Here is a 55789-nt window from a genome sequence, read left to right as displayed (position 1 = left end):
GCAGTAGACCGGGAAGCCGTGGATGAAGTTGGTGGTGCCGTCCAGCGGGTCGATGATCCAGACATGGTCTGCACCGCCATGTTTGCCCGGGCGCTTGCCCGACTCCTCGGCCCAGATGGCGTGGTCGGGGTAGGCGGTGAGCAGGGTGTCGATGATCGCGGCCTCGGCGGCCTGGTCGACCTCGGTCACGAAATCGTTGGTCTGTTTGACCGAGACCCGGACCGACTCCACGTCCAGCGCGGCGCGGTTGATGAGGGTGCCAGCGGTGCGTGCGGCCTTGATGGCCACGTTGAGCATGGGGTGGAGTGTGGACGACATGAATTGTGAACCTCGGCGCGCTCCGCAGGGGAGGGCGCGGCAGTGGTGGAAGAGCGGGTGACGAAGCCCGGCGATGCGGGCGGCGACAATACCCGGGATTTTACCGTCCCCGCCCTTTTTCGCATGCGCACCCGTTTTGTCCTGATCCAGACCAGCCACGCCGGCAATGTGGGCGGTGTCGCCCGCGCCATGAAAGTCATGGGTTTCGACGACCTGGTGCTGGTGCAGCCGCGCTGGGCCAACGTGCTGCGGCGTGAGGAAACCATCCAGCGCGCCAGCGGGGCCAACGACGTGCTGGCCCAGGCGCGCATCGTGGACACGCTGGACGAGGCGCTGGAAGGCATGAGCCACCTCTGTGCCACTGCCATGACCCCGCGCGACTTCGGCCCGCCCACGCGCGCGCCGCGCGAGCACTTCACGGGGCTGCTGGGCGCGGGCGATCCGCCGTCAGGGGTGGCCTTTCTGTTCGGGTCCGAGCGTTTCGGCATGCGCAACGAAGACGTGTACCGCTGCCATGTGGCGCTGAGCATCCCCACCGCGCCGACCTTCGGCTCGCTCAACCTCGCCGCGGCGGTGCAGCTGATCGCCTACGACTGGCGCCAGGCGCTCGGCGGCTTCGGGGCGCCACCGGTGGTGGCCGAGCGGCCGCAGGCCGATGCCCAGGCCCTGGGCGGCATGCTCGACCACCTGGAGCGCGCCTTGGTGGCGGTGGACTTTCTCGACCCCGAGGCGCCCAAGAAGCTCATGCCGCGCCTGAACCAGCTTTTCAACCGGGCCGCGCCCAGCGACGAGGAAATCCACATTCTTCGAGGTGTCGCCAAGGCCATGCTGCAAGCCGCCGAGAAGGCGAAGCGATAGACTGCCGGCTTATGTTCGACCGCATCCGCTCCGACATCCAGTGCGTGCTTGACCGCGACCCGGCCGCGCGCAGCACCTGGGAGGTGATCACCTGCTACCCCGGGCTGCACGCCGTCTGGCTGCACCGCCCGGCGCACTGGTGCTGGAACCACGGCTTCAAGTGGCTGGGTCGCTTCATCTCGCACATTTCGCGCTGGTTCACGGGCATCGAGATCCACCCGGGCGCCAAGCTGGGCGAGCGCGTGTTTTTCGATCACGCCATGGGCGTGGTGGTGGGCGAGACCGCCGAGATCGGCGACGGCTGCACGATCTACCAGGGCGTGACGCTGGGGGGTACCTCGCTCTACAAGGGCACCAAGCGCCACCCGACGCTGGGCCGCGACGTGGTGGTGAGCGCGGGCGCCAAGGTGCTGGGCGGTTTTGTCGTCGGCGACGGCGCCAAGATCGGCAGCAACGCGGTGGTGATCAAGCCGGTGCCCGCAGGGGCGACGGCGGTGGGCATTCCGGCCCGCATCATCCCGAGCAAGACCGGCGAGAGCGCCGATGTGACCGAGCAGGGCCAGAAGTTCCAGGCCTACGGCATCACGCAGGACGACGATCCCTTGTCGCAGGCCATGCGCGGCCTGATCGACAACGCCGCCGGGCAGGAGCACCAGATCGCGCTGCTCTGGCAGGCCATCGAGACCCTGGCCGAGACGAAGAAGCGCGATTGCGTGCCGCAGGACGCGGCGCGCGAGGAATGCTTCGAGGCCGAAAAGCTCAATCAGCTGGTCGGGAAGTGACGCGCAGCGCCGGGTGGCCGGCTCCGCTCATGTCCCCCGGCGGCCTTCGGCCGCCTCCTCCTTCACTTCGCTGCGCCGGCCACCCGGCGCTGCGCGTCACGCGTGGTGGTGCGCGGCGAAGCCTCGCTCAGTGATGGTGGCCGTGCGCGCCATGCGCGTGGCCATGGGCGATCTCTTCGGCTGATGCGGCCTTCACGTCGATCACGTTCAGCGTGAACGTCAGGTCCTGGCCGGCCAGCGGGTGGTTGCCGTCGAGCATCACCGTGTCGCCCTTGATCTTGGTGACGGTGAAGATCTGGCGGTTGCCATCCGCATCGCTGCCTTCGAGCTGGCCGCCCACCTTCACGCCGGGCGGGAAATCCTTCTTCGGGATGGAGGTCACCAGGCTTTCGTCGCGCTCGCCGAAGGCCAGGGCCGGCAGCAGCTTCACGGTGGTCTTGAAGCCCTTCTCCTGGCCTTCCAGGGCCATCTCGACGCCCGGCAGCGTGTTGCCGTAACCGCCGTGCAGGTAGGCGCGCGGCTCCTTGCCGTCTTCGAGCACTTTGCCCTTGGCGTCGACGGCGCGGAAGGTGAGGGTGACGATGGTGTCTTTGGTGATCTTCATGGCGGGTCGCTGGAATGGGTTAGCGGGCGGGGCGCACGGCGGACTTCGGGCGGAAGGCCTTGCAGACGTCGTCGTGCGTTTCAAGATAGGGGCCGCCGATCAGGTCGATGCAGTAGGGCACGGCGGCGAAGATGCCGTTGATGCGCTGCGTGCCGTCGGCGTTTTTCAGACCTTCGAGCGTCTCGGCAATGGCCTTGGGCTGGCCGGGCAGGTTGATGATGAGGCTCTGGCTGCGGATCACCGCCACCTGGCGCGAGAGGATGGCGGTGGGCACGAAGGCCAGGCTGATCTGGCGCATCTGCTCGCCAAAACCCGGCATTTCCTTGTGCGCCACGGCCAGCGTGGCCTCGGGCGTCACGTCGCGCAGCGCCGGGCCGGTGCCACCGGTGGTGAGCACCAGCGAGCAGCCGGCGTGCACCAGTTCGATCAGCGTGGCGCTGATGCGCGCCTGCTCGTCGGGGATGAGGCGCGGTTCGAAGGTGATCGGGTTCCTGAGCGCGCGCGTGAGCCAGTCCTGCAGCGCGGGCAGGCCCTTGTCTTCGTACACGCCGGTGCTGGCGCGGTCGCTGATGGATACGATGCCGATGCGCACCGGGTCGGCGGAGGAGGGCGTGGTGGTCTCGCTCATGGCTGGTCTGGTTCGTCGGTGGGGGCGCCGTCGTCGTCCTCGCCCTGGTTCAGCGTGGCCTTGACGATCTGGAAGATCTCCCGGTAGGCCTTGCCGTGGCGCACGGCCTCGCCCGGGCGCTCCTGTGCCTGCGTGGCCTGGGCGTCCTTGCGCGCCTGGCGGATCAGCGCGCGCAGGTGCTGCACGTCGGCGCCCGCGTCGAGCTGCAGCCACTGGGTGAGCGCGTCGTCGTCGGCGATCAGGCGGTCGCGCCATTGTTCGGCCAGGTGCAGCGAGAGCGTGCCCTTGGCCGAGCCCTTGTTCTGCTCGTCGAGCGCGGCTTCCACCGCGGCGATGGTGTCTTCGTCCAGCGCACGCATCAGCTTGCCGATGAACTGCATCTGGCGGCGGCGGCCTTCGAAGTTGGTGATGCGCTTGGCCTCGGCCACCGCGTCCAGCAGTTTTTCCGGCAGGTCGAGCTTCTGCGTCAGGTCGGCGCGCAGGGTGAGCAGGTTCTCGCCGAGCGCCTGGAGGCGGTCGCTCTCCCGTTTCAGGTCGGTCTTGCTCATTTCGGCGTCGCCCTTGAGCTCGCGCTTGAGCTCCAGGTCCAGCTCGCTGCCCAGGGCGACGAACTGGCCACGTACGAAATAGCCTTTGGTGGGTTTGCGGGACATGTGGATCGTTGAATAGGCCTTCTGCGCGAATGGCAGCGGCCGGAAGGGGCGGCAAGTATCATAGCCGTCGACATGAAAAACCCCTCCCAAGCCCCTGCGGCAGCCCCCCGTTCCCCCCTTTCCGGTTTCCAGTACGCCCGCAGCCAGTTCGAGGAACTGGTCGATCTGGCCCTGGGCCACGCGAAACAGCTCGGTGCTGTGGACGCGGCGGCCGAGGTGTCCGAGGGCGCCGGCCTGAGCGTTTCGGTGCGCAAGGGCGAGCTGGAGAACGTGGAGCGCAACCGCGACAAGTCGCTGGGTGTCACGGTCTACCTGGGACAGAAGCGCGGCAATGCCTCCACCTCCGATTTCTCCGCCGCCGCCGTGCGCCAGACGGTGCAGGCAGCCTACGACATCGCCCGCTTCACCGCCGAAGACCCGGTGGCCGGCCTGCCCGACGCCCAGGACGTGGCCGACAGCTACCCCGACCTGGACCTGTTCCACCCCTGGTCGCTCGATTCGGAAGAGGCCGCGCGCATCGCCCTGGCCTGTGAGGCGGCCGCTTTCGCCACCAGCAGGAAGATCAACAACAGCGAAGGGGCCGGCGTGTCGGCCCAGCAGTCGCACTTCTTCACCGCGCACCTGCGCGGCGGCGAGCGTGGCAAGCCCGGCATCTTCAGCGGGGGCTACGCCAGTTCGCGCCACAGCCTGTCGGTGGCGCCGATCGCGGGCAAGGGCGCGAACATGCAGCGCGACTACTGGTACAGCTCCATGCGCTCGCCCGGCGAGCTGGCCACGCCCGAGGCGGTGGGCCGCTACGCCGCCGAGCGCACGCTGGCGCGCCTCAACGGCCGCAAGATCGCCACCACCGAATGCCCGGTGCTGTTCGAGTCGCCCCTGGCGGCCGGTCTGCTGGGCAGCTACGTGCAGGCCACCAGCGGCGGCGCGCTGTACCGCAACACCACCTTCCTGCACGACAGCCTGGGCAAGCGCGTGACGGCCAAGCACCTGGACATCCTGGAAGACCCGCACGTGCGCAATGGCAAGGGCAGCGCGCCGTTCGACGACGAAGGCGTGCGCACGGCCAAGCGCAAGGTGCTCTCGGGTGGGCGGGTGCAGGGCTATTTCCTCTCCACCTACTCGGCGCGCAAGCTGGGCATGCGCACCACCGGCAACGCCGGCGGCTCGCACAACCTCACGCTCACCAGCCGGCTCACGCAGCCGGGCGACGACCTGCGCGCCATGCTGAAGAAACTCGGCCGCGGCCTGTTCGTCACCGAGCTCATGGGCCAGGGCGTGAACTACGTGACCGGCGACTACTCGCGCGGTGCCTCGGGCTACTGGGTGGAAAACGGCGAGATCGCCTACCCGGTGCACGAGATCACCATCGCCGGCAACCTCAAGGACATGCTGCTGGGCATCGAGGCCATCGGGGCCGATGCCTACAACTACGGTGCGAAAACGACCGGTTCGATCCTGATCAACCGGATGAAGGTGGCAGGGAGCTAGGCCCACCCCCGCGCCGCGCCGGCGGCGCGTCACCCCCTCGAGGGGGCCATGCCTGTGGACCGGCGGAGCCGGATCCACGGCATGTCTTGACTTAGCTGCCTGCGCCGGAGAGGGCGGCCTTCACGGCGGCCGACACCTGGCCCATGTCGGCCTTGCCGGCCAGGCGCGATTTCACTGCGCCCATGACCTTGCCCATATCGCCCGGGCCCTTGGCGCCGAGTTCGGCCACGATGGCCTTGACTTCGGCGGCCACTTCATCGGCCGACAGGCGCGCGGGCAGGTAGCCCTGCAGCACGGCCATTTCGGCGGCTTCCTTGTCCACCAGGTCCTGGCGCGCGGCCTTGGAGAAGGCCTCGATGCTGTCCTTGCGCTGCTTGACCAGCTTGTCCACGATGGCGATGACCATGGCGTCGTCCAGCTCCACGCGCTCGTCCACTTCCTTCTGCTTCATCGCGGCGGTGAGCAGGCGGATGGTGCCCAGGCGCTCGCTGTCCTTGGCGCGCATGGCGGCTTTCATGTCTTCGGTGATCTGGTCTTTCAGGCTCATGGAGGCTCCTGGGGTGGTCGAGAGAGGAATCGGAAACAAAAAAGCCCGCCTGAGCGTCCTCCAGCGGGCTTGTTCGCGACCGGGCGGCAGGGCCCGGTGGCTCGTGCTCAGTACAGCTTCTTGGGCAGCTGCATCGAGCGCACACGCTTGTAGTGGCGCTTGACGGCGGCGGCCTTCTTGCGCTTGCGCTCGGCGGTCGGCTTTTCGTAGAACTCGCGGGCGCGCAGATCGGTCAGCAGGCCGAGCTTTTCGATGGTGCGCTTGAAACGGCGCAGGGCGACGTCAAAGGGCTCGTTGTCTTTTACACGGATGGTCGTCATTGGCGAAGGATGTCCAGAATGCGCGGAAAGAGGATGAACGGGAAGATCGGGCCCGGGCGTCGTTTCCGCAAAATGTCCCGTCATTAACTAGTATTGGCCGACGGGGATTTGCCAGCAAAGCCCTGGATTATAGCCATTTTCATGGGGTTGGCTACCGCAGTGGCGCAGCGTGGGGGTCACAGCGCCTGTGCACAGGCGTGGGCGCTGGCCCAGGCCCACTGGAAGTTGTAGCCGCCCAGCCAGCCGGTCACGTCCACCACCTCCCCGATGAAATACAGGCCCGGCTGCTTCGATTCCAGGGTCTGGGACGAAAGGTCGCGGGTGTCCACACCGCCCAGCGTGACCTCGGCCTTGCGGTAGCCCTCGGTGCCGGTGGGGGTGAGTTCCCAGCGCGAGAGGCGCTCGGCCAGCCGGGCCAGGGCCTTGTCCGAGGCTTCGGCCACCGGGCGCTGCCAGTCGGCGTCCTGCTGCACCCAGGCCTCGGCCAGGCGGCTGGGCACCAGGCTGGCGAGTTCGTTGCCCAGCAGCTTGCGCGAGCTGGCCTTGGCGCGCGCCAGGGCGGCGGGCAGTTCGGTCTCGGGGGCCAGGTTCAGGCGGATCGGCGTGCCTTCCTGCCAGTAGCTGGAAATCTGCAGCACGGCCGGGCCGGACAGGCCACGGTGGGTGAACAGCAGGTCTTCCAGGAAGGCCATGCGGCCCTTTTTCTCGCCGGTCTCGATGCGCACCGGCAACGCGAGCCCGGCCAGGCCGGCGTAGGGCGCCCAGCCATCGCCGTCGAAGGTGAGCGGCACCAGGCCCGGGCGCTGCGCCACCAGGCGCAGGCCGAACTGGCTGGCGATGCGGTAGCCGAAGTCGCTCGCACCGATCTTGGGGATGGACAGGCCACCGGTGGCGACCACCACCGCGCGGCCGCGCACCGGGCCCCGGTCGGTGTCGAGCTCGTACACGCCGTCACCGCCCTGGCGCACGGCCTTCACCCCGCAGGGCTGCCAGCGCTGCACGCCGCCCGCGTCGCATTCGCGCAGCAGCATCTGGATCAGGTCGTCGGCCGAGTGGTCGCAGAACAGCTGGCCCTTGTGTTTCTCGTGGAAGGCGATGCCGTGGCGCTGCACCAGGGCGATGAAGTCGGTCGGCGTGTAGCGCGAGAGCGCCGAGCGGCAGAAATGCGGGTTGGCGCTCAGGAAGTGCTTGTGCGGGGCCTGCGGGTCGAGGTCGCGGTTGGTGAAGTTGGCGCGCCCGCCGCCCGAGATGCGGATCTTCTCCGCGACCTTGTCGCTGTGGTCGAGCACCAGCACGCGCTGGCCCCGCTGGCCGGCGATGCCGGCGCAAAAAAGGCCGGCCGCGCCCGCGCCGATGACGATGGCGTCGAAATCTTGCATGGCGGGCAGTGTAGGCGCAGCGCGCCTTCAGCCTGCGTGCTGACTTCTTTCGGCGAGGATCGCGGCCTTGCGCGTGAGACCGTCGATCTCGCCCGTGATGTCCGAGAGCACGTTGGCCACCACGGCGAACTCGCGGCCGTGTTGCCCGGCCCGCGCGGCCACCACCTGCGCGTTGAAGCTCACCACCTTGGCCTCCTTGGCCACGCTCTGGATGTCGCCGACGATGCCGGTGAGCTCCTTCATCATCGCGTCGGCGCGCGCCTTGGCGACCTCGTCGAAGGCGGTGGTCGCGGTGTTGAGGGCGTCGAGGATGCGGTCGGTGTGGTCCACCAGCTCGGCCAGGGTGGTGGGCACGCGCGGGCTGTAGGCCTCGATCTGTTCGAGCGCGCTGTGCATGAGCTGCATGAAGGCCTGCACCACCGGCCCGACCCCGCGCGTGCCGTGGTAGGTCTCCTGGATCTGGCGGGCGCCCTGTGCCTCGAGCTGGTCCACCGTGCCCAGCAGGTGTTGCTGACTTTCGCTGAACATCTGCAGGCTGCGCTGCGCGGCCTGCAGTCGCCCGGCCTCGCCGTTGGCGGCGAGCACGGTCTGCAGGATCATGCGTTGCGAGAGCATGCGCTGGCGCGCGGCGAGGTTGACCAGCGAGAGGCCCGCGATGTGGGCGGGCGTGTCGCGGCGAACGGGTCGGGTGGGGGCGAGGGATGTCATGGGGCTGACATCAAGCAATCGCCGGGCCATGGTGGCCCGGGCGGCGTTCAGGCGGCGCGCGCGACCGCCTCGGGCGCCTGCACGGCCGCGATGCCGCGGACCACGTCACCGACCACGATCACGGCCGGGCTGCCCAGGCCTTCGCGCTCGATGGTGGCGCTCAATTGCCCCAGTGTGGTGAGCGCGTGCCGTTGTTGGGGCAGCGTGGCGTGCTGGATCACGGCCAGGGGCGTGTCGGCCGGCAGGCCGGTGAGCAGGTCCTGCTCGATCTGCGCGGCGCTGGACACGCCCATGTAGATCACGAGCGTGAGCTTGGCGTCGCGCGCGGTGGCGGCCAGGGTCTGCCAGTCGGTGCCGGCGTCACCCGGCTTGGCGTGGCCGGTGACGAAGACCACGCCGTGCGCGTGTTCGCGGTGGGTGAGCGGCACGCCCAGCGAGGTGAGACCGGCCAGTCCGGCCGTGATGCCATTGACCACCTGCACCTCGATGCCGGCGGCGCGCAGGTGCTCCACCTCTTCGCCGCCCCGGCCGAAGATGAAGGGGTCGCCGCCCTTGAGCCGCACCACCATTTCGCCTTCCTGGGCCGCCATCACCATGAGCTTCTCGATGAAGGCCTGCGGCGTGCTTTTGCAGCCGCCGCGTTTGCCCACGTGCACGATGCGCGCGCGCGGCGACGCGTGGGCGAGCACGCCGTCGCTCACGAGGTCGTCGACCAGCAGCACGGTGGCCGCGCTGATGGCCTTGACGGCCTTGAGCGTGAGCAGTTCGGGGTCGCCGGGGCCGGCGCCCACCAGGGCCACGGTACCGGGCAGGAACTCAGACGGCGAGGGCATGGGTTGCGGTTTCATGTTGCACGACCTCTCGCAAGATGTGTTCCACCTGCAGGGCAATCGGTGTGGGGATGGGCTCCGTGCCATCGAGCACGGCGCGGATGTAAGCGGCGGTGTGCGAGGCGTCCACCGCGGGCAGCGACGGCAGCCTGGCCAGCGGCCCGTCCTGCAGGGCTTGCACCTCGGTGCGCTCGCCGTCGCGGAACACTTCCATGCGCGGCGTGCGGCGTGCGTCGGCCACGGGTTCGCCTTCGGTGCCGCGCAGCAGCAGCGCATGAGCGCCGGTGAGCGCCCAGGTGGCGGCCATGGAGGTCGCGTATTCGGGGTGGGTGTAGCTGCCGACGATGAAGGCCTTGCCTTCGCACGGGTTCATGAGTTTCACCAGGCTGTGCGCGGGGTTGCGCAGGCCGACCGCGCGGCGCACGTCCAGCAGGCGCTTGAGGCCGGGGCTGAGCACCTCGGTGGGCACGAAGGCGACCTCTCCCGCGCCGAGCGTGGGCACCTCGCGGGCCGAAGGCACGCCGAGCGCTTCGAACACCTGGGAGGCGAACACGCGCTGGTTCTCGGTGGCCGTGCCATGCACCAGCACCGCCGCGCCCCGGCGCGCCAGCAGCAGGGCCAGCAGCGGGGTGAGCACCGGCAGCTTGCGCGCGCCGTTGTAGCTGGGCAGCACGACGGTGGTGAGGCCGTTGTCGGGCAGGCGGCGCAGGCGCGCGTGGGTGGCATCGAGGAAGCCGGCCATCTCGTCGGGCGTTTCGCCCTTGATGCGCATGGCCAGGCAGAAGCCGCCAACCTCGAGGTCGGTCACGGTGCCGTCCAGCACCTGGCCGAGCAGGTCGGTGGCCTGCTCGCGCGTGAGCGAGCGGGCGCCGTCCTTGCCCCGACCGATTTCCTTGATGTATTGACTGATGGCCATGACTTGCAAATTTCGGCGAATTGTCAGGCAAGTTTGATGACTTCTCGTTATATGGGCGTTCTGGCCGCTCAGGCGGGCTGGGCCAGGGGGGCGCTGGCGCGCACCAGCCGCCTGAGTTCGGGCACGCAGGAGCCGCAGTGGGTGCCGCATTGCAGGCTGGCCTGCAGGGCGGCCAGGCGCTGGTCGTCGCTGCCTTCACAGCTGGCCAGCCGGGCCTGGATGGCGTCTTCACCCACGTTGAAGCACGTGCACACCTGCCGGCCCTTGGCCACCACGGCCACGGGGGCCTTGGCGCCCGGCATGAGCAGCAGGCGGCCGTACGCGGCGGCGGGCAGCCCGTCCTGCAGCAGGGGCTTGATCCAGACCTCGGCGCGCGTGTCGCCGGCCAGCACGAAGGCCTCGAGCCGGGTGGTGTCGCCCTCGCGCACCAGGCGCGCGGTGCGGCGCTGGCCCAGGCGCTTGTCCACGTAGCGCAGCGCATCGGCCGTCTGCAGGCCCAGCAGGGCTTCGATGCGTTCGATCAGTTCGGGCTCGGGTGCGTCGTGCGCGGCGGCGCGAAACAGGACGCCGGTGCGTTCGCGGCCGAAGGGCACGCACGAGGCGAACGGAAACGCCGCCATCAGCGCGCGCAGGCCTTCCCGCGCTTCCAGTGCCTGGGTGTCGGGCAGCCAGCCCAAGGCCAGCAGCGTCCAGGGCAGTTCGGCCTTGAGCACCTTCACCGCCGCGTGTTTGAGCTCGGGCTGTTTGGAGGTGGGGCAGTAGGCCGAAGTCGTCAGCGCGTTGACGCCGGCCAGCGGCTCGCCGGTGCTGCTCAGGCCGCTGAGGTATTCCGCGCCCCAGTGCATGGCGATGAAGGCCTGCGACAGGCCGATCTCGTCGGACGCCACGGCGGGCACCAGGATGGAGCCGCGCTTGCTGGTCACGTGCACCAGGTCGCCGTCCTTCAGGCCGCGGCGCTCCATGTCCTGCGGGTGCAGTTGCACCGAGGGCTCGGCGACGTGGCCGAACAGGCGGCCCAGCGTGCCGGTGCGGGTCATGCCGTGCCACTGGTCGCGCAGGCGGCCGGTGGTGAGCGAGAACGGGTAGCGCGACTCGCGCGGCTCGGCCAGCGGCACGAAGGGCAGGGCGGCGAAGCGGGCCTTGCCGTCGGGCGTGGCGAACACGCCGTCTTCGTAGAGGCGCTGGCGGCCCTGCGATTCGCCGACTTTGAGGGGCCATTGCTGCGGCCCCTGCTGCTGCAGCATGGCGTAGCTCAGGCCGGTGATGTCGAGGTCGCGCCCGCGCGTGGATTCGCGGTGCTCCAGCCACAGGCTTTCGGCATCGGGGTAGGGGAACAGCGTGGGCTGGCCGGGGCGCCAGCGGGCTTCGAGGCGCTGCGCGACGTCGACCACGATGCGCCAGTCGTGCCGCGCCTGGCCGGGCGCGGGCACGGCGGCGCGCACGCGGCTGATGCGGCGCTCGCTGTTGGTGACGGTGCCGTCCTTCTCGCCCCAGGTGGTGGCGGGCAGCAGCAGGTCGGCGTATTCGCAGGTGGCGGCGGTGGCGTAGGCCTCCTGCACCACGACGAATTCGGCGCGCGCCAGCGCGCGGCGCACGGTGGCCTGGTCGGGCATGGACTGGGCCGGGTTGGTGCAGGCGATCCAAAGCGCTTTCACCTGGCCGTCGGCCGCGGCTTCGAACAGCTCGACCGCGCTCAGGCCGGGCTTCTCGGGCACCGAGGGCAGGCCCCAGAGCGCGGCCACTTCCGCGCGGTGCGCGGGGTTGGCCAGGTCGCGGTGCGCGCTCAGCAGGTTGGCCAGGCCGCCGACCTCGCGCCCGCCCATGGCGTTGGGCTGGCCGGTGAGCGAGAACGGGCCGGCGCCGGGTTGGCCGATCTGGCCCGTGGCCAGGTGCAGGTTGATCAGGGTGGCGTTCTTGGCCGTGCCGCTGCTGCTCTGGTTCAGGCCCTGGCAGTAGAGGCTGAGCGTGGCGGGCGAGGTCGCGAACCACTTCGCGGCGGTGAACAGGTCTTCGCGCCGCAGGCCGCAGACCTGGGCCACGCGCTCGGGCGTGTGTTCGCGCACCAGGGCCTTGAGTGCGTCGAAGCCGGTGGTGTGCGCGGCGATGTAGCCGCTGTCGATCCAGCCTTCCCACAGCATGATGTGCAGCAGGCCGTGGAACAGCATCACGTCGCTGCCCGGCTGCAGAGGGAGGTAGAGGTCGGCGAAACCGGCGGTGTCGGTGCGGCGCGGGTCGGCCACGATCACCTTCATGGCCGGGTTGTTCTTGCGCGCTTCCTCGATGCGGCGGAACAGCACCGGGTGCGCGAAGGCCGCGTTGCTGCCGACGATGAACAGGCATTGCGCGTGGTTCACGTCGTCGTAGCAGGTGGGCGGCGCGTCGGCGCCCAGCGTGAGCTTGTAGCCGGCCACCGCGCTGCTCATGCACAGGCGCGAGTTGGTGTCGACGTTGTTGGTGCCGATCAGGCCCTTGGCCAGCTTGTTGAAGGCGTAGTAGTCCTCGGTGAGCAGCTGGCCGCTGATGTAGAAGCCGACCGCGTCCGGGCCGTGCCGCTCGACCACCGAGGCGAAGCGCTCGGCGGCGAGGTCGAGCGCCGCGTCCCAGGCCAGGGGCGACGCGGGCGCGCCGCGTTGTGCGCGCTGCATGGGTTGCAGCAGGCGCGCCTGCTGGGCGATCGCGGGCGACGCGGTGAGGTGCAGGGTCTGGCCCTTGGTGCAGAGGCGGCCGAAGTTCGCCGGGTGCTGCGGGTCGCCGCGCACGCCGGTGATCTGGCTGCCCACGCTTTCGATCAGCACGCCGCAGCCCACGCCGCAGTAGGGGCAGGTCGAGCGGGTGGTGATCGGGTTCATGCGGGGACGGTTCTGCGCTGCGGGCCGGCGATGGGGCGGGTGAGGTCGGTCGCTTGCGTCGCGAGTTCTTGCGCGTTCAGGTGCACCACGCCGTCTTCCACCTTCACCGCGAAGCGCGGCGTGCAGCCTTCGTCGGGCTCCTTGGCGCAGCCGCTGTCCAGGCCGATGGTCCAGTTGTGCATCGGGCAGGCCACGTGGGTGCCGAAGACGATGCCCTGGCTCAGCGGGCCGCCCTTGTGCGGGCAGCGGTCGAGCAGGGCGAAGACCTCGTCGCGGTCATTGCGGAACACGGCCACGTCCAGGCCCTTGTCGCGTTGCACGCAGCGCGAGCCGAGCACGGGGATGTCGTCCAGGCGGGCGATCGGAATCCAGCTGCTCATGCCGCGCTCCCTTCCAGTGCCACCGCTTGGATGGGAATGAACTGGCGCGTGTCCACCGCCGCCTTCTGGTGCTCGAACCACGGATCGGGCTCGCCGTCGAGCGCGAACTGCAGCTGTTCCCACAGCGCCTTGCGGCCTTCGGCGTCGTCGAGGATCTTCTTCTTCACGTGATCCAGGCCCACGCGGTTCACGTAGTGCACCGTGCGCTCCAGGTACCAGCCTTCGAGGCGGTAGAGCTGCATGAAGGCGCCGGTGTACTCCAGCACTTCCTCGGCGGTCTTGAGCTTGGTGAAGAACTCGGCCACCTCGGTCTTGATGCCGCCGTTGCCGGCGATGTACATCTCCCAGCCCGAGTCCACGCCGATGATGCCCACGTCCTTGATGCCGGCCTCGGCGCAGTTGCGCGGGCAGCCGCTGACCGCGAACTTCACCTTGTGCGGCGCGTACATGCGCCACATCGCGCGCTCCAGGTCCTTGCCCATCTGCGTGCTGTCCTGCGTGCCCATGCGGCACCACTCGCTGCCCACGCAGGTCTTCACCGTGCGCAGGGCCTTGGCATAGGCGTGGCCGCTGGGCATGCCGATGTCCTTCCAGACGTTGACCAGGTCTTCCTTCTTCACGCCCAGCAGGTCGATGCGCTGGCCGCCGGTGACCTTCACGGTGGGGATCTTGTACTTGTCGACCGCGTCGGCGATGCGGCGCAGCTCGTCGGCCGTGGTCTCGCCGCCCCACATGCGCGGGATCACGCTGTAGGTGCCGTCCTTCTGGATGTTGGCGTGCGCGCGCTCGTTGATGAAGCGGCTTTGCGGGTCGTCCCTGGCCTCCTTGGGCCAGGTGCTGATGAGGTAGTAGTTGACGGCCGGGCGGCAGGTGGCGCAGCCGTTGGGCGTGCGCCAGCCCAGGCCTTCGAACACGGCGCCGATGCTCAGCAGCCGGCTGTCGCGGATGGCGTCGCGCACGGCCTGGTGGCCGTGGTCGGTGCAGGCGCACATGGCTTTCAGCTTGGGCGTGGCGGAGTAGTCGCCGCCGGCGGTGAACATCAGGATCTGTTCCACCAGGCCGGTGCACGAGCCGCAGGAGGCGCTGGCCTTGGTGTGCTTGCGCACCTCCTCCAGCGTGAACAGGCCCTTGTCCTTGATGGCCTTGCAGATGCTGCCCTTGGTCACGCCGTTGCAGCCGCAGACCTCGTCGCTGTCGGCCATGGCGGCGGCCTTGCTGTGGCCCTGGTGGCCCACGTCGCCGATGTTGGACTCGCCGAACATCAGGCGGTCGCGGATGTCGGCCACGCTGCGGCCATCGCGCAGCAGCTTGAAGTACCAGCTGCCGTCCACCGTGTCGCCGTACAGGCAGGCGCCCACCAGCTTGTCGCCCTGGATCACCAGCTTCTTGTAGACACCGCCCGAGGGGTCGCTCATCACGATCTCTTCGGTGTGCTCGCCGCCCATGAAGTTGCCGGCGGAGAAGAGGTCGATGCCGGTGACCTTGAGCTTGGTGGAGGTGAGCGAGCCGACGTAGCGGCCGATGCCGAATTCGGCCAGATGCGTGGCCAGCACCTTGCCCTGCTCGAACAGCGGCGCCACCAGGCCGTAGGCGATGCCGCGGTGCGCCGCGCATTCGCCCACCGCGTAGATGCGCGGGTCGGTCACGGTCTGCAGCGTGTCGCTGACCACGATGCCCTTGTTCACGTGCAGGTTCATGGACTCCGCCAGCGCGGTGTTGGGGCGGATGCCCACGGCCATCACCACCAGGTCGGCCGGCAGCTCGGAGCCGTCCTTGAAGCGGATCGCCTTCACGCGGCCAGCCTCGTTGCCCACCAGTTCCTGCGTCTGCGCGCCGATCAGGAAGCGCATGCCGCGCTGCTCCAGCGACTGCTGCAGCAGCTTGCCGGCCACGTCGTCGAGCTGGCGCTCCATGAGCCAGGGCGCGACGTGCACCACGCTCACCGCCATGCCGCGCTTCATCAGGCCATTGGCCGCTTCCAGGCCGAGCAGGCCGCCGCCGATGACGATCGCATGCTGGTACTGCGTGGCCGCGTCGATCATGGCCTGGGTGTCGGCGATGTCGCGGTAGGCCAGCACACCCTGCAGGTCCTTGCCCGGGATGGGCAGCATGAAGGGGTTGGAGCCGGTGGCCATGATGAGGCGGTCGTAGGGCGCCTCGATCACGCCACCCTGGCCATCGCTGGCGCGCACGATGCGCCTGACGCGATCCACCTCGGTCACGGTCTTGCCCGCGTGCAGGGTGATGCCGTGCTCCTGGTACCAGGCCCAGTCGTTGAGCACGATCTCGTCAAGCGTCTGCTCGCCCGCCAGCACCGGCGAGAGCAGGATGCGGTTGTAGTTGGGGTGGGGCTCCGCGCCGAACACCGTGATGTCGTACAGGTCTGGCGCGATCTTGAGCAGTTCCTCAAGCGTGCGCACGCCGGCCATGCCGTTGCCGACCATGACCAGTTTCAGGCGTTGCGAGGGGGGCAGGCGCATGTCCATGGGGTTCTCCTGGGCGGCCGGTCAGGCCAGCTTCTCCACGTGGGTCTGGCGGGTGTAGAGGAAGTCGATCACTTCCTTGCGGCATTGCTGGTAGGTCGGGTTGTCGGCCAGCGCCACGCGCTGGCGCGGGCGCGGCAGGTCCACGCGCAGCACCTCGCCGATGGTGGCGGCCGGGCCGTTGGTGAGCATCACGATGCGGTCGCTCAGCAGCACGGCCTCGTCAACGTCGTGCGTGACCATCACCACGGTGCTGTGCGTGCGCGCCACGATCTCCAGCAGCTCGTCCTGCAGCTTGGCGCGGGTGAGCGCATCGAGCGCGCCGAAGGGTTCGTCCATGAGCAGCACCTTGGGTTCCATCGACAGGGCGCGCGCGATGCCCACGCGCTGCTTCATGCCGCCGGAGATTTCGCCGGGGCGCTTCTGCGCGGCGGCGGTGAGGCCCACCAGGGCCAGCGCGGCTTCGGTGCGCGCCTTGAGCTGCGCTTTGTTTTCGTTGGCGCCGAAGACGCGTTCGACCGCGAGGTGCACGTTCTCGAAGCAGGTCAACCAGGGCAGCAGCGAGTGGTTCTGGAACACCACCGCGCGTTCGGGGCCGGGGCCGGCGATCTCCTTGTCGGCGCAGAGCAGCACGCCGCTGGTGGGCGTGGTCAGGCCGGCGATGAGGTTGAGCAGCGTGGACTTGCCGCAGCCCGAGTGGCCGATCAGCGTGACGAACTCGCCCTTGGCGACGGTGAGGTCGATCTGGCGCAGCGCGGGGAAGAGGCCCTTGCGGGTCTTGAAGGTCTGCTCGACGCCCTGGATCTCGATGTACTTGGACGCATCGCTCATTTGGAAACCTCCATGCTGCGCTTTGCGGTGCGATCGCCTTCGGGCGGCCGGGCGGCGGTCATGACTTCACCTCTTCGAACGTGAACAGCGTGGCCAGCTTGATGAGGCCGAACTCGAGCACCAGGCCGACGATGCCGATCACGAAGATGGCGATGATGATGCTGGCGACGTTGAGGTTGTTCCACTCGTCCCAGATCCAGAAGCCGATGCCCACGCCGCCGGTCAGCATCTCGGCGGCCACGATCACCAGCCAGGCCGTGCCCACCGCCAGGCGCACGCCGGTCAGCAGGTAGGGCAGCACGGCGGGGAACAGGATCTTGGTGAAGATCTTCCACTCGCTCAGGTTGAGCACGCGCGCCACGTTCATGTAGTCCTGCGGCACGCGCTGCACGCCCACGGCGGTGTTGATGATCATGGGCCAGATCGAGCAGATGAAGATGGTCCAGATCGCGGCCGGGTTGGCGCCCTTGAACACCAGCAGTCCGATCGGCAGCCAGGCCAGCGGCGAGACCGGGCGCAGCAGGCTGATGAGCGGGTTGAACATGCGGCTGAGGAAGTCGAAGCGGCCGATGGCGAAGCCGGCCGGAATGCCCACCAGCGCGGCCAGGCCGAAGCCCACGGCCACGCGCTGCAGCGACATGAGCACGTTCCAGCCCACGCCCTGGTCGTTCGGGCCGGCCTGGTAGAACGGGTCGGAGAACACGCCCACGGCCTGCGCCCAGGTGGCCAGCGGCGTGGGGATGCCGCTGTCGCTGCTGCCGGCCACCAGCGACCAGACCAGCACGAGGAAGCCCAGGCCGAGCAGTGGCGGCAGCACGCCGCGGAAGAAGCCCGCGGCGCGCTCGCGCCAGGGCGAAGGCGAGGCCGGCCGGGCGGGCTCGACGGCGGCCGGCGCGAGCGGCGCGGCCACCGAAGGCTTGGGGTGGGGCACGGCGGCCACCGCGGGGGCCACGGGCGCCACGGCCTCCAGGGGGGTGTGAAAAACGGCACTGACCATGGTGGTGTTCCTCGGGTGTGGCGGGCCGGGTCAGGCCGCCTTCATCTTGAAGCTGTCGGCGTACTTGGCCGGGTCCTTGCCGTCCCACACCACGCCGTCGATGAACCTGGCGCTGCGCAGGTCGGACTTGGGCAGCGGCGTCTTGGTGGCGGACGCGGCTTCCTTGTAGATGTCGATGCGGTTGACCTGCCTGGCCACGGCCAGGTAGTCGGGGTGCGACTTGAGCAGTCCCCAGCGCTTGTGTTGGGTGAGGAACCACATGCCGTCGCTCAGGTAGGGGTAGTTGGCCGCCCCGTCGTTGTAGAACTTCATGTGGTTGGGGTCGTCCCAGGTCTTGCCCAGGCCGTTCTGGTAGCGGCCCAGGATGCGCTGGTTGATCGCGTCCACGCCGGTGTTCACGTAGGAGCGCTGGGCGATGGTCTCGGCCATCTTGTTCTTGTTCTGCAGGCCGGCGTCGATCCACTTGCCGGCTTCCAGGATGGCCGCCGTCACGGCGCGCGCGGTGTTGGGGTTCTTCTGCACGAACTCGGCCGTGGTGCCCAGCACCTTCTCGGGGTGGTCCTTCCAGATGTCCTGCGTGGTGTTGGCCGTGATGCCGATGCCGTCCATGATGGCGCGGTGGTTCCAGGGCTCGCCGACGCAGAAGCCGTCCATGTTGCCCACGCGCATGTTGGCCACCATCTGCGGCGGCGGCACCACGATGGCGCGCGCGTCCTTGAAGGGGTCGATGCCGGCCGCCGCCAGCCAGTAGTAGAGCCACATGGCGTGGGTGCCGGTGGGGAAGGTCTGGGCGAAGGTGTATTCGCGCTTTTCGGTGGCCATCAGCTTGGCAAGCGTTGGGCCGTCCACCGCGCCTTTTTCGGCCAGCTTCTTCGACAGCGTGATGGCCTGGCCGTTCTGCTGCAGGTTCATCAGGATGGCCATGTCCTTCTTCGGCCCGGCGGTGCCCAGTTGCAGGCCGTAGATCAGGCCGTAGAGCACGTGGGCGAAATCCAGTTCGCCGTTGACCAGCTTGTCGCGCACGCCGGCCCAGCTGGCTTCCTTGGTCGGGACGATCTTGACGCCGTGCTTCTTGTCCAGGCCGAGTTCGGCGGCCATGACCACGCTGGCGCAGTCGGTCAGGGGAATGAAGCCGATCTTGACTTCGGTTTTTTCAGGTGCGTCGGAGCCGGCGGCCCAGACCCCGTGGTGGCCCAGCGTGGAGAAGAGGGCGGCCGTGCCGACGGCGCTGCCCTTCTTGATGAACTCGCGGCGCGAGGCGGTGGGGCCGTCGGCTGGGGTGGGGATGTCTGCGTTCATGTCCAACTCCTTGCTGATGAAAAAAAAGCGGTGCCCCAAAGCACAACGGCGCCCATTTCCGTGCCTGCGCTGAGCGGGCGGGAAATGGACGCCGTTGTCCGTGTCTGGGAAGACTGTCTGGAACTCAGGCCGCCATTGGCCCGGTTTCCTTTGCCTGGATCAAAGCAGTTAGCGTGCCAGCCTCAGGGTTGTCCCGGGGTCGCGTGGAAGCGCTTGATTTCCAAGGAAAAAACCCGGCGGCCGGTGGGGAGGCATCCGGGTGGTGGGCTTCAAACTGGTGCGAGCCGATCCGGCGGGCACGCTATTTGTGCACCGCAGCACCGGGCCGCGTGTCAGTGGGGCCGGGCGGGCAGCACGTCGGCCATGGCCAGCACGGCCTCGGCCACCTCGATCAGCCGGCGGTTCTGGTTCATGGCCATCTGGCGCATAGTCTTGTGCGCTTCTTCCTCGCTGAGCTGGCGGTGCGCCATCAGCAGGCCCTTGGCGCGCTCGATCAGCTTGCGCTCGTTCAGGCTGGCGCGCACCGTGTCCAGCTCCTCGCCCATGGTCTGCAGGCGGCGCGCCTGGTCCTGCACCAGCTCGAGGATGGAGCGATCCAGCTGCAGGCCATAGCCCTGGGCGGCGGCGCCGAAGCCGGCGGGCACGGCCGCGGAAGGTGCGTCCTGGAAGAAGGAGAGGGCGTTGGCCTCGCGCGGGGCGGTGGTGCTGACGGCCTGGTAGGCCTCCAGCTCGGTCCGGGCGGCGCCGATCTTGTCCTCGCAGGCGCGCAGCAGGTCGAGCGCGAGCCGGTCCTCGACCGCCTTCATGCGGTCCATGCGCTGGCTGCAGCAGTCGAACCAGACCTGGCTGAGCTGCACGTTGAGCGGCGCGCCCTGCGCGGCGGTGCAGAGCACGCGGCGCAGGCGCTCCAGTTCGGCCAGCGTGGCGCTGGCCTGGCTGGCCGCCCACAGGTCCACCGCTTTCGGGTTGGCGAACTCGGCGAACACCTGAAGGCAGCGCTCCTGCGACTCGATCAGGTGCAGCAGGCGCTGCTGCTCGATCGCCTCGGCGCGGCCGCTGACGAACAGGGCCGAGCCGGCGGCGCGTTCCTGGCCCGCGAACTCCTTGCCCTGCATGAAGTTGAACAGCGCCACCAGCAGGCGCGAGACCTCGGGGTCGCTCGCGCTGTCGGCGGCCTCGAACACCACCGCCAGCAGGCCCGCGATCAGGCGCACGTAGGCGTCGGTGGCCTGGCGGGTGGTCCAGGCCAGCGAGGCCACGCGCTCGCGCAGGTCTTCGAGCGCGTTCAGGCCGTGCAGCACGTAGGCGATGCGGCTGAACAGGCGCGCGCCATGGCCGACGCGGGCGGACTCGGTGTCCAGGCTGTCGAAACAGGCGCGCAGCTCGGCCTCGGTCTGGCGGCATTCCTCGATCTGGCGGGCGCGCATGTCGGTGAAGCGCGCGCCCTGGGAGCCGATGTGCAGGTTGGACAGACCGCGCTCGCGTTGAAGACCGTGCACGAGCCGGCCGGTGACATTCACCAGCGCGCTGGTCAGCGCGAGCTCCTGCAGCTCGGCGATTTCGCAGCGCTTGGCGGCGACAAGGAAACTCAGGCCCGATTTCATGGGGGATGTTCGTGGGGTAGGGGGCATGCCCCTGCCACGGAGCAACAACCATGCCGCCCGTACACTCCCCGCATGCGGATTTTGGGAATCGAGTCGTCCTGCGACGAAACCGGCGTGGCCCTGGTCGATGCCAGCGGCAGCGCCACCCCCCGGCTGCTGGGGCATGCCCTGCACAGCCAGATTGAAATGCACCAGGCCTATGGCGGCGTGGTGCCCGAGCTCGCCAGCCGCGACCACATCCGCCGCGTCCTGCCGCTGACCGACGCCGTGCTGGCCCAGGCCGGCCTGCCGCTCTCGGCCGTGGACGCCATCGCCTACACCCGGGGGCCGGGGCTGGCCGGCGCCTTGCTGGTCGGCTCGGGCGTGGCCTGCGCCCTCGGGTTTGCCTTGGGCAAGCCGGTGATCGGCGTGCACCACCTCGAAGGCCACCTGCTCTCGCCCTTCCTGAGCGCCGACCCGCCCGAATTCCCCTTCGTGGCGCTGCTGGTCTCGGGCGGCCACAGCCAGCTGATGCGGGTGGACGGCGTGGGCCGCTACGAACTGCTGGGCGAGACCATCGACGACGCGGCCGGCGAGGCCTTCGACAAATCGGCCAAGCTGCTGGGCCTGCCGTACCCGGGCGGCCCGGCGCTCTCGCGCCTGGCCCAGCAGGGCGACGCCCAGGCCTACAAATTCCCGCGCCCGCTGCTGCACAGCGGCGATCTCGACTTTTCGTTCGCCGGCCTCAAGACGGCGGTGCTCACGCAGGTGAAGAAGCTGGCCCATGCCCACCCGGACGGCCCGGCCACGCTGCACCTGGCCGACCCGCTGAGCGCGCAGCAGAAGGCCGACGTGGCCGCCAGCGTGCAGGCCGCCATCGTCGAGGTGCTGGTGAAAAAATCCTTCATGGCGATCCGCCAGACCGGTCTGCGCCGCCTGGTGGTGGCTGGTGGGGTGGGGGCCAATGCGCTGCTGCGCGAGCAGTTGGGCGCCGCCTGCGCCCAGGCCGGCGTGCGTGTGCACTACCCCGAGTTGCACCTGTGCACCGACAACGGCGCCATGATCGCGCTGGCCGGCGGCATGCGGGCCCAGGCCGGGCTGGCCGGCACCGACGCAGCGGGCGCCGGCGGTTACCCCTTCGACGTGAAACCGCGCTGGCCGCTTTCCGACCTGGGCCTTCCTGCCACCGCTGGATGAGCGGGCGGGTGATTCCTGTAATTATGAATTAAACTCCCGGCGCTGTCGCCTTGGCGACTCTGCTGCGTGGGCCAGTCCCGGCCCCCGGCCTTTGCACCCGGAGCCCCTCCCTGATGAAACACCTGTTCGATTCCCTGTTTTCGCCGCGCCGCCGCGCGTTCGTCGCGGCCCTCGTGGGCGGCCTGACCACCACCCTGGCCGTGGCGCAGGCGCCCGCCACCGGCGCCCCGATCCGCATCGGCATGATCGAAGGCCTCTCCGGCCCGATCGCCAACACCGGCGATGCGGTGTTCCGCAACCTGGTCTGGGCCACCGAGCGGGTCAATGCCCGTGGCGGCGTGAAGCTGCCCGGCGGCAACCGCCCGCTGGTGATCGAGCGTTTCGACAGCAAGGGCCAGACCGACGAGGCCCTCTCGGCGCTGCGCTCGGCGATCGACAAGGGCGTCACCATCGTCGCCCAGGGCAACTCCTCGGCGGCGGCGAGCGCGCTGATCGACGCCATCAACAAGCACAACGAGCGCGACACGGCGCGCCAGGTGCTGTTCCTCAACTACTCGGCGGTGGACCCGGTGCTGACCAACGAGAAATGCAGCTTCTGGCATTTCCGTTTCGACGCCCACGCCGACATGCGCATGAAGGCTCTCATGAGCGTGCTGCGCGAGGACAAGCAGCTCAAGAACATCTACCTGATCGGGCAGGACTACAGCTTCGGCCAGGCCGTGCTGCGCGAGGCGCGCAGCCAGCTCGCGGCCCAGCGGCCCGATGTGACCATCGTCGGCGACGAGCTGCACCCCATGGCGCGCGTGAAGGACTTCCTGCCCTACGCCGCCAAGATCAAGGCCAGCGGCGCGCAGGCCGTGCTCACCGGCAACTGGGGCAACGACCTCACGCTGCTGGTGAAGGCCGCGCGCGAAAGCGGCTTCGATGGCAGCTTCTACACCTTCTACGGCAACGCGCTGGGCGCGCCCGCCGCCATGGGCGACGCCGGCATCGGCAAGGTGATCGCCGTGGCCGACTGGTTCCCCAACGTGCCCACGCCCGAGTCCGAGGCCTTCTACAAATCGTTCCGCGAGCGCTTCCCCAGCCCGGCCGACGACTACGTGCACATGCGCATGCAGCTGCTGGTCGAGGCACTGGCGCAGGCCATCGAGCGCGCGGGCGCGGCCGGCCCGGTCAACGCCGCCACCATCGCCGCCCAGCTGGAAAAGGCCGACGTCACCCTCGCTGGCCAGCGCGCCCGCATGCGCGGCGCCGACCACCAGTTCCAGCAATCGCTGGCCGTGGCCGTGATGGACCGGCAGGGCGCGCCCGGCGTCAAGTTCGACGTCGAAGGCTCGGGCTACGGCTTTCGCGTGATCCGCAACCTCAGCCCGCAGCAGGCCGAGCTGCCGCACACCTGTACCATGCAGCGACCTTGATATAGCTTTGCGGGAGCGTGTGCCGATGAGACAGGTGGTGGAGCAGCTGGAGGCCTCGCGCATCCGGGAAGTGGCCAACGAGGGCCTGGGCCGGGCCGATGTGCTCAAGTTCTGGTTCGGCGAGAGCGACGAGGTCACGCCCGGCTTCATCCGCGACGCGGCCGTGGCCTCGCTGCAGGCCGGCGAGACCTTCTACGCGCACAACCTGGGCCTGCAGGAGCTGCGCGAGGCGCTGGCGGCGTACACCGACAAGCTCCACCCCGGGCGCGGCGCGGGCCACTGGTTCGATCGCCTGGCCGTCAGCTCGGGCGGCGTCAACGGGCTCATGCTGGCCTCGCAGGCCCTGGTGGAGGCGGGTGACGAGGTGATCGTGGTCTCGCCGGCCTGGCCCAACCTGGTGGCGCAGCCGCTCATCCTGGGGGCGAAGGTCAAGACCGTGCCGCTGCGCGTGCAGGCCGATGGCCCCCGGGCGGGGGCCTGGGTGCTGGACATGGACGCCTTGCTCGCTGCCATCACGCCCTCGACCCGCCTGCTGGTGGTCAACGCCCCCAACAACCCCACGGGCTGGACGCTCAGCGCCGCCGAGCAGCGCACCATCCTCGCGCACTGCCGCCGCACCGGCACCTGGATCCTGGCCGACGAGGTCTACGAGCGGCTTTATTTCGCGGACGACACGCCCAACGGCGCCGCGCCCAGCTTCCTGGACGTGGCCGAACCGGACGACCGCGTCATCGTCGCCCACAGCTTCTCCAAGAGCTTCCTCATGACCGGCTGGCGCCTGGGTTGGCTGGTGCTGCCGCCAGCGCTCACCGCCGCCATCGGCAAGCTCATTGAATACAACACCTCCTGCGCGCCGGTGTTCGTGCAGCGCGCGGCTACCGTGGCGCTGCAGCGCGGCGACGAGGTCACCCCGGCCCTGGTGGCGCACCTGCGGCACTGCCGCGACACCCTGGTGCCGCTGCTGCGCGCGCTGCCCGGGGTGACCCTGGCCGAGCCGCTGGGCGGCATGTACGCCTTCTTCCGGCTGGCGGGGCAGGACGATTGCCTGGCGGTGGCCAAGCGCCTGGTGCGCGAAGCCGGCCTGGGCCTGGCGCCCGGCAGCGCCTTCAGCCCCGAGGCCAGGGGCTGGCTGCGCTGGTGCTTCGCCAGCCGCGACACGGACCGCCTGGTGCAGGGCGTGGAGCGCCTGCGCCACTGGCTGGCCGCCCAGCCGCCGGCTGCCTCCTGAGTCCTTCTGGTCTATAATTCGCGGTTGCTGTCTTCACGGGCGGCAATTTCACGCCCGCGGCGGCCCACATCGGCTGCGGCGGGACGCACGTAACGCCAGGCAACTGGCCAAGGAACTTTCAATGATCGCCCAATCCATCAAAGCCGAAGTGGTCGCGGCCAACGCCCGCGCCGCCAACGACACCGGCAGCCCCGAAGTGCAAGTCGCACTGCTGACCGCCCGCATCAACGAGCTCACCCCTCACTTCAAGACCCACGCCAAGGACCACCATGGCCGCCGCGGTCTGCTGCGCATGGTGAGCCGCCGCCGCAAGCTGCTCGACTACCTGAAGTCCAAGGACGCCGAGCGTTACATCGCCCTGATCCAGAAACTGGGCCTGCGCAAGTAATTGGCACGGCTGTGACACACGAAACGCCTGAGTTGGTTCGCTGGCTCGGGCGTTTTTTGCTTGTCACGCGCCTTTTTTGATTCCGGAGCCCCGACAACAGAGCGAAGCTGTGTCATTCCAAACGGGTTGTGCGCCAGGTGTGGCGCCCACAGTCCTTCTGGAATGGCATCGTGTTCTGGGTTGTGTCTCCGGGTTTTGTGCAGCGAAGCTGCACGCATTTAACGGAGAGACACCATGAGCATGTTCAACAAGGTCACCAAGAGCTTCCAGTGGGGCCCCCACCACGTCACGATGGAAACCGGCGAAATCGCGCGCCAGTCCACCGGCGCCGTGCTGGTCAACATCGATGACACCGTGGTCCTGGCCACCGTGGTCGCCAAGACCGAGGCCAAGGCCGGCCAGGACTTCTTCCCCCTGACGGTGGACTACACCGAGAAGTCGTACGCCGCCGGCAAGATCCCCGGCAGCTTCTTCAAGCGCGAAGGCCGCCCGAGCGAACTCGAGACGCTGACCTGCCGCTTGATCGACCGCCCGATCCGCCCGCTGTTCCCTGAAGGCTTCTACAACGAAGTGCAGGTGATCGTGCACGTGGTGAGCCTGAACCCCGAAGTGCAGGCCGACATCGCCGCGATGATCGCCACCTCCGCCGCGCTGGCCGTCAGCGGCATCCCGTTCAACGGCCCCATCGGCGCCGCCCGCGTGGGCTATGTCAACGGCGAGTACGTGCTCAACCCGGGCCAGACCCAGCTCAAGGACAGCCAACTCGACCTCGTGGTCGCCGGTACCGAAGCCGCCGTGCTGATGGTGGAATCCGAAGCCGACCAGCTGTCGGAAGAAGTCATGCTGGGCGCCGTGGTCTACGGCCACGACATGGGCAAGATCGCCATCGCCGCCATCAACGAACTCGTGCGCGACGCCGGCAAGCCGGCCTGGGACTGGCAGCCGCCGGCCAAGGACGAGCCGCTGATCGCCAAGGTCGACGCTCTGGCCAAGGCCAAGCTCGAAGCCGCCTACCAGATCCGCAACAAGCAGGCCCGCACCCAGGCCTGCCGCACGGCCTATGCCGACGTGTTCGCCGCCCTGAAGGCCGAAGGCGTGGAATTCGACAGCGTGGCCGTCGAAGCCCTGCTGTTCGAGATCGAAGCCAAGATCGTGCGTGGCCAGATCCTGGCCGGCGAGCCCCGCATCGACGGCCGCGACACGCGCACCGTGCGCGCCATCGAAATCCGCAACAGCGTGCTGCCCCGCACCCACGGCTCGGCCCTGTTCACCCGCGGTGAAACGCAGGCGCTGGTCGTGGCCACGCTCGGCACCGACCGCGACGCGCAGCGCATCGACGCGCTGGCCGGCGAGTTCGAAGACCGCTTCATGCTGCACTACAACATGCCTCCCTTCGCCACCGGCGAAGCCGGCCGCTTCGGCACCCCCAAGCGCCGCGAGATCGGTCACGGCCGCCTGGCCAAGCGCGCGCTGATCGCCGCGCTGCCGAGCAAGGAAGATTTCCCCTACACCATGCGCGTGGTGTCCGAGATCACCGAGTCCAACGGCTCCTCGTCGATGGCTTCGGTCTGCGGCGGCTGCCTGGCGCTGATGGACGCCGGCGTGCCCATGAAGGCGCACGTGGCCGGTATTGCCATGGGCCTGATCAAAGACGGCAACCGCTTCGCCGTGCTGACCGACATCCTGGGTGACGAAGATCACCTGGGCGACATGGACTTCAAGGTGGCCGGTACCACCAACGGCATCTCGGCGCTGCAGATGGACATCAAGATCCAGGGCATCACCAAGGAAATCATGCAGGTCGCGCTGGCCCAGGCCAAGGAAGCCCGCATGCACATCCTGGGCAAGATGCAGGAAGCCATGGGCGAAGCCAAGACCGAAGTGTCCAACTTCGCGCCCAAGCTCTTCACCATGAAGATCAACCCCGAGAAGATCCGTGACGTGATCGGCAAGGGCGGCTCCGTCATCCGTGCGCTGACCGAAGAAACCGGCACGCAGATCAACATCGACGAAGACGGCACCATCACCATCGCCTCGACCGACTCGGCCAAGGCCGACGAAGCCAAGCGCCGCATCGAGCAGATCACGGCCGAAGTGGAAGTGGGCAAGGTCTACGAAGGCCCGGTCACCAAGATCCTGGACTTCGGTGCCCTGATCAACCTGCTGCCCGGCAAGGACGGCCTGCTGCACATCAGCCAGATCGCCCACGAGCGCGTCGAGAAGGTCACCGACTACCTGACCGAAGGCCAGATCGTGCGCGTGAAGGTGCTGGAGACGGATGAAAAGGGCCGCGTCAAGCTGTCCATGAAGGCCTTGGCCGAACGCAACACCGGCGAGCAGGCACCTCAGCAGCCTCAGTCGTGATGTCACCGGTGGTGCCGGTCATGCAAGCCGTTGAAATCAGCGCCTATGGCGCACCCGAAGTCCTGCGCCTGGGCGAACGCCCGGTGCCGGTCGCGGGTGCGGGCGAGGTGCTGATCCGTGTGAGTGCGTCGGGCGTGAACCGCCCTGACGTGCTGCAGCGCACCGGCAACTACCCGGTGCCGCTTGGCGCGTCCGACATTCCCGGCCTCGAGGTGGCGGGCGTGATCGAATCGGGCGATGCCGCCGCGATGGCGGAAGCCGGCCTGAAGGCCGGCGACCGCGTGTGCGCGCTGGTCGCCGGGGGTGGTTATGCGCAGTGGTGCGTGGCGCCCGTGGGGCAATGCCTGCCGGTGCCCGAAGGTCTGGACGACATCGCCGTCGCTTCGCTGCCCGAGACCTTCTTCACCGTCTGGAGCAACGTGTTCGACCGCGGTCGCCTGCAGGCCGGTGAAACCCTGCTGGTGCAGGGCGGCACCAGCGGCATCGGCGTGACCGCGATCCAGATGGCCAAGGCCCTGGGCGCTCGCGTGATCGCCACCGCCGGCAGCGACGACAAGTGCGCCGCCTGCCTCAAGCTCGGCGCCGACCACGCCATCAACTACAAGACCCAGGACTTCGTGGCCGCCGTGGCCGAGCTCACGGGCAAGCAAGGCGTCAACGTCATCCTCGACATGGTCGCCGGCAGCTACGTGAGCCGCGAGATCGAATGCCTGGCCGAAGACGGCCGGCTGGTGATCATCGCGGTGCAGGGCGGCGTCAAGGCCGAGTTCAACGCCGGCCTGGTGCTGCGCCGCCGCCTGACCATCACGGGGTCCACCCTGCGGCCCCGGCCGGTGGCGTTCAAGGCGGCGATCGCGGCCTCGCTGCGCGCGCGTGTGTGGCCCTTGCTGGCCGAAGGCCGCATCCAGCCGGTGATTCACCAGGTGTTCCCCGCCGCGCAGGCCGCGGCGGCGCACACGCTGATGGAGTCCAACCAGCACGTCGGCAAGCTCGTGTTGAGCTGGGCCTGACCCGGTCAGAGAAGAACCCGTCATGAGAAAACTGATTGCAGGCAACTGGAAGATGAACGGCTCGCTGGCCGCCAACGAAGCGCTGGTCAAGGCCATGCTCGATGGCCTCGGCGGCCAGTCGCCCAAGGCCGACATGGCTCTGTGCGTGCCCGCGCCCTACCTGGCGCAGGTGGGCGCGCTGCTGCAAGGCAGCCCGATCGCCTGGGGTGCGCAGGATGTGTCGAACCAGGAGCAGGGCGCCTACACCGGTGAGGTGTCGGCGGCCATGCTGCGCGACTTCGCCTGCCGCTACGCCATCGTGGGCCATTCCGAGCGCCGCCAGTACCACGGCGAAACCGACGCCTTGGTGGCCGAGAAGGCGAAAGCCGCGCTGGCCAAGGGCATCACGCCCATCGTCTGCGTCGGCGAAACGCTGGCCGAGCGCGAGGCCGGTCACACCGAGGAGGTGGTTAAGCGCCAGCTGGCGGCCGTCATCCATCTCTGCGGCCACTGCATCACCGAAATCGTCGTGGCCTACGAGCCGGTCTGGGCCATCGGCACCGGCAAGACCGCCACACCCGAAGAGGCGCAGCAGGTGCACGCCGTGTTGCGCGCCCAGATTTCGGCGGCGACGCAGAATGCCGGTCGGGTTCACATCCTGTACGGCGGCAGCATGAACGCCGCCAACGCCGCGAGCCTGCTGGCCCAGCCCGACATCGACGGCGGCCTCATTGGCGGTGCGTCGCTCAAGGCGCCCGACTTCCTTCAGATCGTGGCTTCGGCCCCTTAATCCCCGCTCGCGCCCTGGGTGGCGCGGCGACAACCGATATCTCCGGAGAAAAAAGATGAACGTTTTGTTGACCATCCTGCTGGCGGTTCAGATCCTGGCCGCGCTGGGCATGATCGGCCTGATCCTCATGCAGCACGGCAAGGGTGCCGATGCGGGCGCGGCCTTCGGTGGTGGCGCCGGTTCGGCCAGCCTGTTCGGCGCCTCGGGTGGCGCGAACTTCCTGTCGCGCACCACGGCCGTGCTGGCCGCCATCTTCCTCGCCTGCACGCTGGCTCTGGCGTATTTCGGCAACCTGCGCACCGCCGCACCGAGCACGGGCAGCGTGCTGGAAGGCGCTGCCTTGCCCGCGCAACCGGCCGGAGCCGCCCAGCAGATCCCGGGCACCGGCACGGCGCCCGCGCCGGCTGCCGCAGGCGATGCCGCACCGGCCACCGGCGCGGCCCAGATTCCCGCCAAGTAAGCGAATCCTCCATCCGCCCGGACACCACGCTGGGCGGACTTTTCCTGCGCTGCGACAACCCGACCGATTCCTTCGGAAAAACCGGGGCAGCCCCCGGAAACAGGGGGCGTTTCAGGGTAAACTCTATGGGTTGTCAGCAAGGCTCGCACCATTCCTCGCGAGCCCATCAATGCAGACCCAGCCGACGTGGTGAAATTGGTAGACACGCTATCTTGAGGGGGTAGTGGCGAAAGCTGTGCGAGTTCGAGTCTCGCCGTCGGCACCAATCATTGGACAACACGGTCCCACGCCGTGTCAGCGGAATCTACCCAAGATGAGTCTCGAACAATACCTTCCTGTGCTCCTGTTTATCTTGGTGGGTATTGCCGTAGGGATCATCCCGCAGGTTCTGGGCTACATCCTTGGCCCCAACCTCCCGGACGCCGAGAAAAACTCCCCTTACGAATGCGGCTTCGAGGCTTTCGAAGACGCCCGCATGAAGTTCGATGTGCGCTACTACCTGGTGGCCATCCTCTTCATCCTGTTCGACCTCGAAATTGCATTCCTCATTCCCTGGGCCGTGGCGTTCTCCGACATCGGGGCCACGGGCTTCTTCGCTGGCGTGGTGTTCCTGGCCATCCTGACCGTGGGCTTCGCCTACGAATGGAAAAAAGGCGCGCTGGATTGGGAATGAGTTCGACAGACGCGTGCGCGCGCACCGGAGCGGTTCATGATTGAAGGTGTATTCAAGGAAGGTTTCGTCACCACCAGCTACGACTCGGTGGTGAACTGGGCCAAGACCGGCTCGCTCTGGCCCATGACCTTTGGTCTGGCCTGCTGCGCGGTCGAGATGATGCACGCGGCCGCCGCGCGCTACGACATCGGCCGCTTCGGCTCCGAAGTGTTCCGCGCCAGCCCGCGCCAGTCCGATCTGATGATCGTGGCCGGCACGCTGTGCAACAAGATGGCGCCGGCCCTGCGCAAGGTCTACGACCAGATGGCCGAACCGCGCTGGGTGCTGTCCATGGGCTCGTGCGCCAACGGCGGCGGCTACTACCACTACAGCTATTCGGTGGTGCGGGGCTGCGATCGCATCGTGCCGGTGGACGTGTACGTGCCCGGCTGCCCGCCCACGGCCGAGGCGCTGCTGTACGGAATCATCCAGCTGCAGCAGAAGATTCGCCGCACCCACACCATTGCGCGTGCCTGAGCGCGGCGCCCCTGACATCGCTAGCACGTCACTGGCCCTGAAAGAACCCTGTTCATGACCGACACCGCCATGACTCCCCCTGCCGTCGAGCCCGAGGCGCTGAAGAACTCGCTGGCGGGTCTGCTGGGCGACAAGGCCCAATCCCTCCAGGTGGTCCGCGAAGAGCTCACGCTCACGGTGAAGGCGGCCGACTACCTGGCCGTCATGCAGACCCTGCGCGATGCGCCCGAGGCCCGCTTCGAACAGCTCATCGACCTCTGCGGCATGGACTACCAGACCTACGGCGATGGCCGCTGGGAAGGCCAGCGCTTCGCGGCGGTGGTGCACCTGCTGTCCGTCACCCACAACCACCGCGTTCGCGTGCGCGTGTTCTGCCCCGAAGACGATTTCCCGGTGCTGGCGTCGGTGACCCCGCTGTGGGCCGCGGCCAACTGGTACGAGCGCGAGGCCTTCGACCTGTACGGCATCGTCTTCGAAGGCCACGACGACCTGCGCCGCATCCTGACCGACTACGGCTTCATCGGCCACCCGTTCCGCAAGGACTTCCCGCTGTCGGGCCACGTCGAAATGCGCTACGACGCCGAGCGCCAGCGCGTGATCTACGAGCCGGTGACCATCGAGCCGCGCGAGATCACGCCGCGCATCATCCGCGAAGACAACTACGGCGGGCTTCACTGATGCACCCCCACGCTCATCACTTCGTGTATTCGCTGCCCCCCGAGGGGGCGCGGGCTTCCCTTGGGACGGCCCGGCGGGAGCCCTGACATGGCAGAGATCAAGAACTACACCCTGAACTTCGGCCCGCAGCACCCGGCCGCGCACGGCGTGCTGCGCCTCGTGCTGGAGCTGGACGGCGAGGTCGTGCAACGCGCCGACCCGCACATCGGCCTGCTGCACCGCGCCACCGAAAAGCTGGCCGAGCACAAGACCTACATCCAGTCGCTGCCCTACATGGACCGGCTGGACTACGTGTCCATGATGTGCAACGAGCACGCCTACTGCCTGGCCATCGAGAAGCTGCTGGGCATCGAGGTGCCGATCCGCGCGCAGTACATCCGCGTGATGTTCAGCGAGATCACGCGCCTGCTCAACCACCTGATGTGGCTGGGTTCGCACGGCAACGATTGCGGCAGCTCGACCATCCTGATCTACGCGTTCCGCGAGCGTGAAGACCTGTTCGACATGTACGAAGCCGTCTCGGGTGCGCGCATGCACGCGGCCTACTTCCGTCCGGGCGGCGTGTACCGCGATCTGCCGGACAGCATGCCGCAGTACAAGCACAGCAAGATCCGCAACGCGCGCGCCATGGAGCAGATGAACACGAACCGCCAGGGTTCGCTGCTGGACTTCATCGACGACTTCACCCGGCGCTTCCCGACCTACCTGGCCGAATACCACACGCTGCTGACCGACAACCGCATCTGGAAGCAGCGCACCGTCGGCATCGGTGTGGTCACGCCCGAGCGCGCGCTCAACCTGGGCATGACCGGCCCCATGTTGCGCGGCTCCGGCATCGCCTGGGACCTGCGCAAGAAGCAGCCCTACGACGTGTACGGCCAGATGGACTTCGACATCCCGGTCGGCAAGACCGGCGACTGCTACGACCGCTACCTCGTCCGCATGGAGGAGATGAAGCAGTCCAACCGCATCATCGAACAATGCTCGAAATGGCTGCGCGCCAATCCCGGCCCGGTGATCACCGACAACCACAAGGTGGCCGCGCCCGCCCGTGAGGCCATGAAGGCCAACATGGAAGAGCTGATCCACCACTTCAAGCTCTTCACCGAAGGTTTCCACGTGCCCGAAGGCGAGGCCTACGCGGCGGTCGAACACCCCAAGGGCGAGTTCGGCATCTACCTCGTGAGCGATGGCGCCAACAAGCCCTACCGCCTGAAGATCCGCGCGCCCGGTTTCGCGCACCTCGCCACCATGGACGAGATGGCGCGCGGCCACATGCTGGCCGACGCGGTGGCCATCATCGGCACCATGGACATCGTTTTCGGAGAGATCGACCGATGAGCACCGTCACGCCCGAGTCCTTCCAGGAGGCCACGATCCGGCGCTTCGACCGCGAGGTCGCGAAGTACCCCGACGAGCAGCGCATTTCCGCGGTGATGGCCTGCCTGTCCATCATCCAGCAGGAAGAGGGCCACGTGAGCCCTGAAGCCGAGGTGGCGCTGGCCGCCTACCTGCGTGTCGAACCGATCGCGGTGCACGAGGTCACGACCTTCTACAACATGTACAACCAGCGGCCGGTGGGCAAGTTCAAGCTCAACGTCTGCACCAACCTGCCGTGCCAGCTGCGCGACGGCAACAAGGCCCTGCACCACCTGGAGCAGAAGCTGGGCATCACCATGGGCGAGACCACGGTCGACGGCCTGTTCACGCTGCAGCAGAGCGAATGCCTGGGTGCCTGCGCCGACTCCCCCGTGATGCTGGTCAACGACCGCCACATGTGCAGCTTCATGAGCAATGAGAAGCTGGACCAGCTGGTCGACGGCCTCAAATCGTCCGTGCAGGCCTCGGAAGGACAAGCATGAACGCCGAGCAGATCCTCTCGCAGTTCCGCGCCACCGGCGTGCAGACCTGCTTCCACGGCCGCCACATCGAACCGCAGATCTACGCCGGCCTCGATGGCAGCAACTGGTCGCTCGAGGACTACGTGGCCCGCGGTGGTTACCAGGCCCTGCGCAAGGTGCTGGGCCAGGACGGCTCACCGCCGGCCGGTGATCCGCCCGTCGTGGGCATGACGCAGGACCAGGTGATCGCCACGCTCAAGGAATCGGCGCTGCGCGGCCGGGGCGGTGCGGGCTTCCCCACCGGCCTGAAGTGGAGCTTCATGCCGCGCCAGTTCCCGGGCCAGAAGTACCTGGTGTGCAACTCGGACGAAGGCGAGCCCGGCACCTGCAAGGACCGCGACATCCTGCTGTACAACCCGCACATCGTCATCGAGGGCATGGCCATCGCGGCGTATGCGATGGGCATCAGCGTGGGCTACAACTACATCCACGGCGAGATCTTCGAAGCCTATGAGCGCTTCGAGGCGGCACTGGAAGAGGCGCGCGCCGCCGGCTTCCTGGGCGACGGCATCATGGGCAGCGGCTTCAACTTCCAGCTGCACGCCGCGCACGGTTTCGGCGCCTACATCTGCGGTGAAGAAACCGCGCTGCTCGAATCGCTCGAAGGCAAGAAGGGCCAGCCTCGCTTCAAGCCGCCGTTCCCGGCCAGCTTCGGCCTGTACGGCAAGCCCACCACCATCAACAACACCGAGACCTTCGCGGCGGTGCCCTGGATCATCCGCAACGGCGGCGCGGCCTACCTGGCCTGCGGCAAGCCGAACAACGGTGGCACCAAGATCTATTCGGTCTCGGGCGACGTGGAGATGCCGGGCAACTACGAAGTGCCATTGGGCACGCCGTTCAGCAAGCTGCTGGAGCTCGCCGGTGGCGTGCGCAAGGGCCGCACGCTCAAGGCCGTGATCCCCGGTGGCTCGTCGGCTCCGGTGCTGCCCGCGCACATCATGATGGAGTGCACGATGGACTACGATTCCATTGCCAAGGCCGGCTCCATGCTGGGCTCGGGTGCCGTCATCGTGATGGACGACTCGCGCTGCATGGTCGAGTCGCTCAAGCGCCTGTCCTACTTCTACATGCACGAATCCTGTGGTCAGTGCACACCCTGCCGCGAAGGCACGGGCTGGCTCTGGCGCATGGTGGACCGCATCGATCGCGGCCTGGGCAAGCCCGCCGACATGGCGCTGCTCGACAACGTGGCCGAGAACATCATGGGCCGCACCATCTGCGCCCTGGGCGATGCGGCGGCCATGCCGGTGCGCGCCATGATCAAACACTTCCGGCATGAGTTCGAGGCCAAGATCACGGCTGCTCAGACGCCCGCCAAGGCCGCTTAAGAGAAGACATTCCCATGGTTGAAATCGAACTCGACGGCAAGAAGGTGGAAGTGCCCCCGGGCAGCATGGTCATGCATGCGGCCGAGAAGGCGGGCACCTACATCCCCCACTTCTGCTACCACAAGAAGCTGTCCATCGCGGCCAACTGCCGCATGTGCCTGGTCGACGTGGAGAAGGCGCCCAAGCCCATGCCGGCCTGCGCCACGCCGGTCACGCAGGGCATGATCGTGCGCACCAAGAGCGACAAGGCGATCAAGGCTCAGCAGTCGGTGATGGAGTTCCTGCTCATCAACCACCCGCTGGACTGCCCCATCTGCGACCAGGGTGGCGAATGCCAGCTGCAGGATCTGGCCGTGGGCTATGGCGGCTCCGGTTCGCGCTACGAAGAAGAAAAGCGCGTGGTGTTCCACAAGGACGTGGGCCCGCTGATCTCCATGGAAGAGATGAGCCGCTGCATCCACTGCACCCGCTGCGTGCGCTTCGGCCAGGAAGTGGCCGGCGTGATGGAGCTGGGCATGTCGCACCGCGGCGAACACGCCGAGATCGAGACCTTCCTGGGCGACACGGTGGACTCCGAACTCTCGGGCAACATGATCGACATCTGCCCGGTCGGCGCGCTCACCAGCAAGCCCTTCCGCTACAGCGCCCGCACCTGGGAGCTCTCGCGCCGCAAGAGCGTGAGCCCGCACGACTCCACCGGCGCCAACCTGATCGTCCAGGTGAAGAACCACAAGGTCATGCGCGTGGTGCCGCTGGAAAACGAAGCCGTCAACGAATGCTGGATCGCCGACCGTGACCGCTTCTCGTACGAAGCCGTCAACAGCGAAGAACGCCTGACCTCGCCCATGCTCAAGCAGGGCGGTGAATGGAAGACGGTCGACTGGCAGACCGCGCTCGAGTACGTGGCCAATGGCCTGAAGCAGGTCAAGGCCGACCACGGCGCCGCCGCCATCGGCCTGCTGGCCAGCCCGCACAGCACGCTCGAAGAGCTGGCCCTGGCCGGTGCCCTGGTGCGGGGGTTGGGCAGCCAGAACATCGACGCGCGCCTGCGCCACGCCGATTTCTCGAACACGGCACCCACCGGTGCTGCCCGCTGGCTGGGCCTGCCGATCGCATCGCTCTCCACGCTGCAGCGCGTGCTCGTGATCGGTTCCAACCTGCGCAAGGACCACCCGCTGTTCGCGCAGCGCATCCGCCAGGCCCAGCGCAAGGGCGCGCAGGTCAACGTGCTCAACGCCGTGGCGCAGGACTGGGCCATGCCGGTGAAGAACACCGTGCTGGCCGACAGCGGCCTGTGGGTGTCGGCGCTGGCCGGCATCGCGGCCGCCATCGGCGCCGAAACGGGTGCCGCTGCACCGGTGAGTGGCGAGGCCACGGACGCGCACCGCGCGGTGGCCAAGTCCCTGCTGGGTGGCGAACAGAAAGCCATTCTGCTGGGCAACGCGGCAGCGCACCACGCCAAGGCGGCCAGCCTGCTCGCGCTCGCGAACTGGATCGCGCAGCAGACTGGCGCCACGGTGGGTTACTTCAGCGAAGCGGCCAACACCGTGGGCGCGCAGCTGGTGAACGCCGTGCCGGGGCAGGGCGGTCTGAACGCCGGCCAGATGCTGGTGGGCCAGCTCAAGGCCGCCATCCTGCTCAACACCGAACCCGCCCAGGACACCGCCGTCGGTGCCACGGGTCTGGCGGCGGCCGGCATGGTCGTCACCCTCAGCCCCTTCAAGACCAACCTCGACGTGAGCGACGTGCTGCTGCCCATCGCGCCGTTCACCGAAACCTCGGGTTCCTTCGTGAACGCCGAAGGCCGCCTGCAAGGCTTCCACGCCGTCGTGCGCCCGCTGGGCGACACGCGCCCGGCCTGGAAGGTGCTGCGCGTGCTCGGCAACCTGCTGGACCTGCCGGGCTTCGACGCCGATTCGTCGCAGGCCGTGCTGGCCGCGGCGCTGCCGGGCGTGAGCAACGGCGCCGTGGTTGATGCCGCCCGCCTGTCCAACGCGAGCAGCGCGGCGATCGACACGTCGCCCGCCGAAGTGGCGCCCTGCGTGGCGTCCATCTACCAGCTCGACGGCCTGGTGCGCCGCTCGACCGCCCTGCAACTCACCGCCGATGCGCGGACCGCTCAAGCCCTGGAAGGAGCCGCAGCGTGATCGATGCGATGTACAACGGCGGCCTGGGCCTGATCGCCGCCGACTGGTGGGCCACCGGTGCCTGGCCCGTCATCTGGAACCTGATCAAGATCGTGGTCGTGCTCGCTCCCCTGATGGGCGCGGTGGCCTACCTCACGCTGTGGGAGCGCAAGCTGCTCGGCTGGATCCAGGTGCGCCACGGTCCCAACCGCGTGGGCCCCTTCGGCCTGCTGCAACCGATCGCCGACGCGCTCAAGCTGCTGACCAAGGAACTGATCCGCCCCAGCGCGGCCAGCAACGGCCTGTTCCGCCTCGGCCCCGTCATGGCCATCATGCCGGCGTTGGCCGCGTGGGTCGCGATTCCTTTCGGCCCGGAGGCGATCATCGCCAACGTGAACGCCGGCCTGCTGGTGATCCTGGCCATCACCTCGATCGAGGTCTACGGTGTGATCATCGCCGGCTGGGCGTCCAACTCCAAGTACGCCTTCCTGGGCGCGCTGCGCGCCTCGGCACAGATGGTGAGCTACGAAATCGCCATCGGCTTCTGCTTCCTGGTGGTGGTCATGACCGCCGGCAGCCTGCACCTGGGCGAGATCGTGGCCTCTCAGGCGCGCGGCATGGGCGCCAACATGGGCCTGGGCTTCCTGTCCTGGAACTGGCTGCCCCTGCTGCCGATCTTCTTCGTCTACCTGATCTCCGGCGTGGCCGAAACCAACCGCCACCCCTTCGACGTGGTCGAAGGCGAGGCCGAGATCGTGGCCGGCCACATGGTCGAGTACTCGGGCATGGGCTTCGCCATCTTTTTCCTGGCCGAGTACGCCAGCATGTGGCTGGTGTCCGTGCTGGCCGTGCTGATGTTCCTGGGCGGCTGGCTGTCGCCGATCGCCGCGCTCGACTTCATTCCCGGCTGGATCTGGCTCGGCATCAAGACCTGTGTCGTGGTGTCCATGTTCATCTGGATCCGCGCCACCTTCCCCCGCTTCCGCTACGACCAGATCATGCGTCTGGGCTGGAAGATCTTCATCCCTGTCACGCTGATCTGGCTGCTCCTCGTGGGCGCGCTCATGCAGACCCCGTGGAACCTCTGGAAATAAGCCGGGCGAACGACCATGTCCACCACCACCGCCAATTCCACCGCGCCGTCCGCGCACGCCGCGCCGTTCTCCTTCCGCGATTTCTTCAACAGTTTCCTGCTGGTGGAGCTGTTCAAGGGCATGGCCCTAACGGGCCGCTACGCCTTCAAGCGCAAGGTCACGGTGCAGTTCCCCGAGGAGAAGACGCCGCTGTCGCCGCGCTTCCGTGGCCTGCACGCCCTGCGCCGTTACGAGAACGGTGAAGAGCGCTGCATCGCCTGCAAGCTCTGCGAAGCCGTCTGCCCGGCGATGGCGATCACCATCGAATCCGATGTGCGCGCCGATGGTTCGCGCCGCACCACGCGCTACGACATCGACCTGACCAAGTGCATCTTCTGCGGCTTCTGCGAAGAAAGCTGCCCGGTCGATTCCATCGTCGAGACGCACGTCCTCGAATACCACGGCGAGAAGCGCGGCGACCTGTATTTCACCAAGGAGATGCTGCTGGCCGTGGGCGACCGCTACGAATCCGAGATCGCCGCCGCCCGGGCCTCCGACGCCCCCTACCGCTGACCGGCGCCGAACCGATTCGGCCGGACCAGACGACACAAGAACCACGACGCCATGGATTACCAGACCGGCTTTTTCTACCTGTTCGCCGCGGTGCTGCTGTACGCAGGCTACCGCGTGATCACCGCGCGCAACCCGGTGCATGCCGTGCTGCACCTCATGCTCGCGTTCTCGCAGGCGGCGGCGCTGTGGCTGTTGCTGCGCGCCGAGTTCCTGGGCATCACGCTGGTGCTGGTGTACCTGGGCGCGGTGATGGTGCTGTTCCTCTTCGTCGTGATGATGCTGGACATCAACCTGGACACGGTGCGCCAGGGCTTCTGGAAGCACTTCCCGGTGGCGGCCTTGCTCGGCGCCTTCGTGGCGGCCGAACTCATCGCCGTGCTGTGGGCCGGTTTCCCCACGGTCACGGGCAATCCGGGCGCGGTGGCCGCCGACCCGGGCTACTCCAACACCCGTGAACTGGGCGTGCTGCTGTACACCGAGTACCTATACCCGATCGAAGTGGCCGCCGTGATCCTGCTGGTGGCCATGATCGCGGCCATCGCGCTGACCCTGCGCCAGCGCAAGGACAGCAAGGCCATCAACCCCAATCTGCAGGTGCACGTGCGCGCCAGCGACCGCCTGGTGGTGCTGCCCATGAACGCCACGCAGAAAGCCGCCCCCGCCGCCGAAGCGGCAGCCGCCCAGGAGGGCCAGAAACCATGACCGTCTCGCTGGGCCATTTCCTCGCCGTCGGCGCGATCCTGTTCGCGATCTCGGTCGTGGGCATCTTCCTGAACCGCAAGAACCTCATCGTTCTGCTCATGGCCATCGAACTGATGCTGCTGGCCGTGAACATGAACTTCGTGGCCTTCTCGCATTTCCTGGGCGACATGCACGGCCAGGTCTTCGTGTTTTTCATCCTGACCGTGGCCGCCGCCGAATCGGCGATCGGTCTGGCCATTCTGGTGCTGCTGTTCCGCAACAAGTCGTCGATCAGCGTCGAAGAACTCAACACCCTCAAGGGTTGAGGCCAGGGCCACCCCACACGAGAACTCAGGCAAGAACCCCATGAGCACCACCCTCTCTGCAAGCACCTTGCTCGCCGTTCCGCTGGCCCCATTGCTGGGTTCGGCGATCGCCGGCATCCTGGGCACCACCTTCGGCGGCAACGTGATCGGCCGCCGCGCCTCGCACACCTTCACCATCCTGGGCGTGCTGGTGGCCTTCATCCTCTCGGCCATGACGCTCAAGAGCGTGGCCGTGGACGGCGCGCGCTTCAACGAGACCATCTACACCTGGATGGTGGTGGGCGGCCTGAAGATGGAGATCGGCTTCCTGGTCGATGGCCTCACCGCGATGATGATGGTGGTCGTCACCTTCGTCTCGCTCATGGTGCACCTCTACACCATCGGCTACATGGAAGAGGACGACGGCTACAACCGCTTCTTCGCCTACATCTCGCTGTTCACCTTCTCCATGCTCATGCTGGTCATGAGCAACAACCTGCTGCAGCTGTTCTTCGGCTGGGAAGCGGTGGGCCTGGTGTCCTACCTGCTGATCGGGTTCTGGTTCAACAAGCCCACGGCCATCTTCGCCAACATGAAGGCCTTCCTGGTCAACCGCGTGGGCGACTTCGGCTTCATCCTCGGCATCGGCCTGATCGTGGCCTACGCTGGCACCATGAACTACACCGAGGTGTTCGCCAAGGCGCCCGAACTCGGTACGCTGGGCTTCCCCGGCACCGACTGGATGCTGATCACCGTGATCTGCATCTGCCTGTTCATCGGCGCCATGGGCAAGAGCGCGCAGTTCCCGCTGCACGTCTGGCTGCCCGACTCCATGGAAGGCCCCACGCCCATCTCGGCGCTGATCCACGCCGCCACCATGGTGACCGCCGGCATCTTCATGGTCGCGCGCATGTCGCCGCTGTTCGAGCTGTCGGACACCGCGCTCAACTTCATCCTGGTCATCGGCGCGATCACCGCGCTGTTCATGGGTTTCCTGGGCATCATCCAGAACGACATCAAGCGCGTGGTGGCGTACTCCACGCTCTCGCAGCTGGGCTACATGACGGTGGCGCTGGGCGCCTCCGCCTACTCGGTGGCCGTGTTCCACCTGATGACCCACGCCTTCTTCAAGGCGCTGCTGTTCCTGGCCGCCGGCTCGGTCATCATGGGTCTGCACCACAACCAGGACATCCGCTGGATGGGTGGCGTGCGCAAGTACATGCCCATCACCTGGATCACCTCGCTGCTGGGCACGCTGGCCCTGATCGGCACGCCGCTGTTCTCCGGTTTCTATTCCAAGGACAGCATCATCGAGGCGGTGCACTTCAGCAACCTGCCCGCCGCCGGCTTCGCGCACTTCGCGGTGCTCGCGGGCGTGTTCGTCACCTCGTTCTACTCGTTCCGCCTCTACTTCCTGGTGTTCCACGGCAAGGAGCGCTACGACCAGAACCCGGACGCCCACCACGGTCACCACGATGACCATGGCGACCACCACGACGACCATGGGCACGGCCACGGCGATGGCAAGCCGCACGAGTCGCCCTGGGTGGTGACGGTGCCGCTGCTGCTGCTGGCCATTCCTTCGGTGGTGATCGGTTTCATCACCATCCAGCCCATGCTGTTCGGTGACTTCTTCAAGGACGCCATCACCATCAACACCGCGGCCCACCCGGCCATGGTGAAGTTCGGCGAGATGTTCCACGGCCCCCTGGCCATGGCGACCCACGCGCTGTCGACCGCGCCGCTGTACCTGGCGCTGGCCGGCGCGGTGTGCGCCTGGTACATGTACCTGATCAACCCGGCCGTGCCGGCCGCCATCGCGCGCGCGCTGCGCCCGCTGATCGTGGTGCTGGAGAACAAGTACTACCTGGACTGGTTCAACGAGAACGTGCTGGCCCGTGGCGCGCGCGCGCTGGGTGTCGGCCTCTGGAAGGGCGGCGACCGGGGCGTGATCGAAGGCGGCGTGGTCAACGCCAGCTGGAAGCTGGTGGGTGTGGTGTCCTCGGTCGTGCGCCGCGCGCAGACCGGTTACCTCTACCACTACGCGCTCATGATGATCGTGGGCGTGCTGCTGTTCATGACGTATTTCGTCTGGCTCGCCAAATAAGAAGAGGGATAACAAGATGGGTTTGCTGAGCCTTGCAATCTGGACGCCGATCTTCTTCGGCGTCGTGCTGCTGGCCCTGGGCCGCGACGATCAGGCGCACGTGGTGCGCTGGGTCGCGCTGGTGGGCGCCATTGCCGGCCTGGCCGTCACCGTGCCGCTGTACACCGGCTTCGAGCTGGGCACCGCCGCCATGCAGTTCGTCGAGAAGCGCGCCTGGATCGAGAACTTCAACGTCAACTACCACCTGGGCGTGGATGGCATCTCGCTCTGGCTGATCTTGCTGACCGCCTTCATCAACGTGGTGGTGGTGGTGGCGAGCTGGGAGTCGATCACCTCGCGCGTCAACCAGTACATGGGCGCCTTCCTGATCCTCTCGGGCCTGATGATCGGTGTCTTCAGCGCGCAGGACGCGATGCTGTTCTACGTGTTCTTCGAAGCCACGCTGATCCCGATGTACCTGATCATCGGCATCTGGGGTGGCCCGAACAAGATCTACGCGGCCTTCAAGTTCTTCCTGTACACCTTGCTGGGCTCGCTGCTCATGCTGGTGGCCCTGATCTACCTGTACACGCAGTCCGGCGGCAGCTTCGCGCTGGCCGACTGGTACAAGCTGCCCCTGGGCGGCACCGCGCAGACCCTGCTGTTCTTCGCCTTCTTCGCCGCCTTCGCGGTGAAGGTGCCGATGTGGCCGGTGCACACCTGGCTGCCCGACGTGCACGTGGAAGCCCCCACCGGCGGTTCGGCCGTGCTGGCGGCCATCATGCTCAAGCTGGGTGCCTACGGTTTCCTGCGCTTCTCGCTGCCCATCCTGCCCGATGCCGCGCACGAATGGGCCTGGCTGATGATCGCGCTCTCGCTCATCGCCGTGATCTACGTGGGCCTGGTCGCCATGGTGCAGCAGGACATGAAGAAACTCGTGGCCTATTCGTCGGTCGCCCACATGGGCTTCGTCACCCTGGGCTTCTTCGTCTTCAGCGACCTCGGCGTCTCCGGCGCGATCGTGCAGATGATCGCTCACGGCTTCGTCTCGGCCGCGATGTTCCTGGGCATCGGCGTGCTGTACGACCGCGTGCACTCGCGCGAGATCGCCGACTACGGCGGCGTGGTCAACACCATGCCCAAGTTCGCCGCCTTTGCGCTGCTCTTCACCATGGCCAATTGCGGCCTGCCGGGCACCGCCGGTTTCGTGGGCGAGTGGATGGTCATCATCGCCGCCGTCAAGGCCAACTTCTGGATCGGCCTGCTGGCCGCCTCGGCCCTGATCTTCGGCGCCGCGTACTCGCTGTGGATGTACAAGCGGGTCTACCTCGGCAGCGTGGGCAACGACAACGTCAAGGCCCTGGTCGACATCAACGCGCGCGAATTCCTGGTGCTGGGCGTGCTGGCGCTGGCCGTGCTCTACATGGGTGTCTATCCCAAGCCCTTCACCGACGTGATGGATGCGTCCGTGGCCGAACTGTTGCGCCACGTCGCCATCTCCAAACTGAACTGAGCTCACGCTACACGAGAGAACGCTCACATGATTGACAAGCTCAGCTGGGTCGCGGCCTACCCAGAAATCCTCCTGATGACGATGGCCTGCGTGATCGCGCTGGTCGATCTGGCGGTGAAGACGCCGCTGCGCGGCGTCACCTACGGCCTGACGCTGCTGACGCTGGGCGTCATCGCGGTGCTGCAGGGCCTGGCCGCGAGCTCGGGCAACACCGTCTACGGCTTCGGCGGCATGATCGTCAGCGACCCCATGGGCAACTGGCTCAAGTGCTTCGCCTCCATCGCCATGATGGTCACCTTCGTGTACGGCCGCGCCTACTCGGGCCAGCGCGACATGCTGCGCGGCGGCGAGCTGTTCAGCCTGGGCATGTTCGCGCTGCTGGGCATGTTCGTCATGATCTCCAGCCACCACTTCCTGGTGATCTACCTCGGCCTGGAGCTGCTCACGCTCTCCAGCTACGCCCTGGTGGCGCTGCGCCGCGACGACGTGAAGGCCACGGAAGCGGCCATGAAGTACTTCGTGCTGGGCGCGCTGGCCAGCGGTTTCCTGCTCTACGGCCTGTCCATGGTCTATGGCGCCACCGGTTCGCTGAACCTCACCGAGGTGATGCTGACCATCGCGGGCGGCGACGACACGCTCGTGGGCTCGCCGCAGGTGCTCACCCTTGGCCTGGTGTTCGTGGTGGCCGGCCTGGCCTTCAAGCTCGGCGTGGTGCCCTTCCACATGTGGGTGCCCGACGTGTACCACGGTGCGCCGACCGCCATCACCCTGATGATCGGTGGCGCACCCAAGCTGGCCGCCTTCGCCATCGTGATCCGCCTGCTGGTCGAAGGCCTGCAGCCGCTGGCCGTGGACTGGCAGCAGATGCTCGCGGTGCTCGCCGTCATGTCGCTGCTGGTGGGCAACCTCGCCGCCATCGCGCAGAACAACCTCAAGCGCATGCTGGCTTTCTCGACCATCGCGCAGATGGGCTTCCTGATGCTGGGCCTGCTCGCGGGCGTGGTGCAGGGCGCCGACGGCCTGGACAGCAGCAACATGGCCAACGCCTACGGCTCGTCCATGTTCTATGTCGTCACCTACGTGCTGACCACGCTGGGCACCTTCGGTGTGATCCTGCTGCTCTCGCGCAGCGGCTTCGAGTCGGAGAACATCAGCGACCTGGCCGGCCTGAACCAGCGCAGCCCGCTGTACGCCGGCGTCATGGCGGTCTGCATGTTCTCGCTGGCCGGTGTGCCGCCGCTGGTGGGTTTCTACGCCAAGCTCGCCGTGCTGCAGGCGCTGCTGGCTTCGAGCGCCGCGTTCTATGTGGGCCTGGCCGTGTTCGCGGTGATCATGTCGCTGATCGGCGCGTTCTATTACCTGCGCGTGGTCAAGATCATGTACTTCGATGCGCCCACGCAGACCGCCGAGATCGAGGCCGGGCTGGACGCGCGCGCGGTGCTCTCGGTCAACGGCCTGCTGGTGCTGGTGCTCGGCATCGTGCCTGGCGGCCTCATGACCCTGTGCGCCCAGGCCGTGGCGCAACTGCTGGCCTGATCGCGTTGGCGGCGCACCGGTGAACTTGCCGGTGGCCGCCGGCTCACACCGTTCCATGACCCACACACTCTCTGTCTGGCTGGTGCTGATCACCGCCTTCGTCGCGGCCAACCTGCCTTTCCTCAACAACCGTTGGCTGGCCGTGCTGCCGCGCCGCGCGCCCAAGACGCTGTGGATGCGCGTGGGTGAACTGGTGCTGCTGTACTTCTTGGTCGGTGCGTTGGGCCTGGCGCTCGAACGCGACGCCGGCCAGATCGCCCCCCAGGGCTGGGAGTTCTACGCCACCACGGGTTCGATGTTCCTGACCTTGGCCTTCCCCGGCTTCGTCTACCGCTACCTGTTTCGCCGCCGCGGCTGATGGCCGAGCTGCCCATGGCCGACGACAGCCACCTCCGAGAAACCCCGCTGTCGCGCACCGAGTTGCTGCGCGGGCATTTCCTGCACGTGGTGCGCGACACCGTGCGCATGCCCGATGGCGCCCACGCCACGCGCGAGTTCGTGCTGCACCCGGGCGCCGTGATGGTGATCGGCCTGCTGGACGATGGCCGCGTGGTGATGGAGCGGCAGTTCCGCCACCCCATGCAGGCGGTGATGATCGAATTCCCCGCCGGCAAGCTCGACGCGGGCGAGGGCAGCCTGGCGTGCGCGCAGCGCGAGCTGCTCGAGGAAACGGGCTACAGCGCCCGCGAATGGGCCTTCGCCGGCCGGCTCGCGCCCACCATCGCCTATTCCGACGAAGTCATCGACATCTGGTTCGCGCGCGGCCTCACGCTCGGTGAGCGCCAGCTCGACGAAGGCGAATTCCTGGACGTGTTCGCCGCCACCCCCGCCGAGCTGCAGGCCTGGTGTTTCAGCGGCGAGGTGATCGACTGCAAGACCCTGATCGGCTCCATGTGGCTGCAGAACGTGCAGCGCGGCGAATGGGTTCTGGAGTGGGCCACCCACCCGAACGGGGCGGATGCGGGACAATCCGGGGCATGAAGGTCCTCAACCTGCAGTGCGCGCACCAGCACGAGTTCGAAGGCTGGTTCGGCTCCGAAGACGACTACACGAGCCAGCTCGAGCGCGGCCTGGTGTCGTGCCCGATGTGTGGCGATGTGCACATTCAGAAGAAGCTCTCGGCACCGAGGCTGAATCTGCGCGCCGGTCGCCAGGAGGCGCAGGCGCCGGCCGAACCGGCCGCCGGCACCGCGGTGGCCATGAGCAACCACGGTGGCCAGCCCGACCTGGTGGCCATGCAGGCGCGCATCATGCAGGCGCTGCGCGAGGTGATGGCGAACACCGAAGACGTGGGTGAACGTTTCGCCGACGAAGCCCGGGCCATGCACCATGGCGAGGTCGAGCATCGGCAGATCCGGGGCCAGGCCAGCCCGCAGGAAGCCCTCGAACTCATGGAGGAGGGCATCGAGGTGATCGCCTTGCCCTCCGTGCCCGGCATCAAAGAAACGCTGCAGTAGCCTCTCCGAGGCGCGTGCCTCACCCCAGAGATGCCGTGGAACCGGCTTCGCCGGGCCACAGGCATCGTCCCCCCTCCAAGCGCCGAAGGCGCGCCAGAGAGGGGGGAAGCCGCGCAGCGGCGCAGGGGGAGTTACGGATACAGGCCTCGCAGGTCGCGCGCGTGCAGGATGCGCTTGCAGGCCACGATGAAGGTCGCCGTGCGCAGGCTCACCTTGTTCTCGTCGGCCACCTGCCACACGGCGGCGAAGGCGTCCTTCATGATCTTGACCAGGCGGGCGTTGATCTCGTCCTCGCTCCAGAAGAAGCTGGAGAAGTCCTGCACCCACTCGAAGTAGCTCACCGTCACGCCGCCGGCGTTGGCGATCACGTCGGGCAGCACCAGCACGTTGCGCTCGTGCAGGATGTCGTCGGCCTGCGGCGTGGTCGGGCCGTTGGCGCCCTCGATCACCATGCGCGCCTGGATGCGGCCGGCGTTGGCCTCGGTGATTTGCGATTCGAGCGCGGCGGGGATGAGGATGTCGCAGGGCACGTCCCAGAAGGCGTCGTTGGCCATCACTTCGGCACCGGCAAAACCCGCCACCGTGCCGGCGCGCTTCACATGGTCCAGCAGCGCGGGCACGTCGAGGCCGGCCTCGCGGTAGATGGTGCCGCCGTGGTCCTGCACCGCGACCACCTTGGCGCCGGCCTCGGCGAACAGCTTGCCGGCCACGCCGCCCACGTTGCCGAAGCCCTGCACGGCCACGCGCGCGGTGGACACGTCCAGGCCGATGCGGCGCGCCGCTTCCACGCCCACGGTGAACACGCCGCGGCCCGTGGCCTCGCGCCGGCCCAGCGAGCCGCCCAGGTCCACCGGCTTGCCGGTGACCACGCCGGTGGCGGTGGCACCCTCGTTCATCGAGTAGGTGTCCATCATCCAGGCCATGATCTGCTCGTTCGTGTTCACGTCCGGCGCCGGGATGTCCTTGGTCGGACCGATGATGATGCCGATCTCGCTCGTGTAGCGGCGCGTCACGCGCTCGAGCTCACCGATCGTGAGCTGGCGCGGGTCCACGCGGATGCCGCCCTTGGCACCGCCGTAGGGCACGTTCACCGCCGCGTTCTTGATCGACATCCAGGCCGACAGGGCCATCACCTCGGACAGCGTCACGTCCTGGTGGAAACGAACACCACCCTTGCCCGGGCCGCGCGAGGTGTTGTGCTGCACGCGGTAACCCTCGAAGTGGGCCACGGTGCCGTTGTCCAGGTGGATCGGCACGTCCACGATCAGCGTGCGCTTGGGCCGCTTGAGGGTGTCGACCCAGCGCGCCAGCGGGCCCAGGTAGGGCGCGACACGGTCCACCTGTTGCAGGTAGACGCCCCAGGGGCCGAGGTGCTTGGGGTCGAGGTAGGAGGGGAGGGCTTGCGTGAAAACGGCCGGGGCGCTGGTGGCGCTGCCGGCCGGAAGGGGCGGTGTTTGTGACATGGAAGATTCCTTGTGGTGTGTGGCCCTGTGCTGAGCCAACAAGCGGAAGCTTACGGAGATGCCTTCCTCATGTCCAAGGCCATGATGCCATCGTGTTATGCATAGATTGCATAGTTGAACTTTTTTCTACAGATGGGCTACACGTTGAACTGCAGCGCCGCCAGCCCCGCGTACACGCCGCCCTGCGCCACCAGCTCGGCGTGCGTGCCCTGTTCCACCAGCCGGCCGTGGTCGAGCACCACGATGCGGTCGGCCTGCTGCACCGTGGCCAAGCGGTGGGCGATCACGAGCGTGGTGCGGTCCTTCATGGCCGATTCCAGCGCGGCCTGCACCATGCGCTCGCTCTGCGCGTCCAGCGCGCTGGTGGCCTCGTCGAGCAGCAGCAGGGGCGGGTTCTTGAGCATGGCGCGCGCGATCGCGATGCGCTGGCGCTGCCCGCCCGAGAGCCGCACGCCGCGCTCGCCCAGGAAGGTGTCGTAACCCTCGGGCAGTTTCTCGATGAACTCGTCGGCGAACGCGGCGGCCGCCGCCGCGCGCACCTCGGCGTCGCTCGCGCCGGGCTTGCCGTAGCGGATGTTCTCCATCGCGCTGCTGGAGAAGATCACCGGGTCCTGCGGCACGATGCCGATGCGCTGGCGCAGCGCGTGCAGGTCCAGCTGGTCGATCGGCACGCCGTCGAGCCGGATGCTGCCCAGCGCCGGGTCGTAGTAGCGCAGCAGCAGGCCGAACACGGTCGTCTTGCCCGCGCCGCTGGGCCCGACCAGCGCCACCGTCTGCCCCGGCTGCACGGCCAGCGTGAAACCGCTGAGCGCCGCCTGCGCCGGGCGCGAGGGGTAGTGGAAGGTGACGTCGTCGAAGGCCAGCGCGCTGCCGCCTTGCGGTGCCGGCGCCTGCAAGGGCCGCGCGGGTGACTGCACCGGCGATTCACTGGCCAGCAGCTCCATCAGTCGTTCGCTCGCGCCCGCGGCGCGCAGCAGGTCGCCATACACCTCGCCCAGCACCCCCACCGCACCGGCCAGGATGATGATGTAGACCACGGTCTGGCCCAGGTGCCCGGGCGTGATGGTGCCGGCCAGCACCGCCTGTGTGCCCTGGTACAGGCCCCAGAGCAGCAGCGCGGCCGTGCTGATGATGATGAAGGCCACCATGCCGGCGCGGGCCTTGGTGCGGCGGATGGCGGTGACGAAGGCGCTCTCCGTCGAGTCCTTGAAGCGCCCCGCCTCGCGGTCTTCGGCGGTGTAGCTCTGCACGATGGGGATGGCGTTGAGCACCTCGGCCGCGATCGCGCTGGAGTCGGCCACGCGGTCCTGGCTGGCGCGCGAGAGCTTGCGCACGCGCCGCCCGAACCACATGCTGGGCAGCACCACCAGCAGGATGATCAGCAGCACCTGCAGCATCACATACGGGTTGGTCCACACCAGCATGATCAGCGCGCCGATGCCCATCACGCCATTGCGCAGGCCCATGGAGAGCGAGGAGCCCACCACGGTCTGCACCAGCGTGGTGTCGGTGGTCAGGCGCGAGAGCACCTCGCCGGTCTGCGTGGTCTCGAAGAACTGCGGGCTCTGCCGCAGCACGTGGCTGTAGACCGCGTGGCGCAGGTCGGCCGTGATGCGTTCGCCCAGCCAGCTCACCAGGTAGAAGCGCGCGGCGGAGAACAGGCCCAGGGCCACCGCCACGGCGAAGAGTTCGAGGAAGTGGCCGCGCAGCCCCATGGCCTGCGCGCTGCGATCGCCCGCCACCAGGCCGCCGTCGATCAGGCCGCGCAGGGCCACCGGAAACAGCAGCGTGGCAACGGCCGCCAGCACCAGGAACAGCATCGCCAGCACGATCTGGGTGCGGTAGGGCCGCATGAAGGGCAGCAGGCCGCCGAGCGAGGTGGGCGATTCGGCTTTGGGGCGGTCGGAGGAGGGTGTGGGCATGGTGCAGAGTGTGCCGGTTTTGGGGGCCGGGCGTGAATGGGGGCTCGGTGCTAGGATGCCTCCCAATTTTTCAATTTCAAGGGACGGGGATGGCACAACAGGACGATTTCGCGCCCACCGTGGCGCTGGCGGATGAGCGCGCCGCGGCGGCGGCGCAGGCGCTGGACATCCGGTTCACCGGCTCGGGCAGCGAGTACTTCCGCATCTGGATCGTGAACCTGCTGCTCACGCTGGTCACCCTCACCCTGTATGCGCCGTTCGCGCGCGCGCGGCGCATCGCCTACTTCCAGAACAACACCCTGGTCGGCGGCGACCCGCTGGGCTTCCACGCCGACCCCTGGAAGATGTTCCGCGGCTACCTGCTGGTGCTGCTGCTGGGCGTGGGTTACTGGGCGGTGTCGAACTTCCTGCCCCACCTGGCGTGGATCGCGCTGCTGGTTTTCATGGTGCTCTGGCCCGCGCTGTGGCGCGCCTCGCTGCAGTTCCGGCTGCGCAACACCAGCTGGCGCGGCGTGCGCCTGAGCTTCGCGGGGGATCTGAAGGGCGCCTACCTCAGCATGCTGCCCTTCTTCCTGCCCGCGCTGGCCTTCGTGCTGTTCCTGCCCGCCGTGACCGAAGGCGAAGAGATGGCGCCCGAGGTGGCCCGGCGCAGCGGCATCGTGATCGGCTCGGTGGTGCTGCTCTTCACGGCGCTCATGCCCTGGCTCCTGGCGCGCATCAAACGCTACCAGCATGGGGGCTATGTGTTCGCGCAGCAGCGCACGCAGCTGGACACCGGCACCGGCCGCTTCTACGGGCTGTTCCTGAAAACGGGAGGTGTGAGCCTGCTGGTGGGCCTGGTGGGCGCCGCGCTGGTCGCCCTGGTGCTGTTCGTGCTGGCGCGTGGCATGTTCGGCGACCTGGCGGCCGGCCAGCGGCGGGCCCTGGTGGCGCTGGTGGTGCCGGTGGCGCTGGGGGTGATCTACCTGCTGATCCCGCTGGTGAGCGCCCCGTACTTCGGCGCGCGTTTCCAGGACCTGCTGTGGAACGGCACGCGCAGCGAGAAGGTCCGCTTCGGCAGCGCGCTGCGCTTTCGCAGCCTGTTCCGCGTCACCCTGGTCAACTGGCTGCTGATCGTGGTGACGCTGGGCCTGTACTGGCCCTTCGCCAAGGTGCGCACCGCGCGCCTGAAGCTCGAGGCCATGTCCTTGGCGGTCGATGGGCCGGTGGATGACTGGCTGGCGAGCGCGCAGCAGGCCGGCAAGGGGGTGCTGGGCGACGCGGCCGGCGACTTCTTCGGCATGGACATGGGGCTCTGATGGGCGCTGCGCCGGCCTCGCTGCACAGCCAGTGGTTCGACGGCCAGTCGCCCAAGCCGCGCGCGGTGACGCTGCGCGTGGAGGCGGGCGAGCTGCTCATGCAAGCGGGTGAGGACACGCGGCGCTACCCGCTGGCGCGCGTGCGCTGGCCCGAGCGGCGCACGCACGGCCAGCGTCAGGCCGAGTTGCCCGACGGCGGTCTCATCCAGCACGCCGATGCGGCGGCGTGGGACGCCTGGGCGCAGGCCAGCGGTTTGCAGGATAGCGCGGTGGTGGGCTGGATGCAGAGCTGGCGCGCCGCGCTGGTGGCGCTCGCGGGTTCGGTGGTGTTCCTGGGGGCCGCCTGGTTGTGGGGCGTGCCGTGGTTGAGCCAGACGCTGGCGCACCAGGTGCCGGATTCGCTGGACCGGCATGTGGGTCAGCAGAGCTTGCAGCAGCTGGACCGCCTGTTTCTGCGGCCCAGCGCCTTGCCGCAGAAGCGGCAGGACGAGTTGCGCCAGCGTTTCAAGTCGCTGGTGGATCGTGCTTATCCGCAGGGGGATGCGCCGCACTGGGAGCTGGCGTTCCATGCCTCGCCGGTGTTGGGCGCGAATGCGTTTGCGTTGCCGGGTGGTTACATGGTGATGACGGACGAGTTGGTGGAGTTGTTGCACGACCAGCCGGATGCGTTGGTGGGTGTGTTGGCGCACGAGTTGGGCCATGTGGAGCACCGCGATGGGCTGGACATGGTGGTGCGCGCGAGTCTGATCAGTGCATTGGTGGGGGTGGTGTTGGGGGATGCGAGCGGTTTTCTGGCCACGGTGCCGGCGACGTTGGCGACCCAGGCCTATTCGCGCGACACCGAGCGGCGCGCGGATGCGCATGCGGCTCGGCTGATGCACGCGGGGGGTGTGCCGCCGGCGGCCATGGCGGTGTTTTTCGAGCGCATGCTTGTTGAGGCCGACAAGGACTCTTCTCCGCAGGATGAGGAGGACCGTGTGTCGTTGCCCATCGCGATTGGCAGCCATCCGGATCACTTGGAACGCATCCGGTTTTTTCGGGAGTGGCGGCCTGAGGACTCGCGCTAGTTTCTGACCTTGCACCTCGCGCTGCCGGATGGCGTGGTCCGCGTTCTCCGGCGCTGCTCGCGGACGGCTGCCCGGGTTCGCCACCGTTACCTCGTCAACTCCGCCCCCTCACTCAGGCTCTGTGGCAACCGCGAATGGGCGCCTGCGCCCGCGAACCCCACCATCCGTCGAGAGGGAGGGAATGGAACGCCATTCAAGTGAAACTTGAATTCAACCACTTGAATTCCAACCATGCCACTGGGTCGATGGTGCGGGTGGCCGGGCGCAGGCGCCCATTCGCGGTTGCCACAGAGGGTGAGTGAGCGGGTGGTATTGACGAAGCGGTATGCGAGCGCCCGGGCAGCCGTCCGCGAGCAGCGCCGGAGAACGGCCACCCGCACCAGCGGCCCCGAGACCAAGTTGGCACAAGGGCCCCGAGACCAAGTCACCCCAGCCAAGCCACACGAACCAAAACCACGCCCTATGGCAACATGACCACCCTAAAAGGAGCCACCACATGATCACCCTGGAATTCCTGATCACCTCCCTCATCGTCGTCCTCATCCCCGGCACAGGCGTGGTGTTCACCGTGTCCGCCGGGCTGGTGCAGGGAAAGCGGGCCAGCCTGTTCGCCTCACTCGGCTGCACCCTGGGCATCGTGCCCCACCTGCTGGCCACCGTGCTCGGCCTCGCCGCCGTCATGCACACCAGCGCGCTCGCCTTCCAACTCCTCAAATACGCCGGCGTCGCCTACCTCCTCTACCTGGCCATCGCCACCTGGCGCGACCGCTCGGCCTTCGTGGTGCAGGAAGGCGGCGCACGGCGCAGCGCCCTCAGCCTCAGCGTCAAAGCCTTCCTCCTCAACATCCTCAACCCCAAACTCACCATCTTCTTCCTCGCCTTCCTGCCCCAGTTCGTCGACCCCGCCGCCACCTCGCCCCTGGGCCAACTGCTCCTGCTCAGCGGCGTCTTCATGGCCATGACCTTCGGCGTCTTCGTGCTCTACGGCCTGCTCGCGCACGCCTTCCGCCGCACGGTCATCGACTCGCCGCGCGTGCAGGACTGGCTGCGCCGCGGCTTCTCCGCCGCCTTCGCCGGCCTGGGCGCGCAACTCGCGTTCACCGAACGCTGACGCACCGCGCTCACAGCACCAGCCGCTGCACGTAGCCCGTCATCTCCAGGTAGCCCCGCCCCACGGCCTTGCCGTTGCTGTCGATCAGGTCGGACAGCCCCTCCCAATACACCGTGCCGGTGCTCGAACGGCTGTCGAGTTCCTGCGGGTCGATGACGGCCTTCACCGTGTAGAAATCGCCCGGCGTGCGCACCACCCACTCCACCGGGTAGCGCGCGCGCGTGAGCGGGCTGGTCCACCAGCGCCGGGGCTGGAAGTCCACCTCGCCCGGGCTGAAGCGGTAGAGGTCGGTGGCGCTTTGCGCGCTGCCCGCCGCGCGGAACGAGCCGCCCGCCCAGAGCTTGCTGCCGTCCTTGCGGCGCAGCTGGAAGGCCGTGAGGCTGTGGCCCTCGAAGAGGTTCATGCCGATCCAGTCCCAGCCCACCGCCTCGGGGTGCAGCAGGGCCTCGCTCCATTCGTGGTCCAGCCAGGCGGTGCCGCGCACCTCGAAGCGCTGGCCTTTGAGCGCCAGCGTGCCTTGCACGGCCAGGTGCGGCTGGCTCACGTAGAAGCTGGCCTGCGACGCGTCCGGCCCCTTGCGCGAAAACCCCTGGTCGCCCTGCAGCAGCCAGGCCTGCTGCGGCACCGCCTGCAGATCGATGCCGAGTTCGTCGCCCACCACGCGCGCGGTGTAGTGGCCGGTGTCGGGCCGGCGCCGCAGCGACCAGTCGCGCAGCACCACCTGCGTGTCCTCGGCGCTGGCGAACACGCCGCGCTCGGCGACTGGCGCGGGCGGCTCGCCGTCCCAGCGCGCGATGCGCTGGTCGTGCAGCAAGCGGCCGCCCTGCACGTCGGTGATGGCCGCGTGCGCGAACAGCAGCTGCTTCGCGGCCAGCGGGCCGCGCAGGGCCTGCGTGCCGTCCACGCGGCTGCGGAAGAACGTCACCTGGAAACCGAAGTCGCGCCCGGCCGCGTCCTTCGCCTGGCCGGTGAGGTACCACCATTCGGTGCGCGTCTCGTTGTGCGTGCCGTGGTCGCGCGGGAACACGAGTGGGCGCGGCCGCAGCGCATCGCCCGGGCGGTGCGCCGGTTGTGCATGAACCAGGGGCCAGGCCAGCCCCGCCGCACCCAGCAGCAGGTGCCGCCGCGTGGGAAGCCCGGGCCGATTCATGGCGCCATCAACCTTGCAGCTGCGCCCGCACGCGCGCGAGCGAGGGCGCGACATCGCCGAAGCGCTCCTGCGCCCAGCCGGGGTCGAAGTAGGTCTGGCGGTAGCGCTCGCCGCTGTCGCAGAGCAGCGAAAGAAGGGCGCCGCTCTCACCCCGCGCCTTCATGCCCTGCGCCAGGTCCAGCATGGCCACCAGGTTGGTGCCGGTGGACGGGCCCACGCGACGGCCCAGCAGGTCGGACAGGGCGTGCATCGCGGCCAGCGAATCGGCATCGGACACCTCCAGCATGCGGTCGATCAGGCTGGGGATGAAGCTGGGTTCCACGCGCGGGCGCCCGATGCCTTCGATGCGCGAGCCCGGCGCGGTGAGCGTGCCGTCGCGCAGCCGGTGGTATGCGCAGAACACCGAGCCCGCCGGGTCGGCCACGCACAGCTGGCTGGCGTGGCGCCGGTAGCGCAGGAAGCGGCCGATGGTGGCGCTGGTGCCGCCTGTGCCCGCGCCGACCACGATCCAGCGCGGCACCGGGTGGCGTTCGTGCGCCATCTGCTCGAACATGCTCTGCGCGATGTTGTTGTTGCCGCGCCAGTCGGTCGCGCGCTCGGCGTTCGTGAACTGGTCCATGTAGTGGCCACCGGTTTCCTTCGCGAGCGCGTGGGCCGCGGCGTACACCTCGCCGGTGGTCTCCACGAAGTGGCAGCGCCCACCGTAGAGGGCGATCTGGTCCAGCTTTTCCTGCGAGGTGCTGCGCGGCATCACGGCGATGAAGGGCAGGCAGAGCAGGCGGGCGAAGTAGGCCTCGCTCACGGCGGTGGAACCGCTGGACGCTTCCACGATGGTGGTGCCTTCGTGCACCCAGCCGTTGCACAGCGCGTAGAGAAACAGCGAGCGCGCCAGCCGGTGCTTCAGGCTGCCGGTGGGGTGGGTGGACTCGTCCTTGAGATAGAAGTCGATGCCGTGCGCCGCCCAGCCGGGCAGGGGCAGGGCGATGAGGTGCGTGTCGGCGCTGCGGCAGAAGTCGGCCTCGATGCGCGCGATGGCCTGGTGCACCCAGGCGGTGGAGGGGGTCATGTCGATCTTCGGTGAAGGCGGGGGGGAGGCAGGCATTGTGTATTACCAGTCTTCCTTCACCGCGCGCACCGCATCGCGGCTGGCGGCGGCCTGGCCGGCCAGCCAGGCGGTGAGCGTGCCGGCCACCACCACGGCGGCGCACAGCGCGAGCAGGCGGGCCCAGGGCAGCACGAGGTCCATGGTCCAGTGGAAGCTCTGCGGGTTGACCACGTGCACCAGCACCAGGCTCACGGCCAGGCCGAGCGCGAGGCCGGCGAGCGCGCCGAGCACCGTCCAGGCCAGGCCTTCGAGCGCCACCACGCCCAGGATCTGCGACCGCGTAAGGCCCAGGTGCGCGAGCAGGCCGAATTCGCGGCGGCGCGCCAGCACCTGCGCGCTGAAGCTCGCGGCCACGCCGAACAGGCCGATGCCGATCGCCACCGCCTGCAGCCACACGGTGACGGCGAAGCTGCGGTCGAAGATGCGCAGCGAGTTGGCGCGGATCTGGCCGACCGAGGCGAACTCGATGGCATTCGCCGCACCCTGTGCCTCGGCCAGCGCGCGGATGCGTTCGCGCACCGCGTTTTCGTCGGCCCCTTCGGCCAGGTGCAGCGCGAGGTCGTTCACGCGCGCGTCGCCGGTGAGGCGCACGAAGTCGGCTCGGTCCATCACCACGCTGCCGTGCTGGCGCGCGTAGTCGCGCCACACGCCGGCCACGAAGAAGCGCGTGCCGCGCACCTGCGGCTCGGCGAAGGCCTGCGCGAGCGCGGGCAGCCAGCTGCCGGGCCGGGCACCGTACAGGTCCACCATGGCCTCGCTCACATAGACCGTGACCACGCGCTGTTCGCCCTCGGGCACGGCAGGGGCGGGCAGGGGGTTGCCCACCAGGGGCAGGCTGAGCGTGCCGCCGGTGGTTCTCTCCAGCGGGCGCGTGAGCAGCGCGATGGCGGGGCGCTCGGGCGCGAGCTGCACCGGCGTGGGGCGCGTGGACACGCTG

At 68.1% G+C, this 55789-nt stretch carries 52 protein-coding genes, 1 tRNA gene and 1 pseudogene (1 of these 54 cut by a window edge); 32 read left to right on the top strand and 22 right to left on the bottom strand.

Annotated features, from left to right (window positions below):
• Window positions 1-318, bottom strand: the 5' portion of a protein-coding gene (locus tag AC3WPZ_RS02175) for an inositol monophosphatase family protein (protein WP_444686977.1). Its footprint begins 606 nt before the window's first position; the window shows 318 of its 924 coding nt (coding positions 1-318); the start codon lies at window positions 316-318; its stop codon lies beyond the left edge, outside the window.
• Window positions 319-441: 123 nt separating this feature from the next.
• On the opposite strand from AC3WPZ_RS02175, the gene AC3WPZ_RS02170 reads away from it, so the two are divergent.
• Both AC3WPZ_RS02170 and cysE read left to right on the top strand, forming a co-directional pair.
• Window positions 442-1176 carry an RNA methyltransferase gene (locus AC3WPZ_RS02170; RefSeq protein WP_382156472.1) on the top strand — a complete coding sequence of 245 codons (735 nt, stop codon included), beginning with the start codon at window positions 442-444 and terminating at the stop codon, window positions 1174-1176.
• Window positions 1177-1187: 11 nt separating this feature from the next.
• A complete protein-coding gene (gene cysE / locus AC3WPZ_RS02165; RefSeq protein WP_382320808.1) occupies window positions 1188-1958 on the top strand; it encodes a serine O-acetyltransferase in 771 nt (256 codons plus the stop codon).
• Between the two features lie 127 nt (window positions 1959-2085).
• Here the strand turns inward: cysE and AC3WPZ_RS02160 are convergent, their stop codons facing one another.
• Genes AC3WPZ_RS02160 through yjgA form a run of 3 tightly spaced genes read right to left on the bottom strand, consistent with a single transcriptional unit; the run spans window position 2086 to window position 3843 of the window.
• Window positions 2086-2562, bottom strand: coding sequence for an FKBP-type peptidyl-prolyl cis-trans isomerase (locus AC3WPZ_RS02160; protein WP_382320806.1), 477 nt, complete (start codon window positions 2560-2562; stop codon window positions 2086-2088).
• A gap of 19 nt (window positions 2563-2581) precedes the next feature.
• Window positions 2582-3190, bottom strand: coding sequence for a molybdopterin adenylyltransferase (mog, locus tag AC3WPZ_RS02155; RefSeq protein ID WP_382325665.1), 609 nt, complete (start codon window positions 3188-3190; stop codon window positions 2582-2584).
• Window positions 3187-3843: a ribosome biogenesis factor YjgA gene (gene yjgA / locus AC3WPZ_RS02150; RefSeq protein WP_382328535.1), complete on the bottom strand. Its 657-nt coding sequence runs from the start codon at window positions 3841-3843 to the stop codon at window positions 3187-3189. The genes mog and yjgA overlap by 4 nt, the downstream gene beginning before the upstream one ends.
• Window positions 3844-3915: 72 nt before the next feature.
• On the opposite strand from yjgA, the gene pmbA reads away from it, so the two are divergent.
• A complete protein-coding gene (gene pmbA, locus AC3WPZ_RS02145) occupies window positions 3916-5331 on the top strand; it encodes a metalloprotease PmbA (protein ID WP_382320804.1) in 1416 nt (471 codons plus the stop codon).
• Between the two features lie 91 nt (window positions 5332-5422).
• Here pmbA and AC3WPZ_RS02140 read toward each other — a convergent pair whose 3' ends face one another.
• From AC3WPZ_RS02140 to AC3WPZ_RS02080, 13 genes are all read right to left on the bottom strand, one after another.
• Window positions 5423-5878 (bottom strand): GatB/YqeY domain-containing protein, encoded by a 456-nt coding sequence (locus AC3WPZ_RS02140; RefSeq protein WP_382156482.1) that lies wholly within the window; start codon window positions 5876-5878, stop codon window positions 5423-5425.
• 107 nt (window positions 5879-5985) lie between these two features.
• The gene (rpsU, locus tag AC3WPZ_RS02135; RefSeq protein ID WP_056273869.1) at window positions 5986-6198 is read right to left on the bottom strand and encodes a 30S ribosomal protein S21; all 213 of its coding nucleotides are present in this window, start codon (window positions 6196-6198) and stop codon (window positions 5986-5988) included.
• A 176-nt stretch (window positions 6199-6374) separates the two neighbouring features.
• Window positions 6375-7577, bottom strand: coding sequence for a BaiN/RdsA family NAD(P)/FAD-dependent oxidoreductase (locus tag AC3WPZ_RS02130; RefSeq protein WP_444686976.1), 1203 nt, complete (start codon window positions 7575-7577; stop codon window positions 6375-6377).
• A gap of 27 nt (window positions 7578-7604) precedes the next feature.
• Window positions 7605-8285 (bottom strand): methyl-accepting chemotaxis protein, encoded by a 681-nt coding sequence (locus AC3WPZ_RS02125; RefSeq protein WP_444686975.1) that lies wholly within the window; start codon window positions 8283-8285, stop codon window positions 7605-7607.
• Between the two features lie 47 nt (window positions 8286-8332).
• Complete coding sequence (cobA, locus tag AC3WPZ_RS02120; protein WP_444686974.1) at window positions 8333-9118, bottom strand: uroporphyrinogen-III C-methyltransferase; 786 nt, start codon at window positions 9116-9118, stop codon at window positions 8333-8335.
• Window positions 9102-10031 carry a DNA-binding protein YbiB gene (gene ybiB, locus AC3WPZ_RS02115; RefSeq protein WP_444686973.1) on the bottom strand — a complete coding sequence of 310 codons (930 nt, stop codon included), beginning with the start codon at window positions 10029-10031 and terminating at the stop codon, window positions 9102-9104. Before ybiB ends, cobA begins: the two co-directional genes overlap by 17 nt.
• A gap of 68 nt (window positions 10032-10099) precedes the next feature.
• The gene (locus AC3WPZ_RS02110) at window positions 10100-12880 is read right to left on the bottom strand and encodes a nitrate reductase (RefSeq protein ID WP_492437891.1); all 2781 of its coding nucleotides are present in this window, start codon (window positions 12878-12880) and stop codon (window positions 10100-10102) included.
• Window positions 12877-13260 carry a nitrite reductase small subunit NirD gene (gene nirD / locus AC3WPZ_RS02105; protein ID WP_492437889.1) on the bottom strand — a complete coding sequence of 128 codons (384 nt, stop codon included), beginning with the start codon at window positions 13258-13260 and terminating at the stop codon, window positions 12877-12879. Before nirD ends, AC3WPZ_RS02110 begins: the two co-directional genes overlap by 4 nt.
• Complete coding sequence (gene nirB / locus AC3WPZ_RS02100; RefSeq protein ID WP_492437887.1) at window positions 13257-15746, bottom strand: nitrite reductase large subunit NirB; 2490 nt, start codon at window positions 15744-15746, stop codon at window positions 13257-13259. The genes nirD and nirB overlap by 4 nt, the downstream gene beginning before the upstream one ends.
• Window positions 15747-15767: 21 nt before the next feature.
• Window positions 15768-16574 (bottom strand): ABC transporter ATP-binding protein, encoded by an 807-nt coding sequence (locus AC3WPZ_RS02095; protein WP_382320791.1) that lies wholly within the window; start codon window positions 16572-16574, stop codon window positions 15768-15770.
• A gap of 58 nt (window positions 16575-16632) precedes the next feature.
• Complete coding sequence (gene ntrB / locus AC3WPZ_RS02090; protein WP_444686969.1) at window positions 16633-17571, bottom strand: nitrate ABC transporter permease; 939 nt, start codon at window positions 17569-17571, stop codon at window positions 16633-16635.
• 30 nt (window positions 17572-17601) lie between these two features.
• Entirely contained in the window at window positions 17602-18870 is a 1269-nt protein-coding gene (locus AC3WPZ_RS02085; RefSeq protein WP_444686968.1) for a CmpA/NrtA family ABC transporter substrate-binding protein, read from the bottom strand.
• Window positions 18871-19202: 332 nt separating this feature from the next.
• Window positions 19203-20474 (bottom strand): nitrate- and nitrite sensing domain-containing protein, encoded by a 1272-nt coding sequence (locus tag AC3WPZ_RS02080; RefSeq protein ID WP_444686967.1) that lies wholly within the window; start codon window positions 20472-20474, stop codon window positions 19203-19205.
• A gap of 72 nt (window positions 20475-20546) precedes the next feature.
• Between AC3WPZ_RS02080 and tsaD the strand changes: the two genes are divergently transcribed.
• The 26 genes from tsaD to AC3WPZ_RS01950 all read left to right on the top strand — a co-directional run bounded on the left by tsaD (window position 20547) and on the right by AC3WPZ_RS01950 (window position 45736).
• Window positions 20547-21650, top strand: a complete 1104-nt coding sequence (gene tsaD / locus AC3WPZ_RS02075) for a tRNA (adenosine(37)-N6)-threonylcarbamoyltransferase complex transferase subunit TsaD (protein WP_444686966.1) — start codon at window positions 20547-20549, stop codon at window positions 21648-21650.
• A gap of 113 nt (window positions 21651-21763) precedes the next feature.
• Window positions 21764-23068 carry a branched-chain amino acid ABC transporter substrate-binding protein gene (locus tag AC3WPZ_RS02070; protein WP_444686965.1) on the top strand — a complete coding sequence of 435 codons (1305 nt, stop codon included), beginning with the start codon at window positions 21764-21766 and terminating at the stop codon, window positions 23066-23068.
• Between the two features lie 25 nt (window positions 23069-23093).
• Window positions 23094-24296, top strand: a complete 1203-nt coding sequence (locus AC3WPZ_RS02065) for a pyridoxal phosphate-dependent aminotransferase (RefSeq protein WP_382320782.1) — start codon at window positions 23094-23096, stop codon at window positions 24294-24296.
• Between the two features lie 121 nt (window positions 24297-24417).
• A complete protein-coding gene (gene rpsO / locus AC3WPZ_RS02060; RefSeq protein ID WP_291117839.1) occupies window positions 24418-24684 on the top strand; it encodes a 30S ribosomal protein S15 in 267 nt (88 codons plus the stop codon).
• Window positions 24685-24918: 234 nt separating this feature from the next.
• Window positions 24919-27048 carry a polyribonucleotide nucleotidyltransferase gene (gene pnp / locus AC3WPZ_RS02055; RefSeq protein WP_444686964.1) on the top strand — a complete coding sequence of 710 codons (2130 nt, stop codon included), beginning with the start codon at window positions 24919-24921 and terminating at the stop codon, window positions 27046-27048.
• Between the two features lie 20 nt (window positions 27049-27068).
• On the top strand, window positions 27069-28058 hold the full coding sequence (locus tag AC3WPZ_RS02050; RefSeq protein WP_492437884.1) for an NAD(P)H-quinone oxidoreductase: 990 nt from the start codon (window positions 27069-27071) through the stop codon (window positions 28056-28058).
• A gap of 22 nt (window positions 28059-28080) precedes the next feature.
• Window positions 28081-28827, top strand: a complete 747-nt coding sequence (tpiA, locus tag AC3WPZ_RS02045) for a triose-phosphate isomerase (protein ID WP_444686962.1) — start codon at window positions 28081-28083, stop codon at window positions 28825-28827.
• 55 nt (window positions 28828-28882) lie between these two features.
• Window positions 28883-29287: a preprotein translocase subunit SecG gene (gene secG, locus AC3WPZ_RS02040; RefSeq protein WP_291117827.1), complete on the top strand. Its 405-nt coding sequence runs from the start codon at window positions 28883-28885 to the stop codon at window positions 29285-29287.
• A 180-nt stretch (window positions 29288-29467) separates the two neighbouring features.
• Window positions 29468-29552 (top strand) — tRNA-Leu (locus AC3WPZ_RS02035).
• A gap of 48 nt (window positions 29553-29600) precedes the next feature.
• On the top strand, window positions 29601-29960 hold the full coding sequence (locus AC3WPZ_RS02030) for an NADH-quinone oxidoreductase subunit A (RefSeq protein ID WP_204735483.1): 360 nt from the start codon (window positions 29601-29603) through the stop codon (window positions 29958-29960).
• 36 nt (window positions 29961-29996) lie between these two features.
• Window positions 29997-30476 (top strand): NuoB/complex I 20 kDa subunit family protein, encoded by a 480-nt coding sequence (locus tag AC3WPZ_RS02025; RefSeq protein WP_066270388.1) that lies wholly within the window; start codon window positions 29997-29999, stop codon window positions 30474-30476.
• A 69-nt stretch (window positions 30477-30545) separates the two neighbouring features.
• Window positions 30546-31154, top strand: coding sequence for an NADH-quinone oxidoreductase subunit C (locus AC3WPZ_RS02020; RefSeq protein WP_382325663.1), 609 nt, complete (start codon window positions 30546-30548; stop codon window positions 31152-31154).
• 87 nt (window positions 31155-31241) lie between these two features.
• Entirely contained in the window at window positions 31242-32495 is a 1254-nt protein-coding gene (locus AC3WPZ_RS02015) for an NADH-quinone oxidoreductase subunit D (RefSeq protein WP_382156518.1), read from the top strand.
• Window positions 32492-33016, top strand: a complete 525-nt coding sequence (locus tag AC3WPZ_RS02010; RefSeq protein ID WP_382320776.1) for an NADH-quinone oxidoreductase subunit NuoE family protein — start codon at window positions 32492-32494, stop codon at window positions 33014-33016. Before AC3WPZ_RS02015 ends, AC3WPZ_RS02010 begins: the two co-directional genes overlap by 4 nt.
• Window positions 33013-34386, top strand: a complete 1374-nt coding sequence (nuoF, locus tag AC3WPZ_RS02005; protein ID WP_382320773.1) for an NADH-quinone oxidoreductase subunit NuoF — start codon at window positions 33013-33015, stop codon at window positions 34384-34386. The genes AC3WPZ_RS02010 and nuoF overlap by 4 nt, the downstream gene beginning before the upstream one ends.
• A gap of 14 nt (window positions 34387-34400) precedes the next feature.
• Window positions 34401-36533 (top strand): NADH-quinone oxidoreductase subunit NuoG, encoded by a 2133-nt coding sequence (nuoG, locus tag AC3WPZ_RS02000; protein WP_444686960.1) that lies wholly within the window; start codon window positions 34401-34403, stop codon window positions 36531-36533.
• Window positions 36530-37606 carry an NADH-quinone oxidoreductase subunit NuoH gene (nuoH, locus tag AC3WPZ_RS01995; RefSeq protein ID WP_291120484.1) on the top strand — a complete coding sequence of 359 codons (1077 nt, stop codon included), beginning with the start codon at window positions 36530-36532 and terminating at the stop codon, window positions 37604-37606. The genes nuoG and nuoH overlap by 4 nt, the downstream gene beginning before the upstream one ends.
• A 15-nt stretch (window positions 37607-37621) precedes the next feature.
• The gene (nuoI, locus tag AC3WPZ_RS01990; protein ID WP_291120482.1) at window positions 37622-38158 is read left to right on the top strand and encodes an NADH-quinone oxidoreductase subunit NuoI; all 537 of its coding nucleotides are present in this window, start codon (window positions 37622-37624) and stop codon (window positions 38156-38158) included.
• 51 nt (window positions 38159-38209) lie between these two features.
• Window positions 38210-38860 carry an NADH-quinone oxidoreductase subunit J gene (locus AC3WPZ_RS01985; protein WP_382156526.1) on the top strand — a complete coding sequence of 217 codons (651 nt, stop codon included), beginning with the start codon at window positions 38210-38212 and terminating at the stop codon, window positions 38858-38860.
• Window positions 38857-39165 carry an NADH-quinone oxidoreductase subunit NuoK gene (gene nuoK, locus AC3WPZ_RS01980; protein ID WP_291120478.1) on the top strand — a complete coding sequence of 103 codons (309 nt, stop codon included), beginning with the start codon at window positions 38857-38859 and terminating at the stop codon, window positions 39163-39165. The genes AC3WPZ_RS01985 and nuoK overlap by 4 nt, the downstream gene beginning before the upstream one ends.
• 40 nt (window positions 39166-39205) lie before the next feature.
• Window positions 39206-41251 carry an NADH-quinone oxidoreductase subunit L gene (gene nuoL, locus AC3WPZ_RS01975; protein ID WP_382320769.1) on the top strand — a complete coding sequence of 682 codons (2046 nt, stop codon included), beginning with the start codon at window positions 39206-39208 and terminating at the stop codon, window positions 41249-41251.
• 16 nt (window positions 41252-41267) lie between these two features.
• Window positions 41268-42743 carry an NADH-quinone oxidoreductase subunit M gene (locus AC3WPZ_RS01970; protein ID WP_291120474.1) on the top strand — a complete coding sequence of 492 codons (1476 nt, stop codon included), beginning with the start codon at window positions 41268-41270 and terminating at the stop codon, window positions 42741-42743.
• A 27-nt stretch (window positions 42744-42770) separates the two neighbouring features.
• Complete coding sequence (gene nuoN / locus AC3WPZ_RS01965) at window positions 42771-44279, top strand: NADH-quinone oxidoreductase subunit NuoN (RefSeq protein ID WP_382320767.1); 1509 nt, start codon at window positions 42771-42773, stop codon at window positions 44277-44279.
• Window positions 44280-44334: 55 nt separating this feature from the next.
• Window positions 44335-44637, top strand: a complete 303-nt coding sequence (locus AC3WPZ_RS01960; RefSeq protein WP_444686959.1) for a DUF2818 family protein — start codon at window positions 44335-44337, stop codon at window positions 44635-44637.
• On the top strand, window positions 44637-45260 hold the full coding sequence (locus AC3WPZ_RS01955; protein WP_382320765.1) for an NUDIX domain-containing protein: 624 nt from the start codon (window positions 44637-44639) through the stop codon (window positions 45258-45260). The genes AC3WPZ_RS01960 and AC3WPZ_RS01955 overlap by 1 nt, the downstream gene beginning before the upstream one ends.
• Entirely contained in the window at window positions 45257-45736 is a 480-nt protein-coding gene (locus AC3WPZ_RS01950) for a DUF1178 family protein (protein WP_444686958.1), read from the top strand. Before AC3WPZ_RS01955 ends, AC3WPZ_RS01950 begins: the two co-directional genes overlap by 4 nt.
• 131 nt (window positions 45737-45867) lie before the next feature.
• Here AC3WPZ_RS01950 and AC3WPZ_RS01945 read toward each other — a convergent pair whose 3' ends face one another.
• Together AC3WPZ_RS01945 and AC3WPZ_RS01940 are read right to left on the bottom strand one after the other, a co-directional pair.
• Window positions 45868-47199, bottom strand: a complete 1332-nt coding sequence (locus AC3WPZ_RS01945; RefSeq protein WP_382320760.1) for a Glu/Leu/Phe/Val family dehydrogenase — start codon at window positions 47197-47199, stop codon at window positions 45868-45870.
• Window positions 47200-47336: 137 nt separating this feature from the next.
• Window positions 47337-49121, bottom strand: a complete 1785-nt coding sequence (locus AC3WPZ_RS01940) for an ABC transporter transmembrane domain-containing protein (RefSeq protein WP_382320758.1) — start codon at window positions 49119-49121, stop codon at window positions 47337-47339.
• Window positions 49122-49210: 89 nt separating this feature from the next.
• Between AC3WPZ_RS01940 and AC3WPZ_RS01935 the strand changes: the two genes are divergently transcribed.
• The 3 genes from AC3WPZ_RS01935 to AC3WPZ_RS01925 all read left to right on the top strand — a co-directional run bounded on the left by AC3WPZ_RS01935 (window position 49211) and on the right by AC3WPZ_RS01925 (window position 52597).
• A complete protein-coding gene (locus AC3WPZ_RS01935; protein WP_382320756.1) occupies window positions 49211-50419 on the top strand; it encodes a YjgN family protein in 1209 nt (402 codons plus the stop codon).
• Window positions 50419-51486 carry a M48 family metallopeptidase gene (locus tag AC3WPZ_RS01930; protein WP_382320754.1) on the top strand — a complete coding sequence of 356 codons (1068 nt, stop codon included), beginning with the start codon at window positions 50419-50421 and terminating at the stop codon, window positions 51484-51486. The genes AC3WPZ_RS01935 and AC3WPZ_RS01930 overlap by 1 nt, the downstream gene beginning before the upstream one ends.
• Window positions 51487-51982: 496 nt before the next feature.
• On the top strand, window positions 51983-52597 hold the full coding sequence (locus AC3WPZ_RS01925; RefSeq protein WP_444686957.1) for a LysE family translocator: 615 nt from the start codon (window positions 51983-51985) through the stop codon (window positions 52595-52597).
• 10 nt (window positions 52598-52607) lie between these two features.
• Here AC3WPZ_RS01925 and AC3WPZ_RS01920 read toward each other — a convergent pair whose 3' ends face one another.
• The 3 genes and pseudogenes from AC3WPZ_RS01920 to AC3WPZ_RS01910 all read right to left on the bottom strand — a co-directional run.
• On the bottom strand, window positions 52608-53747 hold the full coding sequence (locus AC3WPZ_RS01920) for a lipocalin-like domain-containing protein (protein WP_444686956.1): 1140 nt from the start codon (window positions 53745-53747) through the stop codon (window positions 52608-52610).
• Window positions 53748-53754: 7 nt separating this feature from the next.
• Window positions 53755-54849 (bottom strand): PLP-dependent cysteine synthase family protein, encoded by a 1095-nt coding sequence (locus tag AC3WPZ_RS01915; protein WP_444686955.1) that lies wholly within the window; start codon window positions 54847-54849, stop codon window positions 53755-53757.
• Window positions 54850-54855: 6 nt separating this feature from the next.
• A pseudogene (locus AC3WPZ_RS01910) lies at window positions 54856-55789 on the bottom strand (ABC transporter permease); the annotation flags it as partial.

This window comes from Hydrogenophaga sp. FW305-3-2-15-A-LB1 (genome assembly GCF_058787875.1).
This window is presented reverse-complemented; position numbering and strand designations above follow the sequence as displayed.

Bases quoted from the DNA above. Each gene is read 5' to 3' on its own strand.
- AC3WPZ_RS02170 (WP_382156472.1), top strand. From the start codon at position 442: ATGCGCACCCGTTTTGTCCTGATCCAGACCAGCCACGCCGGCAATGTG.
- cysE (WP_382320808.1), top strand. From the start codon at position 1,188: ATGTTCGACCGCATCCGCTCCGACATCCAGTGCGTGCTTGACCGCGAC.
- AC3WPZ_RS02160 (WP_382320806.1), bottom strand. From the start codon at position 2,562: ATGAAGATCACCAAAGACACCATCGTCACCCTCACCTTCCGCGCCGTC.
- mog (WP_382325665.1), bottom strand. From the start codon at position 3,190: ATGAGCGAGACCACCACGCCCTCCTCCGCCGACCCGGTGCGCATCGGC.
- yjgA (WP_382328535.1), bottom strand. From the start codon at position 3,843: ATGTCCCGCAAACCCACCAAAGGCTATTTCGTACGTGGCCAGTTCGTC.
- pmbA (WP_382320804.1), top strand. From the start codon at position 3,916: ATGAAAAACCCCTCCCAAGCCCCTGCGGCAGCCCCCCGTTCCCCCCTT.
- AC3WPZ_RS02140 (WP_382156482.1), bottom strand. From the start codon at position 5,878: ATGAGCCTGAAAGACCAGATCACCGAAGACATGAAAGCCGCCATGCGC.
- rpsU (WP_056273869.1), bottom strand. From the start codon at position 6,198: ATGACGACCATCCGTGTAAAAGACAACGAGCCCTTTGACGTCGCCCTG.
- AC3WPZ_RS02130 (WP_444686976.1), bottom strand. From the start codon at position 7,577: ATGCAAGATTTCGACGCCATCGTCATCGGCGCGGGCGCGGCCGGCCTT.
- AC3WPZ_RS02125 (WP_444686975.1), bottom strand. From the start codon at position 8,285: ATGACATCCCTCGCCCCCACCCGACCCGTTCGCCGCGACACGCCCGCC.
- cobA (WP_444686974.1), bottom strand. From the start codon at position 9,118: ATGCCCTCGCCGTCTGAGTTCCTGCCCGGTACCGTGGCCCTGGTGGGC.
- ybiB (WP_444686973.1), bottom strand. From the start codon at position 10,031: ATGGCCATCAGTCAATACATCAAGGAAATCGGTCGGGGCAAGGACGGC.
- AC3WPZ_RS02110 (WP_492437891.1), bottom strand. From the start codon at position 12,880: ATGAACCCGATCACCACCCGCTCGACCTGCCCCTACTGCGGCGTGGGC.
- nirD (WP_492437889.1), bottom strand. From the start codon at position 13,260: ATGAGCAGCTGGATTCCGATCGCCCGCCTGGACGACATCCCCGTGCTC.
- nirB (WP_492437887.1), bottom strand. From the start codon at position 15,746: ATGGACATGCGCCTGCCCCCCTCGCAACGCCTGAAACTGGTCATGGTC.
- AC3WPZ_RS02095 (WP_382320791.1), bottom strand. From the start codon at position 16,574: ATGAGCGATGCGTCCAAGTACATCGAGATCCAGGGCGTCGAGCAGACC.
- ntrB (WP_444686969.1), bottom strand. From the start codon at position 17,571: ATGGTCAGTGCCGTTTTTCACACCCCCCTGGAGGCCGTGGCGCCCGTG.
- AC3WPZ_RS02085 (WP_444686968.1), bottom strand. From the start codon at position 18,870: ATGAACGCAGACATCCCCACCCCAGCCGACGGCCCCACCGCCTCGCGC.
- AC3WPZ_RS02080 (WP_444686967.1), bottom strand. From the start codon at position 20,474: ATGAAATCGGGCCTGAGTTTCCTTGTCGCCGCCAAGCGCTGCGAAATC.
- tsaD (WP_444686966.1), top strand. From the start codon at position 20,547: ATGCGGATTTTGGGAATCGAGTCGTCCTGCGACGAAACCGGCGTGGCC.
- AC3WPZ_RS02070 (WP_444686965.1), top strand. From the start codon at position 21,764: ATGAAACACCTGTTCGATTCCCTGTTTTCGCCGCGCCGCCGCGCGTTC.
- AC3WPZ_RS02065 (WP_382320782.1), top strand. From the start codon at position 23,094: ATGAGACAGGTGGTGGAGCAGCTGGAGGCCTCGCGCATCCGGGAAGTG.
- rpsO (WP_291117839.1), top strand. From the start codon at position 24,418: ATGATCGCCCAATCCATCAAAGCCGAAGTGGTCGCGGCCAACGCCCGC.
- pnp (WP_444686964.1), top strand. From the start codon at position 24,919: ATGAGCATGTTCAACAAGGTCACCAAGAGCTTCCAGTGGGGCCCCCAC.
- AC3WPZ_RS02050 (WP_492437884.1), top strand. From the start codon at position 27,069: ATGCAAGCCGTTGAAATCAGCGCCTATGGCGCACCCGAAGTCCTGCGC.
- tpiA (WP_444686962.1), top strand. From the start codon at position 28,081: ATGAGAAAACTGATTGCAGGCAACTGGAAGATGAACGGCTCGCTGGCC.
- secG (WP_291117827.1), top strand. From the start codon at position 28,883: ATGAACGTTTTGTTGACCATCCTGCTGGCGGTTCAGATCCTGGCCGCG.
- AC3WPZ_RS02030 (WP_204735483.1), top strand. From the start codon at position 29,601: ATGAGTCTCGAACAATACCTTCCTGTGCTCCTGTTTATCTTGGTGGGT.
- AC3WPZ_RS02025 (WP_066270388.1), top strand. From the start codon at position 29,997: ATGATTGAAGGTGTATTCAAGGAAGGTTTCGTCACCACCAGCTACGAC.
- AC3WPZ_RS02020 (WP_382325663.1), top strand. From the start codon at position 30,546: ATGACTCCCCCTGCCGTCGAGCCCGAGGCGCTGAAGAACTCGCTGGCG.
- AC3WPZ_RS02015 (WP_382156518.1), top strand. From the start codon at position 31,242: ATGGCAGAGATCAAGAACTACACCCTGAACTTCGGCCCGCAGCACCCG.
- AC3WPZ_RS02010 (WP_382320776.1), top strand. From the start codon at position 32,492: ATGAGCACCGTCACGCCCGAGTCCTTCCAGGAGGCCACGATCCGGCGC.
- nuoF (WP_382320773.1), top strand. From the start codon at position 33,013: ATGAACGCCGAGCAGATCCTCTCGCAGTTCCGCGCCACCGGCGTGCAG.
- nuoG (WP_444686960.1), top strand. From the start codon at position 34,401: ATGGTTGAAATCGAACTCGACGGCAAGAAGGTGGAAGTGCCCCCGGGC.
- nuoI (WP_291120482.1), top strand. From the start codon at position 37,622: ATGTCCACCACCACCGCCAATTCCACCGCGCCGTCCGCGCACGCCGCG.
- AC3WPZ_RS01985 (WP_382156526.1), top strand. From the start codon at position 38,210: ATGGATTACCAGACCGGCTTTTTCTACCTGTTCGCCGCGGTGCTGCTG.
- nuoK (WP_291120478.1), top strand. From the start codon at position 38,857: ATGACCGTCTCGCTGGGCCATTTCCTCGCCGTCGGCGCGATCCTGTTC.
- nuoL (WP_382320769.1), top strand. From the start codon at position 39,206: ATGAGCACCACCCTCTCTGCAAGCACCTTGCTCGCCGTTCCGCTGGCC.
- AC3WPZ_RS01970 (WP_291120474.1), top strand. From the start codon at position 41,268: ATGGGTTTGCTGAGCCTTGCAATCTGGACGCCGATCTTCTTCGGCGTC.
- nuoN (WP_382320767.1), top strand. From the start codon at position 42,771: ATGATTGACAAGCTCAGCTGGGTCGCGGCCTACCCAGAAATCCTCCTG.
- AC3WPZ_RS01960 (WP_444686959.1), top strand. From the start codon at position 44,335: ATGACCCACACACTCTCTGTCTGGCTGGTGCTGATCACCGCCTTCGTC.
- AC3WPZ_RS01955 (WP_382320765.1), top strand. From the start codon at position 44,637: ATGGCCGAGCTGCCCATGGCCGACGACAGCCACCTCCGAGAAACCCCG.
- AC3WPZ_RS01950 (WP_444686958.1), top strand. From the start codon at position 45,257: ATGAAGGTCCTCAACCTGCAGTGCGCGCACCAGCACGAGTTCGAAGGC.
- AC3WPZ_RS01945 (WP_382320760.1), bottom strand. From the start codon at position 47,199: ATGTCACAAACACCGCCCCTTCCGGCCGGCAGCGCCACCAGCGCCCCG.
- AC3WPZ_RS01940 (WP_382320758.1), bottom strand. From the start codon at position 49,121: ATGCCCACACCCTCCTCCGACCGCCCCAAAGCCGAATCGCCCACCTCG.
- AC3WPZ_RS01935 (WP_382320756.1), top strand. From the start codon at position 49,211: ATGGCACAACAGGACGATTTCGCGCCCACCGTGGCGCTGGCGGATGAG.
- AC3WPZ_RS01930 (WP_382320754.1), top strand. From the start codon at position 50,419: ATGGGCGCTGCGCCGGCCTCGCTGCACAGCCAGTGGTTCGACGGCCAG.
- AC3WPZ_RS01925 (WP_444686957.1), top strand. From the start codon at position 51,983: ATGATCACCCTGGAATTCCTGATCACCTCCCTCATCGTCGTCCTCATC.
- AC3WPZ_RS01920 (WP_444686956.1), bottom strand. From the start codon at position 53,747: ATGAATCGGCCCGGGCTTCCCACGCGGCGGCACCTGCTGCTGGGTGCG.
- AC3WPZ_RS01915 (WP_444686955.1), bottom strand. From the start codon at position 54,849: ATGCCTGCCTCCCCCCCGCCTTCACCGAAGATCGACATGACCCCCTCC.